We start from the raw sequence: 57671 nt of genomic DNA on the forward strand, positions 1-57671 counted from the left end.
CGCAAGGTCCGCATTCTGAAGCTGATTCTTCAGCCTATCGCAGAGAATGCGATCAAACATGGTATCAGCGAGAAACGTGGCATGGGCCGGATTTGGATTAAGGGTGAGTTGCTGGAGGATGAGATTCGTTTTACAGTGACGGATGATGGAGTCGGCTTTGCCAACGGCGCGACACTTAGCCAAGCCAAGGAAGATGTGCTGTTCCAGAGCGGATATGGCCTGCGAAATGTGGACGAACGGATTAAGCTGGAATACGGCCCTCAATATGGGCTAAGCATCTCCAGCACTCCGGGTCAAGGCACTACGGTTACGATTAGCTTGAAGAAGGAACTGCCCCATTAACTAAGATTGTTAGTGAATGCGGACATTACAAAGAAATCGTTCCTTTTTGAGAGGTAGGTGGTACTTCCACTTTTCTCACAAAGAACGATTTCTTTTTTTACTAATTCCTTGGATACGTTTATCAGTCTCATACAGTCGCCACAACTCACTAAAGATCATAGTGCTTTAAAAGTAATTGGGGATATCAAGTGATATGGAGTCGAAATCATTTTCTTTTGAGTAATACATACAAACACTGTCTTTATATTTTTGACTATCATTAGGTAGTACAATAAAACCTAATCCTATGTAAAATTCTATCCCAATATCACTATAAAGGAAAAAATCGTTACATTTTTCTTCCTTTTCAAGTTTATTTATCGTTTCTTTGACCAATAAAGAAGCGTATCCTTTTTTTCTTAAATATAAAGGGGTAGCGATTGAACCAATCCCTTTTACAATTTGGCCTTCAGAAAGATTTAGATCATATACGATGAGGGAACTTAATAGTTGCTTTGTGTCTGTTGCTTCAAGAACATACCACGTACCCTTTTTATACTTCTTTGAAGCCTGGCACATCGTTATATATTCTTCATATGGCAGATTATCTCCCCAAACATCATAGCCCATCTTATAAATTTCTATCATTTCCTCTTTTGTTGCTACCCTAATTTTTTTCAAAGTACCTCTCCTTCATTTTACGCGGTTATATTCTTTTCGACATTAAGCCTATCAAGACCTTTATTCTCCTAAAGCTAAACTGCCCGTTAACTGAAACAAATAAAAACGGCAGCCGAAGCAACCGCTAAATTCACTTTAGTATCCCGTTATCTTAGTACTTCGCGGTACAATCCATAATGTGTTCACATCGTGTTGAATGAGTTATCTTATCTTATTTTATTTTTTTCGGGAACCCATATACAAAAAGTATCATACCGAGGAACGTAAGGATTGGCACAAAGATATTATCGAAGAAGCCTGTAATATGAGTTTCAGGTAAGGTCTCAAACATGTTTGCTTCGTATAACGCAACAGTTTCATGGCTGCGAGCTATCAAAGAGCCCACACGTTCAATAGCATAGATTACTCCAGCGGAAATTAGAAAGGATGCCCCTAGTTTTCTGTATAAGTCGTTTCCCATAAAATATTTATATCCTCCTCTATTTTCGTTAACTATCTCTCCCATTACTCCATTTTACCACATTATTCCAATTGATAAATATTAGAATCTCATTTATTTCCCATAGATTCTGTCTGCTATTCTGACTGCCAATCTTAGTCTTTCATCGTGGAGTTAATTTTCAAGTATAACTGTTTCAGCGGATTAACAATACTGCCGCTAAGCTTTGAGATCAGCAACCAGAAAACTATGAACACCATGATGTTTAATCCGATCATTAAATACTTAAACGTCCGCAGCTCTGCATTCATTCCGTCTGCAGAGATATAGGTGACAATCCGCTCGTCCGATTCGGGCAGCGGATAGAGTAAAATCAAGCCGTCGGCCGTTTCACGCTCAAGTAGATCTGCATCACTACTGGCGATACCTTCTTGACCTTCCGGCTTAGCCGGATGATTCATTTTCGGTGTGGCCAGCGCTGTTCTAACTTCTTGCAGTCGCTTCATGGGCACATCCGCCGCATTCAGTAGCTTTCCGTTACTTGTCAGCAGATAAACTTCATTCTCGCCGTAGATCGTATTCTTGCCTGACAGGTAGAAGCTGTACAGCTTGTCAATCTCAACTTCGAGCGAGAGCAGACCTAAAACTTGCCCCTCCGCATCCTGAATTTTCACTTCAAGTAGCAGGCGGTCGCGCAGATCAGAAGGCGCATTCATCAGATGTTCCCGGTTCAGCACCGTCCAGCGCAAAGCCTGTTCCCGATTATCCAGAAATTGTTCCATCACCGGAACTTTCTTGATCTCTGCAAAGGGGAGAAGCCCGGATACATTGCTCGAGGAGTACGTCCCCCCTGCTTCACCCCAAATATAAATACCGAGAATGTCACTGCTAGAGGAGCGAATGCCCTCAAGTATCGGAGAAATCGCTCCGTCGTACGCTGGTTTTTTCAACGCATTCTGTACCACCTGATTGTTGGAGATAAGCTTGGAGGTCTCCTCTAGCCAGTTCATGAACAAAAGAGTGTTCTTATGCTGCTGGCCAGTGTATTGAACGGACAACTGCCGCAACATATCCAAACTTCTATGCTCCATAGTACGGTACAAAATGAAACTCGAAGCGGCAATGTAAACGGTAATAAACAGCACCAGGACAAGGCGGATGTTGCGGCCGAATGATCTGAACATATAACTCCCCATCCCCCTCTGGTGTATGAATCAACGAAAACGAAGCTCAATTGAAATCAGACTATCAGCTAAAGTGACTAATGTCGATCGCCTTATAAAAAGAACCTGCATCTGTCAGCAGCACTTCATGATTAGGCAAGATAATTGTAATCGCCGAACCTGCTGGCCAGTTAGCTTCAAAATGGAAGCTTTTATGTCCCGCTTCTGAATGGATTTCCCATTTTACATGTATTGGACCCAGACTTGTGCTTACGATTCCACTGGCCTGTTGCAGATCGCCGCAATGTGGCTTTACGGTTATTCCCTCTATCCCTTGCCGGACACCCAATATCCCTCTTGTGAACTCAGTGATCGGGAGAGCGCTCCAGGCGTGACAGTCACTTCTGGTTCCAACAGAGTCCATTTCCGGGAGTGTAGTGAGGTTCAAATCCAGCTGTTTCATCCAACGAGCCCATAGTCCGAAGGAGCGGTCATACAATCCGCAATGTTCCAACGCGCGAAAAAGATAATAGCTCATCGGCAGCGAAAGTTTAGCCAGTGATGTGTCAGCCATTGTAATCTCTAGTAGTGCTGCACCCTCTACAGCGTCCACCGTGCCAGCTAAAATCGCCCAGACCTGCGTATGCTGGCTCAGCTGTGTTTCCGCTGTTGCCGCCGGGCTGTCGCGGAACATCAGGCTGTTCGTTTGGCGACAACAATCCAGCACTGCAGCGTTGACTGCGGCTTTTCGCTGACGTAGTTCACCAGCAATCTGTGTCCAACCGCTGGCTGCAAGCAATTCAGCCGCTTGCTCCAGCGCGGCCGCATACATCAAACTAAGCATGGTCGCAGGTGTATCATCCGTACAGTCTGGTGCACCAAGTGGCCATTCTTCTACCCAGTCAAAATAATTCCAATATTGGCGAGGCGTTCTGTCCACCAGACCTTGCGGTGTCAGTCGCTGATCGAACCAGTCCAATACGGATAACAGTGGCAGTCGGTACCGATTTACGATAGCCAGATCTCCAAAGGATCTGTAGTGGTCATGAATCATCCCGATCCAATATAAAGAGAAGGAGGGGATGACCTGTGGCAGCACGGAGGGGTAGCGGCTTTGCAACATGCCATTTGGCAGCTGCGAAGCCCTGTAATCTTCCATTGCCCTCCGTGCCAATCGGTCGTCTCCTGATAACAGGTACGTAAATTCCATCATCAGTTTGGTATCCATGGTATATTGCAACTGTTCATAATACGGCGTATCCTCGTAGGTCTCATGCATGCAGCGTTGAAGTGTTCGGACACTCAGCTCCCAGAGCTGGTTATATCGTTCATCGTTGCAATGAAAGCTTCCTTCCGGCAGCAAAGGATATCCGGTCTCCCGATAACTGAAGCCGGATATCGTCAAAGGTTCGGCTCCAGTATTCACCTCCAGCCGGATATACCGGAAGGTACGAAACCAGAATGGCTCATAGCTTTCCATCTGCACCGAGGTGCCATAACCGGCAGGATGATAGCAGTCATATCCTCCTCTTAACACATTCTCCTGCATATCATCACGGATGGATTTGCGGCGGATCTCGTCATCTCCAGTCTCTTCTTCGTAGCACTCGGCGTACAGCAGGGTGATTCGGCTACCTTTCCCCCCAAGAAGCTTAAGCTGCGGATAAGCTGTGATTAGCTCTCCTGCATCCAGCTCCAGCCAGAGTTGCTGCCACGCTTCCACGTGTATTCCTGCTAATGGCCGCGAAGCTCCACCAGCTTCATTCCGCAGCTCCAGACTATGCCCGTTTTCAAAAAGGGCTTCCCCTTCACCACTGCTGCTGCGCATCAGCTTCAGGAAGAGCTGATCGCGCTCATACAGCAGCGGAATCGGTCGCTCCGCCAATTGCCAGGGGGTTAATTGACCATAATCATCCCGCACCGGCTGTACAATCCCTGCGGCTAGCCAGGCGCTGTCGTCATATTCCGGCAGAATCCAATTCAGCAGCGACATGTCCCCCTCCACCTCTTCCAATCCGCCCATCCAGCGCATAATCGGAAACGGCTGAAGCCGGTAGCTGTGGTCCCTAATGCTTTTCCATGAGGTATCCGTATTAAGTTCCTGTACAATCTGCCCATTGTTCATAACATCCGCTTCTACAAGCAAGCCGCCTTTTTGCGAGCGCCAAATCGATAGAGGACCGTCTTCACCCAATTCAAATGGCGAAGTCCCAGCATAATGAACTACCATAACAGCAATCACATTTATACCTGGTTGCAAAACGTCATTCAAATGGAACTCCTCATAATAGTGTACATGACCATGACCCTTGCAAGGACCAGCCCATAAACGCTGCCCGTTAACAAAGAGTCTGTAGCGGCTGTCAGCTGTAATGGCCAAATTCAGACTGTAGGCCCTCCCCGCTCCAGCTGGCAGCTCAAACATTTTGCGAAAATACACCCGCTCGTGTTGCTGCTCCCAACTTTCAGTTCCTTCCTCGTCCAAAGGCCAGATCCATCGCGCGTTCCAGTCTCCCCATTCTTTTGCTGCCATATAATGCACCTCTCCTTTATCCCTTAGAGTAGATTTTGGCAATGTACGCAGAAACGGCATCGCCGTCCTTTAGAAGGACGACGCCGCCGTTTGACTGTGTTTATTTCACCTTGTCGAGATAATCACGTTGGAATTCTTCAGCAGCCTTAGTCAAAACCTCCAGTGGATCTGCGTTTTTGTCCGTTAGGACGGTTTGCAGTACAATATCCAACTTCTGGTACAATTCCTGAGCGTTGACCGGCTCTTCTGCCCGCATGCCTTTACTGCCGTTGTCCATATAATCACGGAACAAATCCAAGTTTACATTGTTGTATTTGTCGAGAATCTTCTGTTCTTCACCGATCCGCTTCTCATCTGTCCAAATCCGCAGTCCGTATGGGCCTACGATCAGCCCCTGATCACTCAGTGTCTTTTTCTCGATATCCCAACCAGTCAACGCCTCCTCTGAGGATTCCGGAGTGAATCCGTAGGTTTTTAGCCATTTGAATCCAGCATCAATCTGCTCAGGTGTTACATTAGGCGAAAACATATATAGACCACCTCCGAGCAGGGTTACAGGTTTTCCGATCGGCCCAACTGGAAGTGCGGACATTGCCACATTATCTTTAGACATTTTGGTCTGCTGCTGGATGACTGGAGACCAGTCATTCGTGCCGAAGCTCATTGCGACTTGATCGGTACCGAACAAGCGGAACATGTCATTTGTAACATCGACCAGATTATTATCTGGCAGAACATCATATTTCCATTTCAAGTCCTTCACATATTGCAGTGCTGCCGCTGCTTCTGGAGAATTGAACACCGCTTGCCATTTGCCATCTACCTGTTTTTCGAATTCCGCGCCGTATGCCCAGGCAATATTCATGAACATCCAACCGCCCTGGCCACTTTTTGTTGGCAGGAACATTCCCGCCTTACCAGTCTTTTGCTTGATGATCTGCGCGGTTTCTGCCAGCTCATCATATGTCTTAGGGAACTTTGGTATGCCTTTATCGTCCAACAGACCAGCTTCCTTAAAGAGATTCATATTGTAGAGCATGCCGATGACATATCCGTCCTTCGGAATCCCGTAATATTTCCCGTCTTTGGTAACCATCTTAAGCAGATCTGGATTGATCGCCTGATCATAACCATATTTTTTCATAGTATCCGTTATATCAGCTGCGTAATTTGCTTTGATAATTTTGCTTGTTTCTGTAAAAAAGGTTTCGTAAACCGTTGGAAGCTGACCACTGGCCGCTTTAGGCAGGAAAGAGCTGACGTCATACCCCCATTCATCCTTGTCCACAATGATATCCGGAAAATTAGCTTTCATCTTCGCCATAACCTGCTCATACTGGGCAATTTTGGCTTCCTCATTCGGCTTCGGCCAGTTACTGACCTTGATCGTCACTTGTTTGTTGCTCGCTTCTTCCGTATTCCCCCCGGCGTTCTCTTCTTTGGAACCTCCGCAGCCAGCCAGACCGGCCGTAAGAAGTAATGTTAGCGCCAGTGTAGCTGTAATTTTTTTGGTGTGTTCGATTCTCAATGTAATTCCCCCTAAGCTTATTGTTAAAGCATTCTTCACAACATGTAAAGCGCTTTCTTTTGAATCTGAAATCATCTTACCACGCACCTTCTGCAGCACCCTACGGGGCAAAACTGTGAAATGGTTTGTGATCGGGTGATGTTACCCTTTAATACTTCCACCAAAGGATTGCCCGTTCATAATGTACTTTTGGAAAAAAACAAACAGGATAATCGGCGGCAGGATCGCAAACGTCAGCGCAATAAACTGAATGTCCTGCGGCAAAGTCGCTTTCAGATTGTAAATGGCCACAATGACCGACCAGGTCGATTTATCCTTCAGCACCATAAAAGGCCAGAAGAAATCCTGCCAGACACTGTTCATCGTTAGTATCGTAATTGTTGCCATAACCGGTCCGCTGAGCGGAAGTATCACCCGGATAAAGATACCGATCGTGCTCGCTCCGTCAATTTTGGCCGCTTCCAGCAGCGCCAGAGGGATGGTATCAAAAAAATTCTTGAAGATCAGAATTACCACCGGATTCACAGCAGCCATAAACCACATCGGCCAGTAAGTATTGGTCAGGTTCAAGTGTAACAATGGAAAATCAATCAGGTTTTTGAACAGCGGCACCATCCCGACTGTATTCGGAACCATCATGGTCCACACGATCAGAGCAAACAGCAGTGCACTCCCTCGAGGCTTAAGCTTGGAAAAAAAATATCCTGCCAGCCCGTTAAACGTAAGGCAAAATAGTACAGAACCGACAGCTAAGTATGCCGTATTCAGATAATAACTGAGAAAGTTAAATTCCTGCCAGGTCTCCCATAGCTTGCCAACATTGAATGAGCGAGGAATCAGGGTGGGCGGGATCGCATAGAACTCTTTGATGTCTTTAAGACTCGAGACCATAATCCAGACCGGAGGCAGAATACAGACGGCGGCAAGCACAATCATCAGAATGAACATGCACCAATACAGCACGCGCACCCAAGGTGATCTATATTCTATATTGCCGATAATGCCAAATGCTTCTTTTGTTTTCATAGCTTCTACTCCCTGTTCAATTTCTTATCCAGCCGGAAATAAATAATAGTAAGCACCATCAGAACAAGAAAAGTAATAACCCCCAGCGCCATGGAATGCCCTGCTTCAAAACTCCGGAATGCATAATAATAGCTTTGCAGCATCAACGTCATTGAGGCATTATTCGGCCCCCCCTCGGTCATGACCAGAGGCTCGTTGAAGATCTGGAATACACCGCTAATCTGCAAAATCATCATCAATCCGATCATACTGGAGATTTGCGGAATGGTGATGCTTTTAAATCTTCGCCATACATTCGCACCGTCGATGGAAGCCGCTTCGTACAGATCATGATTAATGCTTTGCAGACTGGCTAGATAGAGCAGCACCGTTCCCCCAAAATTCCGCCAGGTAATCGTGAAAATAATCAGCATAATCGTCATGTCCGGGTCCTGAAGCCACTGCTGCACCGGGAATCCCAGAGCGCTCAGCATAATATTCAGCACGCCGCCCTTCCCAGGCTCAAACAGAAACATCCATAACATCGAGGCAGCAATGCCGGGAACCATGCTCGGAAAAAAGACTGAAAAGCGAAAAAACGATTTCCCATGCCTGAGCTCATTGATCACAACTGCGACAATAATGGGTACAGCAAATCCAATCAGCAGCGACCAAAACACATATACAAAAGAGTTGGTCAGTGTCTGCTGAAACGCTGAGTTCTGTATCACATCCTTGTAATTCTGCAGTCCGGCAAAGCTTACGGCATTATAACCCTCTGTATTGAAAAAAGAGAGCACAATGCCCTTGATCAGCGGCTGCCAGGAAAAAAAGAAAAAGGCAAAAAGCGTAGGGACAATTAATATCCAAGAGGACCAATCTCTAAATAGACGCCGCACAGGATAACTTTTCTTTTTCTTAGTCATTAAAGGATTTAGTTCAGTGGTTTTTCCAATCATGCTCCTGTCCTTCCTTCCTCCCGAAGCCAAGATTCACTCCGGTCAGGCGTTGTTAGTTGTTATATTTAAATGATAGCGCTTCCTTCGAATCCTCGAAATCCGGTAACCCTGCGAAAGCGTTTGTAAAGCTACTTATTTTGCTGGAGTGTTTATGCGAGAAATATAAGAGGTAGAGTATGGTATGAAACTTATACTTTCTTATATTTCAAAAAAAAAGCGATGTACGCACCGAAATGGCCGTACACCGCTTATGTTCATGTTATGACGTTTAGGTTAGGCCTCACTTAGCCCTGAGCTAATACATAGGACGGCCGCTTCCGCCCGGAACGCTTCGCTCGCCGGATTGGGCTGCTCCTCCAATATGCGGAGTATCGCCTGCGGCTCCACGCCGGGCTGTGGCACACGGGATGGAGATACTACGTTCCAGTCCTGTTCACCCTTGAGCCTATAAGACAACTCATATAGATAATAACCCTCATGCTGCCCGTCAGCGAGTTGGCTTGCCCCATCCTGCCACGAGCAGAGCTCAAGAGGATGCTGTTTATCTGGCAATTCACCGGACGCGAGTGTAATGCGCTCATTCCGGACTATTTGCTGCTTCTGTTCCCAAGCCTGCTGATCTAGGATTCCCAGCTCTAGGCGGTATTCCATTCCCGGCTCTCCATAAAGAGTCCAAGCCACTGGACTACCCACCGCAACGAACTTCGGTGCCTCCAGAAAAACTGGCTGATGAACCGGAACAAAACGTTCCGTCTGCTCCCACTCGCCCGCAGCTGGACTGCGTCTGCGATAATGCACCGTCCCCGTGAATTCAAGCTCCTGTTCCTGTAGTATAGCTTTTAGACACAGAGCAGCCTGCTCGTAAAGGTCCGTGCAGTTGTTATGCCCGAAGCGGTAGCCGATCTCATGGCGAAGTGGAATGCCACGACTCCGGACTAAGGCCGCGAAGGCAAAGCTGAATCGGCTGAGGGTAAAGGCATCATGCGTGCCGTGGTTGATCAGCAGCTTTGTGCCGCTCGCTTTAAGACCCTCCAGGAAGAAAGTGGATTCCAGTCCGGTCGTTTCTTGTAGCCTTGCGGAGTCAGTAGCTCCCGTCAGCGTCTGTAGCAGCGTCTCGATTCCCGTACTTCCGGTCTGCGGATGCCGCCAATTCTTCTTCCAGATTTCCCGGTAACCGGTGTCTACCTCCGCAACATGCCAAATCAATGGGCAAGCCCCTTCCGCAAACTCACGGGTAAGCCCGTTCAGAATTAGCGGAGGTGCATAACACAATGTATACCGTACCCGGTACGGCAGTCTCAGAGGATTGCCTCCCGCCAGCAACGCAGTCAGCCCACCGCGTGAGCCACCCACGGCCACAACCTGCTCCGCATCACCGCCATAGCTATCTTGGCCTCTGGCAATTGCAGCTGCGATGCCGGCGTAAATGGAGCCTTGCAGGGAGCGGCTGCCGATGTACCCCCCGCCGTTCCAGAGAACACCAACAACACCTTTGCCTGTGCTGGCCAGAGTCTTGCCGATGATTTCCAGAAATGAGGGACCTACAGTGCTGAAATTATTTTCATTAGCATCATAATAACCGTTGAATAACAGCGGATAGCCCTTAACACTTTTCCCACTCCAATTGGGCGGCAAAATATAGGACGCAAGGCTATGCTTACCGTTCTCCGTAACTAACAGACTGCCGCTGATGAGCTGAAACACAGGCACATTGCTTAAAAGATCCCCATCGTCAGTCGATTCATTACGGAAGACCACCGGATACCCAAAGGTCTTCAGGATACGGTTGCTCAAGGAGATGGCAACTAAATCATCTACTGCATAGAGACTGTAGCGGTCACCAATATAGTGTTCAAATTGCGGGGTTTTAAGTGCTTTATCCCCTTCGTTACTGCCGAACAGCTGATAATCTTCGGTATTGTACACATAAGGGCTATCTGAATCGTTATTATAGAGCCGTACATGCTCAGCTACAACCTTCTCTCCAGCTTCGTCCATCCGCAGGGTTCCGATGCCGTCGGTTCCACCATAACGGAAGCCGCCTTTTCCCTCAGCAGCACTGTTATCCCAGTGTGATACTACTGGAAGCGTATTAATCAGCAACGGGCTGACCAATACGAATACTCCTTCTTCTAAATTCTGGCTTCCTTCCGTTTTTACTACCTCCGCCTCAACTGTATCCTCCCGCAGGGTTGACCAAGCTGCATTTTGGTAAGTCACTTCACCGCTGCGTAAGCATGCCAGCCGCAGTTCTGCGTTGTGCAATTTTAAATAATCAGCCACAGCCCTGGTAACGGGTACAGCAATGGGTTCAGGTCCACCACTAAGAATAAAACGACTTAGCGGAGCGTATTTCCCCGGTACAAAACACAATGATTTACGCATGTATTCCCTCTCCTCCATCTGGTAACGTATCGCCCAGTGCTGTCAGAAACGAGCAAAATTTAATTTCTGGTAAGCCGTCGGTACTATTGTAATTCTCCCCAGCCAGAAATCCTCCCGACAGTTTCGGTGTGCAAGTAACCGTTACCGTCCTGTTTTCTCCCGGAAAAAGGGTGAGGAACTGTTCTTCTGCTTCCATCCAGTAGCGGTTCCCCTTCTCCTCAGCATGTACATGAAGCAGTACTTCACTACCAGTATTATGGAGGGTGAAGTGGGCTTGGTGACTTAACTCTCCTACACCAGTGGGTAGCCATAAGCTTTCCTGCCGCACGTGAAGGTTTCCACCTGTAAGCTCAAGTGCTGGGGCATAAAGATGTTTTTTGGCTGTGGAGAAGACATATAAATTTTGCTGCAGATCTTCTTCAACATTCCGGAATGACAATCTAACAAAATATAATTGATCCTCATCCTCAGACACGCTGAAATTAAGCTCGCCAGCACAGACAGCACGCTCTTTGTCTCCTTCTGCTTCAAAGAATTGCCGATGTAGGACCCGGCCCGCTGCATCGAGTACTTCCGCTTCTACATTAATCCTACCTCCATCCCCACCATGAACAAATACATTTCCCTGAAATCCGGTGCCAGGTATTAGCAGTAGACTGCGATAATCTAGCGATGCATGCAGCGGACGGAAGGCCTGTTTCACCCAATGGTAGGCCATCTTCGTTTCCACATAATAATCGACAAGATTGGTGCAAGACACATTCGGCCAAGGCTCGTTGAACTGCCACACAATGCTCCCGCTGTTTCTGAATTTTCGGCGACGGTTGGCCTCCAACACGAAGCGGATACCTTCTGCTTGCATCCATTGGCTGCAAATGGAGAACTGCTTCAAATTGCTCATGCTACCAAACATTTCTTCTTCACGGCTAAGCGTATCCCACCACTCCCCGTGATGTCTCCATACCGCATTGTTCTCCATCGAGACAGGCTGTTGGTTGGTTGCCTTCAGAAATTTCTCTAGGCTTTTAAGAGAACTAAGTCCATCCACTCCGAATTCGCTATGCAGCAGATTATCGTTACTGCCATATAATTCGTAGTGATAGGGGTTGCCCATATACTTCCAGTAGCCATGAACATCATGACCCTGTCCCCTGGCTTCCGTAATATATTCCACCGGACCAGATGCCGAGGTAGGCAGAAAGAGCCGCTGCGGATCATACTGCTCTACCAGCCCCTTTAGCATCGCCAGATTGGAATCGCTGAGGTCTGAAGGCTTGTTCGGTTCACTCATTAATTCATTTCCACCGCTCCATACCGTCAGCGATACATGATTGCGTTTGTCGCAGAGTGTGGTGCAAGCCGTCTTGCGCAGCAGTTCCAGGAACTCAGGCAGCTTGGATGGAATATTATCAATGCCTGAACTCGATTGGATGAACTCCTGCCAGACCATAATGCCGTTTACATCACATAAGTCGTAGAAGGCCTTCTTCTCAATGATTCCGCCGCCCCATACCCGAACGAGATTGATATGTGCCGCTTTCATCAGATGGATCATCTGCTGATACTGTTCGACTGTCACATTTCCGTATAGATGATCCAAGGGCGTCATATTTACCCCTTTTATATAAATCTTACGCCCGTTGATCACAACCGTATAAGGTAGCGCGTTGTCGGGGCTTCCTTCATTAAGGAGATAATTAAGTTTGCGGATGCCTGTCTGAAACCTTCGTGTATCGAGCTCCATATCGTATTCGTCCATTAGCTTCAACTCAAGGCTGTAGAGCGGTTGTTCTCCGTAGCCGTTTGGATACCATAGCTGAGGTTCAGGTATTTCGAGCTCCGCGTTTAGAACTTCTCCTGCAAGAAAGGAGTACGACTGAACCAGCAGCGGATTCCCCTTCGGATCAGAACAAGTGATGCTCGCTGTCACCCTCCCTGCATGTTCAGGATCAGCCATCTGTTTGATGCTTGCCTGAATAGAAATTCGACCTGACACCTGCCCGCCATTCTCACCAAGCTCCGCATCTGTAGTGATCGACACGTCTTGCCAAGAACAATCCCGGTGAACCCTCAGTACTACATCATCCCAGATTCCGACGTTGACTAACCTGGTGGAGAAATCCCATTTATAATTAAAACGGCTCTTCTGTGTGAAGGTGGCCGAGGTTTTGCCGATTTGCCCCATTTCATCCGGGGCTTGCTTCAGGAGCACTGAGATTTCCAGACTCTCCCGCTCCGAGAGTAGATCTGTAACATCAAATACAGCCGACTCGAACATTCCCTTATGCTCACCCAACAGGAAATTGTCGGCGTAAACAGCTGCTTCATAGTCTAGACCTTGAAAGACAAGCTCAACTCGCGTTGACTCTAGCTCTGGAGGTTTTAATGTCGTGCGGTAAACCCACCAACGGTTCTCCACCCATTCACAGCTTAAACTGTTCAACTCTTCATAAGGATTGCTAATCCAGGCCTGTCTGTATAGATCATAATGAACTCCACCCGGCACGGTGGCTGACATCCAGTCTGTAACTCCCATCAATTCCTGCCCCAGCTCCATGCTGGTGCCCTTTAACGGCACCCAAGGCCAGTACCCTTTGACTTCCCAATTTAGATCGTTCAATAAAATTTGTTTCATGTCTTCTCCCGTTCCCCCAAATCCTGCATAATTTGGCGCTGTTCATGATTAAGAACGGCTCTGGCGCCATCGGTTAATGCGCTTACAACTCTATTCATCCAGCTTCATTATCAATGATAGCATCGGGTTATCATTTTCGAAGGCCCCTAACCCTGTGAAATCGTTTGTTAATCTGCTCAGTTGCAGCTAAGTACAAACAACCATTCTAGATAAAAACTATTTGTAGAACGCGAAAAAGGCTGAATTTTGGAAATTAGCGTCTTCTGGGTCCGAAACTCTCCAAATCTTAGAAGATGATTATACTGTGAAGTTAAAGTCTGCCCCCTATCTAGCAAAAAGAGCAGCGATTCTCTTGTTACATAGAGAATCGCTGCTCTGCTGTTAAACAGCCCATCTTACTTACAGAAGCATAGTCCTTCTGTTATGTTCACCCATGTGAAATACAATGAGGAGCCCTTAGAAATCCCCTACTTGATCAACTCAAGAAGCTTATTCACAGTTGCTTTGTATTGTGGTTTGAACGCTGCGGATTTGATGTAACCCGCAAGACTTGATAAGAATTGTCTTCCTTCAGGCGAATCGCTTACCTTGTCTGCATCTAAAGCGCACACTAGTAAGTTGCCTGCTCCTACGCTGCATTCCACGAGGAAACTAAGCTTATGATTTCTTTCAAAATTGTCGATGGTCTGCACCACGGGATTCCAACTGCGATCAGCTTCATCCATGATAATGGATTTTGAGTGCTGAACGATATTCCACCATGGATATGTTGAATACTCCTCGCTAGGGAACTCGTGGAATACAGGATGGCTGTTATCAATTAAGAGCCCCATGGTACCCACAGGAACTGGCCGGTTCATGCTCTCTGAGATAGAGCGGAACATTGGGTAACACCTGAAATCTGTGCAGTAATAACCCTCGACAGCATTTTGGAGAGTTTCCGGTTTCGGCATCAGCAGCACGCTCTCACCTTGCTCCAGCAGTGCAAGCGCATCACTAGACAGCTTGTCGAATACATGGATGCCTTCCAGCATATTGCCGCTCTTTTCTGGGTAGATCCATAGCTCATAGCTCTTACGAATATCTGTCCCCTGTATCGAGAGAGACAATACGATTATACTCATCCGGTCAACTACAGGCAGCGTTATCTCCAAATCACAGATATCGATGTAATTCGTTCCTGCAGGAACGTTCACCTCGGTTGTCCCTTCTGCCAAAATACCGTTATCCACAGTCAGTTCCCAACGTAATTCAAGTGTATCTGGCAAACCGCTGCGGAAGCAGCTTAGCTCTATATGAGCATCGAACGGTTCACCGGAGACATAGTTATACTTAGGAAATCTCGCCAGCAGAACGGCATCATTACAGAAGGTCCGCCATTCCTCAGGGCTAATCATTCCTTTGGAATCCATAAAGGCGTCGAGGACACCTACTAATGCTGTTCCCTGACCGCTGAAATCCTGGAGATCTAGGAGCTGGAAGCCGGCAAGCCGCCGGGAGCGGAATGCCGCCTCGAGTTCCTCTTTGTAACAAGCTACGGCCAGCTGCCCTGAGCATTCGAAGTATTTAGCGGCTAAATGACCCAGTCCCTTACTTTCTAAGCGTTCACGGAAAATTTTGAAATTCTCGGCCTTGAGTGGTCCATTATATTTTTCGATCTCTTCAAAATTTGGATAGGTTGCGTATTGTCCAATCTCATGCGAGACAACAGGAATGTGCGGTATCCATTCTCCGGAAGCCTCATCTGCCTTCACGGTCTTGGCTTCGGTACCATACTGAATCTGGATCTCACCGCCAGCTGTATCTTCCATCTTCTCTCCATTCAAGAGATCCAAGGGTACAATTTGATCATCATAATCCTTCATTGTACTCGGCAACGCAGTCTGTACATGTCCTAGTGGTGCATCACACATTGCATAAGAACCTCTGAAGAGTCGTTCTCTGGAGAAGCGCACACCGCTGAAGAAATCGTCATGTTCCAGAATTTCCGGTACCCATTGGTGGTTATTGGAGCCCTGTGTATAGAGAATCCGATTATCGAACGCTTTATATGCCTTCAGGAAAGAATCAATTTTAGCTTTACTGCCCCATAGCTCATTACCAAGGGACATCATCACAAAGGAAGGATGGTTGCCGAAAGCCTGGAGAATGGCATAACCCTCGTTGATCAGATAATCCTGTTCGGCCTGATTATGGCCCTCATCCGTTTCTTCCGTGATTGTACCCCAGAATGGAAGTTCTGGTTGCATATAGATCCCAAGCATATCTGCAGCGGTAAATGCAGCCTCCGGTGGACAGCAGGTGTGGAAGCGATAATGATTGATACCGTAGGACTTGGAAATGCCAAGGATTCTTACCCATTCCTCGACATCAGTTGGGGCATAGCCGGTGAGCGGGAAGATCAGGCCGTCATGTTTGCCGCGGAGAAAGGTTTTCTCTCCGTTGATTGTAAACTTGTCACCCTCCGCTCGAAATTCCTTCAAACCAAAGCTGAGCTCCTGTTGGTCAGTGATATGTCCATCCCTGTCTTTCAAAACAAGGGTTATATTATAAAGATTGGGAGCGCCTTCACTCCAGAGCAACGCGTTTTGGCCTAGCACATAATCGACGGAAAAAAGCCCCGGTGAAACAGGAAACTCACGCTCGTCCACCGCGTGTGTCTCTTCACTGTTGAAGCTTTGGGCAGACACCGCAAGCGTAGTTTCACTGTTGCTGTCCAAGGTTGCTGTAATACGAACCGTACGTGCAGCCAGATTCGACTCCAGTCGGATATTAGTAAGCTGCGATTCCCCATAGAACTGAAGCTCCATACGACCGGTAATCCCATTCCAGTTGGTCTGGGTATCCTGTGAAGTCAAATGTCCGCCCTTGGTTGGGTAATCGGTATTGTCCACACGGACGGTGATTGTATGAATTCCAGCTTGTAGCTTCGGCAATTCATATATATGCGGGGTGTTCAGACTGTTACGGCTACCGATCTCCGTATTGTCGAGCCAAAGCGTCGTAAGTCTCGTCCGTTCCAAAAATAGATAGCAGGCCTTACCGGCCAGCTCATCCGGAATGAATACTTCTCTTGCGAACCAGACTTGCCCTTCAAACAGATATTCATCCGTTAGAGCGCTTACTAAAACTTCCTCGTTCTTTGGTCCTTTACGTGCGTATGAAGTTGTTCCCGGCAGTGTGATAACATCTGTAAAAGGCAAGGTTAGTCCCTGTTTAGTCTTGTCCAATTGCAACTTCCATTCGCCTTCAAGGTTGATCTTTGTCTGCAAAATATCACTCCTATTATGGTAATCACTGAACTCTAGCAGTATAATGCTCTACTATATAAAGATTAGCATATTAAACCAGATAATTCAGTAGAGGGGTTATTTACACATTCTCCAACACAAGCTTGCACATGTCCTCTACTACCTCGGAGGCTCCTGCTACGAAACCGCCTCCAACATCTTGCGCATTTGAGCTGCACTTTTTTGGATATTTTTCACGCCAGGCTTATCGGTTTCAGGAATAGGTTTAATCAGGATATCCAGTCCTTCTTTTATCATTATTAGCGAAAGCGATTTCAAATCTGATATCGAGAGAAAAATTACAATACAAACAAGGACGACACTAATGTCATCCTTGTTATATTATTTTTATTTAACGAGTTAATCTAATCACCTGTACCTCGTGTGGTTGTACAACAGCATTTACTACAAAATTTGCTGTCACTTGCAGCGAACGCATTTGAAATAACGGCATGGACCGACCTTCAAGATAAGACCATTCTTCTGGACACATGTCCTTAGGTGCCCCCATATTCAACCATTCATCAAAGGCGCTTCCCCCAGCCGGACCTACCGAATACCTTCGCTCTGTATAAACACCCGACGTTAAGCCGTCTAAACGAATGTGATACTGACGGGTATTACGTATATTGAACACATTGTAACGTTCGGATTGAGTCAAGTGAGTAGTATGACGGTAGCGATATAGAGTATCATAATGACAATAATTATATAGAAATATCTGTATTTCACCTTTTGAGGAAGTTATAAAATACCCGTCACCTTCAGCTATCAGACCGCTTCCTGCATAACGTAACAATTGCAGTGCCCGATAACAGCTTTTGGGCAAACCTCCGCGAGTGAATAAACCAAACCCGCCATGAAAAAGATCCGACGAAGGAATAATCTCCTCCATATGGTCACTGAGCGACCAGTATCCCATAGCCTCAAAGTGGTCGTAATTCTCCAGGATATTTTTGAAAAGAAAAGCAGATTTATAGGAAGTATCATTACACAAATCACGCTGCCATATGTTATTACTCCACTCATCAAGAATCACGGGCAGACAAGCGAAACCACGTTGACGCAACAGTTTTTTGACCTTATGTAAGGAGTGTTTCAAAAACTGTTCATCACCACTTACCGCAAGTGGAAAAGCTTCATCCTCTGCCATGAGCTGAAGACCAGTATCTTCCTGACCCGGTAATATGCTGTGATAAGCACGTAGAGCCAGAGAGTCGGGCATACAATTCCCCTTACTGCAAGACACTAGAAATTCACTGATAAAATCAGTTGCATCAATATTGCTTCCTGGACCAACAATATGTAGTTGCGGATCGATTGCGCGGATGGCGAGGCTGGTTTCTCGGTAAAGCACCCAGTATTCTTCCATGGTAAACACACCATATCCAGAAAACTCTGGACTCACGAAGGGAGCAAGCCTCCATTCCCGCACGGACTCAATTCCATACCGATCAATGAAATGCCTAACAAGGGAAGTCACAAGGGCGAGCCATTCGTCTAGATGCTCAGGCATAGATAGGATACTTGGTCTCTTAAATGGAAACACGGCTTCCCTCGCTAATGCAGAGGGCATATAACTAAATTCCACATAAGGCTTTAACTCCACTGAAAGCATGAAGTCCAGTACTTCATCTACATAAACAAAGTTATAATCTGCGCTACCAGACATTTTCCTGACAAACAGCATCATGTCATCGTCTAACAGACCTTTGCAACGCATATAGCGAAAGCCAATCTCATTTTGCAGCTTTCGTATTTGTGCCTGTACCGCGCCATTCAACAGATCCTTGGCGTATCCTGCATTAATCAACGTCCGCCAGTTATGACTCAGTGTCCGAATCTTACGGTTAGTGTCCACATGAAGATCATATCCCTCGTTGACCTGGGGTTGGACAATGGAGTGGTCGTTGTGATGCAAATGCTGCATTAGTGAAGTGAAATCAGTCGAAAATTCCGCTGAAATCATATCGTTATCCTTTGGATCTGTCGCATCATGTTCATTTACTATACGGTATTGCCCTGGTGTAACACCAAAGCGCCGTTTGAAGGCGTCGATCAAAGCGTTGGTACTTGGAAACCCAACTTCTGAGGCGATGTCCGTGATCGTTCTTTCACTAGGAAGAAGTGCCACCGCCTGACTCAATCTGACATTCGTAAGGTAGGCAGTAAAGGTAAGGCCAAGTTGTTTCTGAAATAAATGAGACAGGTAGGAGCTACTTAAATAGATAGTAGAAGCCAGACCACTCAGAGTGATATTTTCTCGATAATGCCGGTGGAGAAAGTCGGTTGCTTTGCGCAATCTTTCCTTACTTGAGGATTTGGCGGGATCCTTTTGCTTGCTCTGCTCAAGAAAAGTATGTACTAGACTGTTTAGCAATACACCTACACGACTACGCATTAGTATAGGTAAACGAGATTCGTTTTTGTAATAGGCCTGGAATACACTGGCGAACTCACTTCGGACTACATTAAAGCGATCTTGTTCGTCCTTAGAGTATAGAAAAGACTTACACTCTATAAATATACTTTCAATCTCAGGACAAAAAGCTGCCAAAAATGCGGGCGAGATAAACAGCGACAGCGCCTTGCCCGAACCTAGCATATTTAAAGCGTGCAGTTGGTAGCTATTCAACACAATAATGTCATCCTGCCGAACTTCATAGGTAAACTGATTGTCATCCAGCTGTAGGACCCCAGTTCCCTGCAATATATACATTACCTCAAGTTCTTGATGCCAGGAAGCGATAGCGTCTTCAGGGAGGTTAATTGAAAACCTAAAATCCGAGGCTATCAATGTATTTTCTTGCATACCTAACCTCCTATTCATAAATCTTAGTAGAGCCCTTGCCTCCTCCAAAATCCTATCATATAAACCCATGAAATCAAGTTTACTGTTAATAATGACTTTTTGCGTCAGTACTCGAACGTTGTATTGTTCCACCCGTTACTGATTACCAAAAAGGTAGAAGACTTATAGATCTGTCTTCTACCCTTTTTGAAAGCTGATTATCTGCAGCGTACACTTAGCATTTGCTCTGGGAATTTACTAATCTAAATACCCTTTGACTAAGCCCAGCGGCAATGGCTTGGGCTGCTCGCAGCTGGTTACCAGCTGAGCATATTGCTTAGAGTCAGAACTTGTATGGAATGCATGCATGATCTCAAGTACGTGATTCGCGAGTTCTCCGTTTGCACGAGGATTTTCCCCCGTGTCTATGCAGTGTGCCATATCTGCTACTCCTATGCCTCTACTATTATCTGTATAATTGTAGATAAGTGGGATCTCTTGGAATTCCGAGCTGTGTGCCGGGCGTAAAAGGATTGGCCCTCCAAAGTTGTTAGGGTCCGGTACGATCAAGGTTCCTTGCGATCCGTAGATTTCGATCCTCGGCAAAGTACTGTGCCAAACATCAAAGCTGGTAATCATGGTTGCCACAGCACCACTCTCAAACTGAATCGTTCCAGCAACATGTGTGGGCACCTCTACATCAATGACTTTGCCAAACTTTTTGTCGCTCGTGATCGTTCTATGAGCAAACGAGGTTTTAGTGATGCCGCAAACTGTTTTAGCTGGGCCTAGCAAAGATACTAACGCGGTTAGATAGTAGGGTCCCATGTCAAACATGGGTCCTCCACCGGATTTATAATAAAATTCCGGATCAGGATGCCAGCTTTCATGTCCGTGACAAAGCATAAAGGCAGTTGCTGCCACCGGCTCCCCGATATAACCATCCGCTATCAGCTTACTGCAGGTTTGCAGACCACCTCCAAGGAAAGTATCTGGTGCGCAGCCAAGGAACAGGTTCTTTTCCTTCGCCAGACGAACTAGCTCGGTACCATTTTCCAGGGAAAGGGATAAGGGCTTCTCCACATACACATGCTTACCAGCTAGCAAGGCTTGCTTGCATACGTCAAAATGAAAATTAGGCGTTGTTAGATTAACGACGATTTCAATATCTTCCGAATTAAGTAATTGTTCTGTCGTCCATACATGTGGAACGCCATATTTCTCCGCCGCTTGCTCTGCACGACCTTTATCCAGGTCGGAACAAGCATAAACCTCAGTATTAACGAAAGTCCCGTTCAAATTCTCAAAATAAATGCTGCTGATGTTGCCACAGCCGACTATACCTACCTTCACTTTGCGCAAGATCGTTCCCACCTTATCTCACTTTTAGTTAGCCGCCCACAAAAAGCCTTTTCGCATCAGTTCCTTGGCTTCCGGAATATCGAAAACATCTGCATGATGTCCAAGTGAATTATAGAAAACCTTCCCTTTTCCCCATTTCTTCGTATATACAACGGGCATCGTGATGACACCATTTGCTGAATGTTCGCCCTCAGTCATTACGAAGGTAGTCGTTGCCAAGACATCCACTGCAGGATCTACATGTAAATAATATTGTTCCGATTTTACCTTGAAGTCTTGGATGCCCTCCACAATGGGACTGGAGCCAGAATGTACGATATTAACTTCGTACTCTACCCCGTCGTTAAATGGATGTGCTACCCATTGTGACCCGGTCAAAAATTGCCACTCTGTATTGTTACGGAAAGAGTCGCACATTCCTCCATGACAACCGGCAATTCCTACTCCAGAAGCTACTGCCTTCAGAACCGAGGATACCTGATCATTACTGATTTCTCCCATGGTCCATACCGGTACAATAAGACTTAAATCCGCAAGCTTTTCTGCACTGTTGAAGCTCTCCAACGTGTCAGACACTTCAACTTCAAAGCCCTCAGCCTCTAGAATACCAGCAAAAATTGCAGCTACTTCATTTGGTTCATGCCCATCCCATCCACCTTTTACAATCAATGCTTTCTTCGTCATCCTGCAATCTCCTTTTCCTTTATATATGTAATCAACCTTTTGTCCATCTGATGAAATTGTAATCCAGATCAGAGAGGTGTGCTCGCCATTTCACTTGTAGGAATGGTCATTTTTTGCTAAGTTTTACTGGTGAACCTAAAATTTAAACCGCATGAACAGGAGATCTCATGAAAGCCTTTCACGAAAATAGAACTTACCATTCCACTTTCCCCTTCACTGTAATAATGTCTAATGATATTGATTTTCTAGCCCACTGGCATAACGATCTTGAGATAGTTTATGTATTTGAAGGTTCAATTCGGATGGGAATTAACTCCGAAACGAGGATCTTGAAAGCGGGAGATATGGCTATATGCAGCAGCGGAGACATCCACTACTATGACAGTAAAGACAGCAGCTCCAAGATAATGATGGTGATATTCAATCCTTCGTTAATCGGTTTTCCTGGAGGATGGCCTTTGAATGTGAGACTGACTTCACCATTTATAGAGAAAAGAATTGCTACACGAGAAGAAGAAGTGTGTATCAACAACCGTCTTTCTCTGATCCTGCAAGAACTTATGAATGAATATAATCAGAAGCTGGAATATCATGAACAGGTAATCATTGGCCTTTTGCACGAGTGGAGCGGACTCATTTTACGGCATGTTCCTTCGGATAAGATTAATCCACAGAAAGATAAAAGGCGCATCACTAACATGAAGATTATGCAAGGTGTTCTTGAATACCTCGACGTCAACTACATGCATCCCATCACACTTGCTGACGCTGCACGGCAAGCCAATATGAGCCTCTTTTATTTCTCCCGCTTCTTCAAGAGTCTTTCCGGTATGAGCTATATTGCGTACCTTAGCAACATCCGAGTCAACCAGGCAGAACAGCTGCTGCTGACCACAGACAAAACCATTTTGGATATCGCGCTGGAATGCGGTTTCACTAATATCCGCACCTTTAACAGAGTATTTAAACAGATTAAACAACGGACTCCAAGTGAATTACGTTAAATGATACATCGTCCGTTAGCTTACTTATGCAAACAAAAAACCGATGATCTTTTGGTTTAGATCATCGGCTTTATTTTAATCTTCCTTAGAAACCATATTTAGCTTCTTCAGCCTCTCGAATTTTGGCATAAGTCTCAGAGAGCACATAGGTATCTTCCACTAAGCGGTCTATACGGAATAGCACATCATCATTTACTATTTCTTTTCGATAAAAATCCTTCTCTTCTATAAATACATACGTTTGAACAATTTGCGCTTTCATATAGGCCAATATCGGTTTCAATTGCTGCTCAGCTACCAGATAGTGTCGTGCAGATCCTGCCGTGACGAGCATACTTACAACCTTGTGCTGAAATGCTTTTTCAGGCGCTAAATCGAATATATTCTTTAGTGTTGCTGGGATGGAGGCTTGAAATATAGGTGTTCCGATTACAATTACATCTGCATCCATGATCGTTTGAATGACGTACTTGGTATCCCCTTCGTATTCCAGAAAATTGCGACCATCACTGAACTGAACATCATACTCCGCCAGATCTAGAAGTGTAACTTCTGCATCTTGGTATTTTTTATAGAACGAATTTACTGTGTAATTCATGGCGATTCTGGTTTTTGAGCCTATCTTTGACCCCGATAACGCTACGATTTTCATATTTCTGACCTCCTAGAGTTTATTTTTTTGCCGTATATTTTTTAATAGCCGGTAGAATCTCAGAACCAATTAAATCTATGTTTTTCATTAAACTTTCAAAAGGTACGCCACCAAAATCCATTTGTGCGATATATCGTTGATGGCCGAAGAGTTCATGTTGATATAGAATTTTTTCAATGATTTCCTGTGGGCTGCCAATATTCATAACATCGCGCGGATCGGCTCCTTGAGCAAACGCCTGTTTAGGAAAACCACGTCCATTTGTTAATTTCATTCCTTCATTTATATATGGATAATAGGCTCTTTGGGCCTTCTGTGTCGTTTCATCCGCGTAAAAGAATCCAGCAGTCGCTACAGGCAGCTTCGACGAATCGAATCCGTTCTGGCTTGCAGCTTCACGATAAGCATCAATGGATCTTTTAAACAAGACTGCGGGACCCCCTAAATGGGCCAAAAACATAGGAACACCTGCAATACCTGCTTTGATCGCACTGGCAGAAGTTCCCCCTACGGCTCTCCATATCGGTAAGTTTCCCTCAGGACGGGGGAGGATTCTTGCATTTTTGAGAGGTTTACGAAATTCTCCCTTCCAATTCATAACTTCGTTTTCATTTATCTTTAATAACAAGTCGAATTTTTCTTCAAATAATTCCTCATAATCATTAAGATCATAGCCCAATAATTCATATAGCCCTACTCTAGAGGCACGGCCAGCTATAATTTCAGCTCGACCATTTGAGATCAAATCAATTGTAGCGAAATCTTCGTACACTCTAACCGGATCAGAGGTGCTTATAATCGTAGATGAGCTACCTATTTTCATTTTCTTAGTAGCCTGTGCAATAGCTGACAGCACAACGGTATGGGCCTGAGTAGCAAAATACTCTTGATGACTCTCTCCTACACTAAAAAAATCAATTCCTGCTTGCTCCGCTAATTGAGCCAAGTCAATAATTTCACGTATGCGTTGTTTGGCAGATATTCTGCTCCCAGTTTCAGGGTTCGCTAGATGATCACCTAATGTATAAAGTCCAAACTCTAAGCCGTTGTCTGCATTGATCCGATATTGTTCCATAATTATCCTCTTTTCTTTAAGAAGTTAGAATTCATTTATGATTTGCCTATTAAATATATTTAAGTTAGTCACTATAATAATTATAGTTAAGTGCTCTCATAATGTCAAACTAATGATCCTGTTAAGAAAAAAAACTACTCGAATCAAGCCTTTCTGCTAAGAATCCCTTATAATAATCTCCACATGGTATATTTAGGATATTGATTTGATTATTAAAGTGATAAACAAAAAAAGGAGACTTGTAGTCATGCACAGCCGCCGCTTCATGAACGTATTACTTATTCTTTTCTTATTGGCTTCCAATTCGACTCCGATCTTCGCATCGGCATCTGTTGTACCGAAGTTATCCGATGCTGTGCAACGATCTGCTATCCAAACCTCTGTCACAATTAATGGCATAAACTTTTTCTTTCAAGATGAGTTGCCTACGCTAAAAGAGGGAACAACGTTCGTTCCAACCCAACTTTTTGAGCATCCTGACATACAAGCCGATATTTCGAAGTTTATAGATAACCCTTATCCGCATGTTTTTATTTCTCATTTTAACGGAGCACTTTCTATTTATCCGGATAAAAGTGATTATATGTTTAGCGATTACAACGAAGATATAGTGGATTCTGACGTCTGGATCGATTGGAAGAGTCCTACACCTTATCTCTCCGGCAGTGATATTATGGTCCCATTGCGCGCCATTGCCGAACGAATCGGGATCTCCGTTGATTGGGATGTAGCAACTAGAACAGCGAACATTACCACGGATGATGACTTTCGTGCTGAACTCGAATCTCCTGAGGCGTGGCAAGATTGGCTAGGCATGAAACCTATAGAGATGGATGACCCCTCAGGAGAGGCAATAACAGAGCAGGAGTTAACTCAATTTGCTATTTTGAGCGGACTTCCAGTTCTGGACTCTCGGATTATTGATAAATATACGGCTGTACTCTTACATATCGAAGAGGAAGATGGCGTAGAATCGCTTACGTTGAAATACGTCGATCGTTTAAAAAACGGGAGTTTGGACTGGAGTATGGATTTAGGCATGGGGGATGATGGAGACGACGTCCAAGTGAAGCGGAGCGGACAGCTCGTTAGTGTCGGTATGTTCGATCAAGGTCTTAAGAAGCAATTCAGTCATTTTGAGGTAAGTTATAAAGTTCATGATAAGAGAGTAACTCACACCTATGATATCGCAGGGAAACAAGGCATGTTTTTTGATATTCCTGAGGAAGTGACAAGCGGAGAGATAACATTCTTTGGGAAAAACGGTTACACATTCGAAACGTATTTCTGGTGAGCTGACAAGCTTAAGCAAAAGTAAAAGGTACCCAAATTGGGTACCTTTTACTTTTGCTTAACGCTGGACGAGCTATTATGCTGTATAGCGAGTCTAACCAGTATACTCGCACCAGGAACTAGCATCGCTTCATCGATATTAAACTGTGGCTGATGGATAGCATGGTAAATCCCCTTCTCCTTATTGCCGCAACCGATAAAGGCGAAGGCACCAGGGACTTTTTCAAGATACCAACCAAAATCCTCACCAGCCAGACTTGGCTGCTCCAGAAGTATTACCTGATCCTCTCCTAGAACTACACGGGCTGCATGAAGCACCTGCTGCACCGCTTCCGCATTGTTCACTACTGCAATTCCTTCACGCAGCTCCAGCTTGTATTTCCCTCCGTAAGACTCAGCTATAGCTGAAGCATGGCGCTGTAAACCATTTGTAATTTCAGCTACCGTCGTCTTGGTAAATGCTCTGAACGTTCCTGTCAGTTCACTGTGTTCAGCGATCACATTAACAGCAGTACCAGCCTGCAACGTTCCGAAGGCCAACACCGCCGCCTCCTGCGGATCGATTCGATTAGCCATTAAACCGTTAATTTCTCCTATAAATTGTGCCGCCATCTGGATCGCATCTACAGCTCTGTGCGGAGCACTATGATGACCGGATGTCCCCTGAAATTCCACCTTAAAATGGCTGGACGCTGCCATGGCATCATGAGGGTGAATACCAAGCGTTCCGACTGGAAGCTCTGGCATGACATGCAGCGCGTAGGCATAATCGACACCTTCCAGCACGTTATCCTCAATGAGATCGCGGCCGCCCGAGAGTAATCTTCCATCAAGCGGACTCTTGACCGCGCCTTCCTCAGCTGGTTGAAAGACGAAAATAATGGTGCCAATCAATCGTTCCCGGAAGGCTGCCAAGGTTCGGGCAGCCCCCAACAGCATAGCGGTATGGGCATCATGGCCACAGGCGTGCATGATGCCGTCATTGACTGACTTGTAAGGCAACTCATTGCACTCTTGTATCGGCAGAGCATCCATATCTGCCCTTAGAAGAAGCGTGGGGCCACTATTTCCATTGCCTGCTAGGCCTTGCAGGAGGCCGACCACCCCCATTCCGAAATGTTTGCCGACATTTCTCCGTACTGTGATCCCCCACTCCTCCAACAATTCTGCTACTTTATTAGAAGTGCGGACGACATCATACAGTAGCTCCGGATGGGCATGCAAATCACGACGGTATTCAATCATTTCAGCCTGCAGCTGACCGGCGTAATGCATCATCTCCGTAATATTTAAGTTTTGGTGGATTACGAATAATGGATCCACCGTCAAATTTGCCCTGCTGGCTGAGAAGTTTTGGAATAGCGGTTCTCCGGCAAAGGTATGCCGAGGTTTCCACGCAGCGTGCCACTTTCGTATTCAGTGCGGAACAAACCCCGCTCCTGCAGAATCGGTACTACCCGATTGATGAATTCCTCCAGTCCATTAGGGACGGCAGCCGCGATCATAAATCCATCTGCCCCACCACTCTCAAACCAAGTTTGAATCTGATCAGCTACTTGTTCCGGTGTTCCAATGAAGCTGCTGCGTGGAGTAGCTGATTGCAAGGCGACCTGCCGAAGTGTCAAGCCTCTCTCCTTCGCATCCTTTTTGATTTTATCCGTTCCGCTCTGAAAGCTATTGCGTCCGAGCTCGCCAAGCTCAGGAAAGGGCTCATCCAGCGGATATTGCGAGAAATCATGATGCTCGAAGAATCTGCCTAAGTAGTTCAGTGCATTCTCAATCGTTACAAGGCCAGCAATCTCCTGGTATTTGCGCTCTGCCTCCTCCGGTGTGTCACCGATGATTGGAGCGATTCCAGGGAAAATCAGCACCTCCTCCGGATTCCGGTCAAACGAAGCTACCCGTGTCTTAACATCGTTGTAGAATGCTTGGGCATCTTCTAGCGTTTCGTGTCCAGTGAAGATAGCATCTGCTTCCTTGGAGGCGTAATTTTTACCGACTTCCGAGGATCCTGCCTGAAATACGACTGGCTGCCCCTGTTTCGAACGAGCAATATTCAGCGGTCCCTTCACAGAGAAGAACTCTCCTTGATGGTCCAGGGTATGCATTTTTTGCGGATCAAAGAATACACCTGACTCCTTGTTGCGTACAAACGCATCATCCTCCCAAGAATCCCATAATCCGCGCGCCACCTGCAAATATTCGGTAGCAATGCGGTAGCGCTTGCCATGGTCAGGATGTTCTTTTTTGCTGTAATTTGACGCAGATCCTTCCAGAGGTGAAGTCACCACATTCCAGCCGGCCCGGCCGCCGCTGATTACATCCAGTGAGCCGAATTGACGCGCTACGGTAAATGGTTCACTGTACGAAGTAGACAGGGTACCAACTAAACCGATGTTAGTGCTGACGGCTGCGAGTGCGCTAAGAATGGTCAGCGGCTCAAACCGGTTAAGGAAATGAGGAATGGACTTTTCATTAATGTACAGACCGTCTGCGATGAAGATCAGATCCAACTTGCCTTCTTCTGCCTTCTGTACCCACTCTTTGTATAATTCAAAGTTTACACTGGCATCTGGTTTGGCATCTGGATGGCGCCACATCGACGTGCTGCCTCCTACCCCATGCAGCAGTGCACCCAGCTTCAGTTGTCTTGGTTTGGTCATGTTCATTCCTCCTAAAAGTTTTGTGAGCATACGCTTCTTAGATTTCAATTCATGAAAAACTGACTTCGGAAGCAATCATTGCACAAACGATGCATTAGCTGCGCCCTGTTTGATTCGTTCGATCTGGCCAAGATGTCTCTCCACATGTGCAGTGAAGCCGCGCACGATATCGGAAATTTTCACAGTCTCCCCCTTGAAATTAATTCCGCTTTTCTCCCAATCTTCTTCGCTAAGCCGTTCAAACAAAAGGCTGTTATAGTAAAGCAGGCTGCGGAACAGCTCCAAATTGTCGGAAGCATTGCCGCTGTTGGCGTACTGACCGCTGACCCAAGCATCCTGATTGAAGACCGGAAGCTGTGCAGTCGTAGCCGCTAAAATATCACGAATGCGGAACGAAACTACGATGCTGTGGTCAGCCAGATGAGTCAATACCTCAGTCACACTCCAACTGGCGGGTTCTGCCTTCCATTTCAGCTGTTCCTCTGTTAACCCTGCGGTCGACTTTACCAATTGATGATACGTCTTTAGATAATCACTGATTTGAACTCTGCTCATTAAATCCCCTCCAATATAAGACTTGTTCGCGAATGATCCGGTGGTGCGAAACGAGATAACGAAAAAGGCAGGATGTTATGCGTTGTAGCTCCGCCGATCGCTAAGTCAGCCAGTATTTCACCCACAACACTAGAAAACTTAAAACCATGCCCCGAAAACCCTCCAGCTATCAGCACATTGGAATGAAGCGGATGGCAGTCTATAATGAAATCTTCATCAGGCGTATGCTCATATTTACATGCAGAACCTTTTAGCAATCGACCAGCTGCACCGGGCATGTAAGACTCCAGTACCTTGCGGAGGTCACCCTCATCGCTGGCTTCACTGCCGAACGGGGCAAGCGGTGAACCCGGCTTCCATTCCAGCCCTGTATCGTGGCGGCCTATCTTTAGCCCAGCTCCATCAATGCTGGGAAATCCGTAATAGCCACCCTCCTCTGCTCCTAACGTAAAGCCAGGGAAATTACCAGCAGTAAAAGCAGGGGAGCTCTCAAACCAGCCCACAACTTTGCGGATTGCTTTAATCGGCAAATGTACAAAAGGTGCAAATTTGCCAAACCAAGCTCCTGCACTAAGAATAGCTGCCGCTCCGTGATAATCGCCATTTGTCGTATGAACCGAAACGCTGCCTTCGCGAGCGGTGACATTCACTACTGGAGAGTTCGTCAACAGTTCCGCACCATGTCCAAGGGCAAGCTGACGGTAGGCGGAAATACAGCGTTCGCTGTACAAATACCCGGCATCTGGTTCATACATTGCCGCGAATGATTCCGGTATGTTCAGTGCTGGCCAGCGCCGCCGGATCTCTTCGGCATCCAAATGCTGTACGTGCACCTTCCGTTTCTTCGCTTCTTCGAGACGACCGTTGAAGGAATACACTGTGCTATCTACGAGATTCAACACGCCTGAGCGGACAAGCAGTTCTGTTCCGCTCAACTGTTCCGCTTCTTTCCATAGTGTATCTGCCCGCAAAGCTAAATCAATGTAGGCGGGATCACCACTGTAGGCATGCCGGATCAGCCGGGATTCCCCGTGATGGCTGCCCTGTGTATGTGGAGGATCGAAGGCATCAACTAGCAGCGTCTTCACTCCACGCCTCGCAAGATTGTAACCAGCACTCAGGCCCATCGAGCCTGCGCCTACGATAATTACATCGTAACTTTTATGTTCAGCTATAATTCTGCACCTCCACCGGAATTGTAGTACTCAAGGGAACGTACAGCTGCATCCGCAAGGAAATGTGCTGCCACAGGAAGTGCCTGTTCATCCAGATTGAAGGCTGGATGATGCCATTCTTGGCTTCCTTCAGTACCTATAAAGACGAACAATCCCGGTACAACGCGCTGATAGAAGGCAAAATCCTCTCCGGCCAATGAAAGCTCTGGTTTGACCGTCCGGTAGCCAAGAGCTTCAGCCGACTCTATTCCTAACGCTGCTAAGGCGGCGTCGTTGATAACCGGAGGCGGCCCTTCGATCCAGCGGACAGTGGCTTTTGCTCCAAGAGCAGCTGCCACACCAGTCGCCACTTCCCGAAAGCGGTCAAGTACTTTGCTGCGCACCGTTTCATCAAAGGTACGGATTGTACCCTCAAGCACGGCTTTTTCGGGGATGATATTCCATGAATTTCCGCTGTGAATCTGCGTCACACTGACCACCGCACTTTGTAGGGGACTGACATTACGACTAACAATGGATTGAAATGCGGTCACGATATGCGAAGCAGCTACAATCGGGTCTATCCCCGCTTCTGGAACGGCAGCATGAGAACTGCCACCCTGCACTTCAATCACAAACCCGTCAGCCGCTGCCATTAGAGGGCCCGCCGTAATACCGATCGTTCCGACTGGCAGTTCCGGTTTGTTATGCAGCCCGATTACTGCCCGGACTTCTTCTAGCGCCCCGCTAGCAATGAGCCGCTGTGCCCCTTGCGCCTTCTCTTCGGCCGGTTGAAACAACAGGCGTACCGTTCCTGGTAACTGATCCTCGCAATGCTTCAATTGATAGGCGGCACCGATCAAGGCAGCTGTATGAAAATCATGTCCGCAGGCATGCATTTTGCCGGGATACAACGAAGCATAAGCTGCTCCGGTTTCCTCCTGGATTGGCAAGGCATCGATATCTGCGCGCAGCGCGATGACCGGACCGGGCTGCTTGCCCCCAATTTCTGCGATCACTCCGGTAGACAGACCGTAATCTATGATCCTGACTCCTGTCCGCTCCAGCAGGGAAATAATATATTTTGTTGTCTCATATTCTTCGTTGGACAGTTCCGGGTGCCGGTGCAGATGACGGCGTATCCCGATTAATCCTTCTCCAAGCGCTTCCGCACTCCGCTCTTTAGCTTTGCTAGTCATATACAGTCACCCTCCATTAAACGATTTCCTGTGTGATCCTGATCCGCCGGCTCATGCCTCTGCCGGCACTTCAGCGATTGCTTCGCTCAGTAGCTCAAAGGAGCGATACCTTTTGTCAAAAGGCTGCACATTCGTAGTTATGATGAACTCCTCAATACCGGATGCCTCTGAAAGTGCCAACAGCTGTTCACGTACAGAGTTCTTTGTTCCTTTGGTAATCTCTGGTTCCAGCTCTTCAATCGTGTAGGCTTCATTGCTCTGGCGGGCAAACTCCTCCGCCTGTTCCCGGGTTCCAACGGTTAGCTTCTTCCCGCTTGCCAGCTGAATCCGAATCAACTTATGTGCGCCCGCCAGTTCTTTCGCTTCCTCTTCGGTCTCAGCCACCACTAGTGCTAAAGCGATAATTGCTTGCGGTTGTCTGCCCTGTGAAGAAACAAAACCGCTGCGGTAAGCACGAATAGCATCTAGCGCTACTGTCTTATCGCTATTAATAAATAGGGAGAACACATAAGGTAATCCAAGTTCAGCAGCAATCTCTGCACTGCCTACACTCGCGCCAAGCACATACAGCTCAGGCGGAATACCAGGAAGGGGACCTGCCTTCAACCCAGCCAGCGGGTGGTTTTCTTCGAGCCGGTTATGCACATATTTCTCCAGCTCGATGATTTTGTCCGTTAGGCTAGGGGATTCGGTTCTTTCCTGCTGAAGCGCTTGTGTGCTGCGCGGGAGACCGCCGGGAGCGCGTCCCACTCCGAGATCCACTCGGCCAGGAGCAAGTGTAGCCAACACATTAAAGTTCTCCGCCACCTTGTACGGGCTGTAATGCTGGAGCATGATGCCACCGGAGCCAATGTGGATGCGCTCTGTTTTGGCCAACAGATGTGCGATGAGTACTTCTGGAGAAGAACCGGCCACCTGCTCGGAGTCATGATGCTCCGAAACCCAGAATCGACGGAATCCAAGCGCCTCGGACAGTTGAGCCAGCTTGATCGTATGCTGGAATGCTTCCTCTGGCGTTTCTCCCGGATAGATCGGACTTTGATCGAGTACGCTGATTGTAATAGCCATTGTTTTTCCTCCTATATGGAATAGTTAAATTCAGGTGTGATTCGCTTCAGGAACTGCTTCGTTCTTTCTTCGCGCGGATGATTAAACAGCTCTGTCGGCGTTCCTTCTTCAACAATGACGCCTCCGTCCATAAAAACTACATGATTCGCCACATCACGAGCAAACCCCATTTCATGGGTGACTACAATCATCGTGATGCCTTCCTTGGCAATTTTCCGGATAACAGCCAGCACCTCACCCACTAGCTCAGGGTCCAGCGCTGATGTGGGTTCGTCGAACAAGATAACCTCTGGCTCAAGCGCCAAGGCTCGGGCAATCCCTACACGCTGCTGCTGACCCCCGGACAGCTGACTCGGGTAAGCGTCCAGCTTGCTGGCAAGACCTACCTTTTCAAGCAGTGCTATACTCCGCTTTCTCGCTTCGTCCTTCGGAAGCTTTTTGACAATTAACAGCCCTTCCATCACGTTCTCCAGCGCAGTTTTATGACGGAACAAATTGTACTGCTGAAATACCATTGCCGTTTTTTGCCTAAGCTGATGAATCTCCTTTTTTCGGGCGTGTTTGCAGTTCACTTTGAAATCGCCAATGGCGATCTCTCCGCTGCTTGGTCTCTCCAGATAATTCACGCAGCGTAAGAGAGTCGTTTTGCCTGAGCCACTGGGACCGAGAATGACGACAACCTCCCCCTTCGTCACTGTTAAATCTATATTGTTTAACACCTGATTCCGACCGAACGACTTCGAAATTTGCGCAAGTTTAATCATGCTACTCCACCTCGATTGTAAAGATTAATCCTTTTCTCAATGACCGACGTCACGCGTTCGATCAGAAACGTTAGTGCCCAGAAGATCAGCGCTGCCGCCAGATATGCCTCAAAAAACTTCCAGTTCGTTGAAGCCACTATCTGTGCCTTAGCATTGATATCCACCACCGAAACCGTAAAAGCAAGGGTAGATCCGTGCAGCATACCGATAACTGAATTCGAAAGATTAGGCAGACTTGCCGCCAGCGCTTGAGGAAAAACAATCCGCTTTAGTGCTTGGGGCGTTGTCATACCGATAGAGTGGGCCGCTTCTAGCTGACCACGATCCACAGCGAGCAGACCGGAACGGACGACCTCGGACATATAAGCTCCAGCAGTAATCGAGAACGAAATATAAGCAAAACCGATCATCGGAATCGAAACCGACCTAAAGCTCCAGCCGAAATGAGCCGCCAGACCATCAATCAGCACAGGAAGCCCAAAATATATAAGCAGCAGATGCGTCAGCATCGGTGTCCCGCGGATGAATGTAACATAACCGACGGCCAGCGGATGCAGCAGTGGAACTCTGTAAAGCCGGATCAAGGCTACAGCCACTCCAATCACAAAACCAATCCATACAGAGACAACCGTAATATATAAGGTCGTAGGAATTGCACTCAGAATTTGTACCAGCGCAGTCCATATAAACGATGGGTCCAATTTCATAATCCGGTGCCTCCTTTGCCCGGTCCCAATTCTGCAATAATGCGTCGGTAGGACCAGCTTTTGTTAATTTTAAACAATTTTTTGTCAGGCGTATTTCGCTTTTCATGCCGTAGCAGATGGTGTTCTGCTACAAGCAGCAGCTTCTCAATCGTAAAGCTGATGACCAGATAGATAAGCGCAAGCGCGATATAGGTTTCAATAAAATGCTGTGTTAAGCTGCCAAGCGTCTGAGCTTTACCTGTCATTTCCATCACGCCGAGAGTAAAAGCTAATGACGTATCTTTCAGTAGTGCAATTACTAGATTGGAGAATACAGGAACTGCTATACCTAGCGCTTGGGGCAGCACGATTCGTGTAAAAGCTTGAAATCCCGTCATCCCCGCAGCATATGCAGCCTCCACTTGCCCCTTATCCACCGCCATCACAGAAGCCCTAATCATTTCGGACATGTAGGCTCCCGTATGCAGACCGTAGGTTAGAATCACAAAGACAAGTACTGGAGTTCGGGTCATATCCACATGGACCAGCTTCATGATTTCAGGCAGACCATAATAAAACAAGAAGAGCTGGATAAGAATCGGAGTTCCCCGAAAAAAAGAAATATAGATTTCGGAGAGGGTCTTTAACACAGGCACTTTATAAAGTCTTGGCAGAGCTACGAGAAAGCCGACAATAATTCCTGTCAGTAGAGAACAGGCGACAATCTGAAGCGTGGTGCTTAAAGTCCCTAGCAGCTTAGGCAAAAACGAAAATACAAAACTGATATCAAACTGTGCGCCCATATATTCCCTCCCTTCCCGTGCTCACCGGCTTAATCATTTAACCGAATCCGCTGTAACATCCGCACCCAGCCATTCCGTGCTCAGCTTACCCAGTGTTCCATCCGTCTTCAGCTCTTTAATCGCACTGTCAATCGCATCTGACAGCTTTTGTGAATCGGCATCATCCTTACGGAAAACATAGAGAATGTCCGCAGAGGACAGCTCGTCGCCCGTTGCTTTTAGCTGACTCTGCGGATCAATGATCGGGAGTACAAAATCTGCAGCCAGCGTAGCGTCCACACGCCCAGTACTAATCTGTGCGACGGTATCATTCGCTGCACCGTTCTGATACACGATATTAATCGCATTGTCATGCTCTTTATTGTAGTTCTCCAGAATTTGCGCTTGTGCGCTTGTCGCACCGACTAACACCTTTTTTCCTTTGAGATCATCCAGTGATTGGATTGAATCATTATCCTTCGCCACTACGATGCGGTTTCTCCAGTGGGCATAGGCTTCTTTGTTAAAAGAATATTTCAACTCCCGCTCCGGATTTTTCTCCATGACATGGGCAACCAGGTCGATTTTTTTAGTTTCCAGACTCAGCAGTAAATTGCTGAAATCCATGGTTTGAAACTCAAATTCATATTCAGGCAGCTGCTTATCGATTTCTTTGAGCAGTTCCACATCAAAGCCGGTAAGCTTGCCGTTCTCATCTATGAAGCAGACCTTCGGAAAAGCAGTACCCGTGCCTACGATGATCTTAGTTACCTTTGTCGAACCATTTGCCGTTGCCGAAGCTTCGGCTGCATTTCCATTCTGGCTGCTGTTCGTGCTGTTATTTCCGCAACCTGCTATCGCCAGTGTCAATAACGATGCAATTACTAATGAAATGGACTTTTTCATTGTTCTATCCCCTTTGAATGAATTGTGGTTTATTTATGAGTGTTTTTTTCATCAGATACATAATGCCGTCACCATTCTGCTGATCCAGTTCCAGAAACCGTTCATACCCCCGGCGTTCATACATTTGAACTAACCATGGGTGCTTCTTAGCCGTTGCCAGCGTGACCGCAGCCGAACCCAATTGTCCAGCAATAATGTGCTCTTCCACCCAATTCATAAGCTTTCCACCATAACCTCTGTTACTGTAATCCGGATGAGCAGCAAACCATTTAATAAAAGGCAGTGGGCTAATCTTCTTCATCTCTTCTTCTTTTGAAAGTGTTATCGTCGCAACTATCGTTCCATCAACTTCCAGCACATAACACTCATTCGTAGCAATATTGTCTTCAATAAGTGCCAAGTCAGCTGTAGCCGCCGGCCAATGCAGCCCGAGCTCGCGAATCAGCTCATACGCACGATATGTAACCTCTAGTAAATTCTCCGCATCTTTCAGTTCTGCCAATCTGTATGTCTCACTCATCGCAAGCCCTCCATCCTTCCAAAATTAAATTTATAATTCCTATAGAAATAGTCAACATTATATGCAATTAACTTTATCACTGCATGTGACCATGCGCTAATAGAGTTTTTTAATACATCTATACAATTAGTCGATCTCCTGTTTTACCAATACCGAGTTCAAGAAGAGTTTCTATGAATTCAGCGTTCTCCCCATTTAATGAAATCAGGCTGGTTCGTAAGGAGATGCCTTCCGTCTCCGCAATATCCACCCGTACTAACGTCCCTGCCGCTACTTCCTCTTGCACACTAAGTGCCGGAAGGAAACAGATGCCTGCTTTTTTCAACACCAGCTTCTTGGCTGTCTCCAGGTTATCCACCTGATATTCAATCTTCGGCGGCTGTTCCATGCTCTCAAATACACGATGCAGCCGCATCCAATCCAAAGACCCGCATTCAAAAAAGACCAACGTCTCCTGACGGATATCCTCCAGCGAAGCGCGTTGTACCTTAGCTAAGCGATGTCCCTCCTGTACATACAGAGAGATGGGATTTTCGCAGAAAGGAAAAGCTTGAATAGCCGGATTTACGACCTTACGGATAAAAGCCAGATCTAGCTCTTTCGATTTCAGCTTATCAATCAATACTTCTGTAGAAGCTGTCGTCAGCTTAATTGTGATATGCGGATACCTGCGCTTCAAATGAAGCATCAGATGCGGCATTAAATAATTGGAAACCGAAACAGTACTGCCGATCCTCAGTTCATTTGGAATATGCCCCTTGGCCTGCACCTGATATTTACCGTTCTGATAGATCTGAAGAATCTGCTGGGCATAGGGAAGAAATTGCTTTCCTTTATCCGTTAGGCTAATCTGCTTACCTAACCGATCAAACACTCTGCAATCCAATTCCCTTTCGAGCGATTGAATCCGTGCCGTAACTGTCGGCTGAGAGATATATAGGACTTCGGCCGCTTTATTGAAGCTTCCATAATGGTTGATGTAGACAAAAGCCTCAATATTTTCAATGTTCATCCCTAATCCCCCTAAACAAATATTAACTTTACTATTCCGATGTAAAAACAATGAAATATGACGATGCTTTCCTATAGATTTTGTTTATATCTTATTCACGTCCCCATTTTTTGTCAACTTAAATTCCGTGTAAATCAATCGGATTTCGAATCAAACGTTATGTTTATTTCATATAGAGCTTTTCTATTCATATATCAAAATTATAAAATACCCCTTATATAACTCGGAATTATCGTTTATAATGACTTCATTCTTATGAACTAATACATTGGACTGAAAGGGGATCCCGAGAATATGTCACAAAAGATTATTATCCGTGAAGCTGAGAATAAGGACCGCGATGCCATCGCTGAAGTGATACTGGACGCTTACCACCAATATTCCGAGATCATGCCCGAGCCGTTGTGGCTAGCTTACCAGAAATCACTTCTTGAATCTGTCCATGGCGATGCCCCGATCGTGCGGATCATCGCTGAAATCGACAAGAAAATCATTGGTAGCGCACTCTTGTTCAGCTCCTCGGAAACGGCATACGGTAAACCTGAGCTAGGCATTCACTCCCCTATCCTGCGCTTACTTGCCGTATCCCCATCCGTTCGCGGTCTCGGTGTTGCAACCCATCTAATTGATGAAGCTGCAAGGAGATCTCGCGAGTTGGGTGCCACCACTTTGAATCTGCATACCTCAGAAATGATGGCTTCAGCAATTAAGCTCTACTATCGCTTAGGCTTCAAACGGGCGTATGAGACCGATCTTATGAACGGCGAAACCCTGGTACAGGGTTTCCGGCTAGACCTACTGACTTCCGCCCGAACTACAGCAGGCTAATTATAAAATTCGGGTACAGATTAACCCGATGAATATAACGTATTCTTAAGCATTGTCTTGAAATTATAAAAAAGAAGCCTCGGGAAGCTTCCCAATGATCTTATGTGATCATTGCAGCGAGCTTCCGAGGCTCATTTAATTTCCTTTTTTATAGGTAATTTCTTTAAAACTCACAGTGATATTCCCTTCATTATCGGCATCGCCCATTTGATGATCTGGCGTAACGGTTGCGCTGGAGGGGATGGACGAAATACTGGCCCCCCTCTGCTTCTTTTTTACATCATAGAGATAATAAGAAACATTCTTAACCTTCAGCCCTATAGTATCCTTGTACAAAAGTTCTACAGAATAGGACTTCATCACGGCTATATTAGCATCCATCCATCCTACAACTTCAACCGCTGCATCTTCATGGTCGCTTTCAGTCTTAATAGAGCAGATGGGAAGCCCATCCTGATTATAAAAATTAATTATTTGTGGAGCGATTTTCAAATAATCGATATCGATGTCATGGATTCGGTTTTGGTTGACCTCTGCTGTATCCATCCAAGCAATCGTGCCCGCCGGGTTCCACTTTATTTTCTCAGAAGGTACATATCGCTCTTGTGGTAACGGTACAGTATGTAGCGAAGCTCCTTTATTATCGTAAAAGGTTAATTGCCCGCTCTCATCATCATGTACAAATCTCTTAAAGGTTGGTGAAAGAAATAGGGATGGCGCCCCAGTCGTCGAATGAGGGATTACGCGATATTTCAGAAGATGGACATCGTCCTGTCCTTTCTTCAGATCAAAGATCCATACATTACCGAGGTAACTCTGCATAAACAATTTTTGCTCATCAGCTTTCCATTGAAATTTATAAATGTAATCATAATCATCAGAAAGCGGCCAAAAGTCTTCCCGAAGACGTTCGATTTTTCCTGTAACAACATTGTATGAGGACAAATGATATTCCCCAGCTTCTTTCGTCAGATCCGATTCCAGAAATAATAGATGATCCCCGTCCAACGGGATTAGCATATTATAGTTGTTCATAAAGGCATTGTTCCAACGATTATTGGAATCGTTCAGCTCATCGCTCCATTTCACCTTAACCTCATCCGTAGCAGGATCATGGGCTAGCAAAGCATTGATTGCATTGTGATCTCCATAGAAAAAATGAATGGTGTGGTATGTGATTCCCTGCAGCTCAACTACTGCTCCACCGTTTAATATATAGTTATTTTCGGATATGCCCATTGGTTTAGCCACCAGATCTCCATTTGAGCTCCGTACTGCATTAAACTCCAGCCCCTTAAATGTTGAATCCATAAACGTAATTTTTTTTAACTCGGCAGTTGATTCCTTAGTAAGCGTGTAGCCTGTGCTCGTCTCATTCACATTCATTAACATGCCTTGCTCGCTTGATTCGTTAATCCATAAATGAAAGGCATATTTATTATTATCTGAAATTAGAACAATATCGTAGTTAGGCGTTGCGGTATTTAAATTCCCTGGTATTTGTACAGCGTTACGGATGGCTCGGACGAAAATTTCTATGGTTTCATGATCTATGTATTCTTCCTTTATGTTAGCATTCACAGAACCATGTGCTAGAGAGTCCGCTATTGTAATTCGCTTAATGTCCTCATCGATCTTTAGATTATCGGTTTCTGCTTGTTGATCATTTGATTGAAATAAGTGAAGCAATACTGCTTTTTCTGTTTCCGGCAACTTGTAATGCCCATTTTGTCCAGATTTGGTGATAAGACCATTATTCTCGCCAGAGATCCAGAATGAGAATTTTGCGTTTTCTTTATTCTTCAATTCAACAATGGCTTCATAATCAGGTGTAGCAATATCAAGCTTAGCGCTGTCATACTCAGCAGTATGTATAGCTTCATTGAATTGTTCTATTAAATTATTGTCCGTTATGGTCATCGATTCACCGCTGTCGTTCTGAATTGTTATGGAATGAACAGCGCTTAGATCGATCATTGTTTGATTCGCTTTATCCTTATTCCCTGTATTGATACATCCAACAATGATTACTGAAATGACTGCTAAAAGGGCTAGTAGATTTATCCTTTTCATATAGGCTCCCCCTTCGTATTCTCTCTTCTTTAACGTCAAATAGAGGATAAAGTTGCAAAAAGCCACCGTACAGGCCTGTTTTCCTGTAAGGCAGCTTCTCTTTTATCCCAAAGGCTGGATGAACTATTTAATCTTTATCACTACGTGTTCAGACCCGAAAGCCCTTTAAAAAATTCACAGCCTGACGGATATCTTCCTCTGGATTAGTGCCAACTTCCCGTTCTATGGTCAGGAATCCTGTATAACCGATGTCGTTCAGCGCTTGCAGATAGTTGTTCCAGTCAACAGAGCCCGCTCCGAGCGGAACTTCACGAAAAGCTGTGCCGGTGTCGGCCATTTCAGCTATCTTCTCATGGTCTAATGCTGGTGCTTCATAACCATATTGACCGTAAACATCGCGCGGATCGATATCGGCAAGTTTGAGACCATCTTTAGCATGGGTGTGTACAATGTAGTCTTTTAGTGTATGAACACCTTGCACGGGATCATCACCAGTCACCATCACCATGTTGGCCGGATCAAAATTAACAGAAACCCCTTTGGAACCCAAACCGTCGAGGAACGTCTTCAGACGCGCAGCGGGTTCTGGCCCAGTCTCAATCGCAAAGTAAGAATTCATCTCATGCGCGTATCTGCTTAGTTCCTCACAGGCGATGTGCATGGTTTCATAAATTTTACTGTTTTTGTCAGAGGGAACAATACCGATGTGTGTAGTGACTATATCTGTACCTAGCTCCTTGGCCAGCTCCATAATGCGTTTGGACTTTTCGATTTTGGCATGGTTCTGTGCAGGGTCCTGAAAGCCATGTCCGCCTAAATCTCCAACGAGGGCAGAGATTTCGAGACCCAGTGAAGCGATGTATTCCTTCCATTCACGGCGTGCTGACGGAGATAGGTTAGCGGGATCAAATTCACCTTGCACCGCGTAAATCTGAACGCCATCAGCCCCTGCTTCTTTTGCCTTGCGCAAACCCTCTTTTACTCCGACCTGAAAACTGTCTACGATAACGCCGATTTTGTTAGTGATAATTGGTTTAACCATTGTAATAATCCTCCTTTAAAATGAATTAGATTTGGTTCCAAACACGCTTAATGTATTCCAACCCAAGTCTCGTCCCCTTACGGCACTCTTCCATTCCCTCAAATTCTACAGAGATATATCCGTCGTAACCGCTTTCCTTAACGGTTCGAATGACTCTCGGCATATCAATGTCTCCTTGACCAACGATGGCCCCCCTCAACCAGTTCCCACCAGTAGACTGGAACCAGCCTTCGCCAGGCTGGCGATCCTGCGGACGAATATAGAAATCTTTGAAATGTACCATCGAAGCAAGCTTAATATTGTTAGTCACAGCAATAAGCGGATTCTCATCGGCGCACAGGAAGTTACCAATGTCGAGTGTTGTACGGAAGTTATCTCTTCCTACTGCGTGAACCAACGCCTGTACACGATCGCTGTGCTGAATAAAGTAGCCATGATTCTCCACACTGGTCGTGATGCCCAAACCTGCGGCATAATCAGCAATTTCTCGACAGGCTTCAGCCAAATCTGGAAGCTCTTCCAAAAAGTGCGTAATTGATAGATCATTTGACGAGGCTACATCATGCCGCATCCGCTGAATGCCTAATGCCGCACAGACGTCTACTTCCCGCTTTACCCGCTCGACTTCCCGCTTTCTTTCCACTGCCTCCAGCCCGGAAAAATTCGCCCCGATAGCATAATTAGACAACTCTAGTCCACGACCTGCTGCCGTTCGTACAATCTGATCAATTAGCTCAGGATTCTCAACCAAATTGATGCCCAAGGGTACAATCTCCGCATGCTCCGCACCCAGATCGGCGATCGTCTCAATGACTCCTTCAAGCGTAAGCTCACCCGTTGAAAAAGCTGAATGCAAACTGTAGGTACTGATTCCTAGCTTCATAGTTTCACCTCTTCGCCTTTGGCAGCGGATTCATAGATCGCGCCGAGAATCTTCATGATTGTAACGCCGTCCTGCACAGGACTAATCGGTGTAGAGCCGTTGCTGATGTTGTTCGCAAAATGATTAATCTCATTCTGGAATGCACTGTTGAACTCAAACCCCTTATGATCGGTCTGCGGGTAGGTATTGACGATCGTATCCGACTGTTCTTTGACGATGACTATCTCAGGATCAATTTCAAACCCGCCCTTGTCACCGTACAGGCGCACCGAGCGCTCGTCTTCTTTGGCATGCAGTGTAAAGCTAACATCAACCATCAGCGAAGCTCCATTCTCAAAGCGAATTAGTGCATTTGCTAAATCTTCTACCGTATTGTTCGCTGCGTCGTAATCAGCGGCTTTATAGAAAGAAAGATTCTTGATATTAGAACGATTGCCGAGCTTACGGTAGGTATTGGCACTGACTGATACTGGATTCGGACGGCCCATCAAATACCAGCATAGATCGATCACATGGACGCCGATATCAATCAATGGACCGCCGCCGGAGCGTTCAATATCACTGAACCAGCCTCCGGGATTACCAAGTCTCCGGAACGTTGTTGCCTTCGCATAGTAGATTTCGCCGAATTCTCCTTGCTCCACCAATGTCTGAAGTAGCTGGGCATTAGAGTCATAACGCCGTACAAAGCCTACTTGCAAAATTTTGCCGCTCTTTTCCACTGCCTGCTGAACCAGAAGCGCTTCTTCTACCGTGCGGCAAAGCGGCTTTTCCACAAGTACATGCTTGCCTGCCTCAAGTGCCGCGATGCTGATCTCAGCATGAGAGTTGTTCCATGTGCAGATGCTGACGGCATCTATTTCGGAGTTAGCCAGCAATTCACGATAATCCGTGTATACGTTTTCCACGTTATACTCAGTAGCAACAGCTCGTGCACGCTCTTCATTCAGGTCACAAACCGCATATATGGTTGTCTGCGGATTATTCCGATAAGAACTTAAGTGCATGCCGGAGATAGAGCCGGTTCCTATTACGCCAATTTTGATCATATCCATTAATACTCTCTCCTTTATTTTGCATAGGTTATGATTCGTATTATAATGATTTCAACCCTAAACACCATGCAGAGCCTTGCGGTTTCATTTGTACAATTGTGCTATAGGAGGTGCATTCAATAAATGTTGGACTATGATAAACATCTACAGGAACCCATGGACATGCCAGATCCCGAGTTTCCGATTAAAGTACATACCCAGCGCTTCAACCAAGAGGGAGTTTTGTTGTTCCCGCATCATTGGCATGAGCATCTTGAGTTTCTATTTATTGAAAGCGGTGAGGCTGTTTTTGAATGCGGACGAACACCGATCAACGTACGGGCTGGTGATTTAGTTGCTGTGAACAGCAACGAGCTGCATTATGGGGTCAGTGCATCTTCTGATTTATTGTATTATGCGATTATTGCAGATACTTCTTTGCTGCATAGTGCGGTTAGCGACGCTGCCGAAACCAAGTTCATCGCCCCGATTCAGCAGAACCAGCTGCTGTTACGTAATCATATCCGTGGGGATCAGCACATTACTGACTGTGCGCTGACGATTATTCGGGAGCTAGAACTTCGCGAATTTGGATATGAGCTGGCCGTCAAGTCCGAGCTATACCGCCTGCTAACGCTGTTATTGCGCAGACATATCGTCACCGTGCTCTCACAGGCTGAGCAAGAAAGACGTATTCAAACCGTTGAACGCTTCGCACCTGTTTTACGTTATATCGATACCCATTACCAGGAACCCATTCAAGTTGACGAACTTGCGGCACTAACAGGGCTAAGCCGGTTCCATTTCAGCCGTCTCTTCAAGGAATTAACTGGTCATACGATATCGGAATATATAAATGCTGTCCGTTTAGACCGTGCAGATTATTTATTAAGGCATAGCCAGTTGACGATTTCTGAAATCGCTACCACTACTGGCTTCAGTGATATCTACTATTTCAGCCGGACTTTCAAAAAACATAGAAAAGTACCCCCAAGCAGTGTGAGAGGGTTCTAGTTAGGGTGAACAAATAGGGTGAACAAAGGAAGCAGTCTTCTACTTGCTATCGCTCCTTAATTTTAACATCAAAAAGGTCAGGAGAGGGTAATCCCCTCGTCTGACCTTCTCTTTTATTTTATTAATTGCATAAAAGAAACTATCTTCCATCTTATGGGTATAATTAACATAATGAAAATATAGGAGGAGATTTCATTGAGAAAAATAATTAAACTGACTATATTAGCACTTGGCATAATGATTCTACCGGGAACAATGATTTATGCCGCATCGAACCCATCTGAAGTTTCATTATATTTCAATAATGTGGTACAAAAACAGGCAGCAGTAATATCCGAGGGAGACATTCTCTTACCTGTTGAACAGCTCTCTAAAAATTTGTTTGCTTTAATCACTTTAGATGAAACAAGTAAATCGGTTCGAATCTACAAGCCAAATGTGAACATGGTATTGCTTGATAACAATGGAGAGATTTTCGGTAAGGTAAAAAGCCCTGCACGGTTTGCCTTTTCAACCTTATTACAAGTGGATCATTTAAAAACAGAAATTTCAGATATAAAACTTACGATCACTGATCCCGCTGACAAAACAGAAACTATCGATAATCAACAAATTAAGAAGAGTGAAGAAAACTTTTGGTTCAAAACTAACGAATTTACTTATTCGTTTAATACAAAAGGTACCTATACAATTCAAGTGTTTTTTAAAGACGTAAATTCAAAAACATGGTATCCTGTCTCTGAAATCGATGTATTCGGCATATGAATTTCCGATAGTTGAAATCTCGTTTTTTAACTCCTCATTTCTTATTATTCTTAATCACTTCATTAAAACGGTCAGGAAAGTTAGTATGTACCCCGTCTACACCCCAAACCACGGCTTTGTCCATATTCACTTGATAATTCACTGTGTACGGAAACACCTTTAGACCAGCATTTTTCACCTGTGCGACATAGGATGAATTTATTCTTTGAAAGTTAGGGCTAATACCAACCGCATAAGTTTTCACCCGATTGATGAAAGATTCTGGTACTTTATAAACCGGAATATTATACCAGACAATTTGATAAAGCGGAATCTCCGGGTTAATCGAATGAAGCCTACGTAAACTTGCCTCACTAAATGAATGTACGGAAACATGATCAGACAGATTATATTTTTCAATTTGTTCGTTTAACATAGTTTCAATATTCGGATTCGAAGCGGGATCTTTAATCTCAATCATATAGTCCACTTCTTTTCCAAACCTTTCAAATACCTCTTCTAAAGTCGGAATACGTATTCCAGCATATTGATCCCTGGCAAACATGGGATACTGTTTGTTAAACCAAGAGCCAGCGTCTAATTTCGAAAGCTGCTCTAAGGTATAATTCTTAACATAACCCGTTCCATTTGTCGTGCGATTAATAGTTTCATCGTGAATAACAACAGGAACACGATCCTTAGTTAACTGAATATCTAACTCAATATAATCGGTCTCCATATCAATAGCTAGTTCGAATGCAGGTAAAGTATTCTCAGGAGCATATCCCGAAGCGCCACGGTGAGCAATGGTATAGACTTTGTCCGCAGGCTCGAGAATTTCCTTCACTTTAGTACGAATCCATGGAGAATAGGCATACATCGAGGTACACAATAAGATCAACAAAAATATGTGAATAAATATAAAATACATCTTAGAATTTTGAATCCTTTGCATAAAGCTTCCCTCTTCTTTTCAATAATTTATTGTTGTTTACTTGGTGCTATTTTTCATAATCAATTCCATGATAGGCGCACCAATCAGATTAATCAACAATACACCAAAAATCAAATTTACGACAATCAGCATCCAAGTTCTGACTTCCAGCGAATCGTACAGCTTATAAAAACTTTTTGATTTTCATGAAAAAACCTTCATATTTCAGTCATTCTCAAACTAAAAAACACTGATCCAGTTTAGAATCAGTGTCTTGAAGCGACTCATTTTTTTATAGAATTGCTTTACTTGTTGATATGTTCCTTGATTTGCTCAGCGATTTGTTCCAGCAATGCCTCTTTCCCTAATGCAAAGAAAGCTTCATTGTAGTTTTGTCTGCTAGTCATGCGATAGATATTATTCGATTTCACAGCTTTTAGGCTGCTCCAGACCTTACTTTGATCAAGAACATTCTGGTCATTATCAGATAATAAAATGATATGGTCTGGATTAAAGGTAGATAGTGCTTCTAGACTTGTTACTTTTCCTCCCCATGGGTCTGGTTCCGGTGTACCTGGCGCGATGATTAATCCAAGATCATTAAAAATCATATCCGCAATACCTGTGCGGGAATAGATCCGGATTTCTTTCTCTGTAGCTTCGATTACTGCAAACGTCTCTTCTTTGGTAATCTCTGTGATTTGATCATGCAGCTGTTGAGCGCGTTGGTCATAGGCTTTCAGCCACTCATCCATTTCTATTTTCTTATCAAGTACCTCGGCAACAAAAGCAAAGCGCTCTCTAAAAGCATTAAAGCCATAAGGTACCCTTACTGTTGGAGCAATCATATTTAGTTGATCATAGATTTTCTCTTGCGTAGGCCCTGCCAATATCAAATCTGGATTTGCTGCAATGATCGCTTCCAAGTTCACTTCCGTTTGAAACCATCCAGCGGGAGTTACATCCGGCAGTTCTTTTTTTAGAATAGGTGTGATTTCCAGTGAATTAGCCATATCTGTATTCCCAGTAATCACAGGTCTATATCCAAGCACCAAAAGTTCTTCGGTTGAGCCAGATACATCGGCAATTCTAACCGGGTTTACCGGTATTTCAACATCTCCCTTGGCGTCCTTAATGGTACGTGTTCCGGAAGAATTCGTAGCGACGGGTTCAGATTTCACCGCAGGTGGAGCGTTTTCTCCTTGAGTCTCCTGCCCTGAATTCCCACATCCGTACAACATCACCATCATGAATAAGGCAATTACGACAAAAGAGATACGTTTTAAACTGAACATTTTTCCAACCCTCTCCAATCTATTGATAATCATTCTCACTATTAGCAAGTCCGATCATACACTCTGCTGATAGGCTGTACTACCGGCAGAGGGATTGAATAACGGTTTGGCGGATATTTATTGGTTTTCTAACGTTTTTTTATGATTTCAGAAGGATTTATTCCATACTGCTTCCGAAAGGCCTCCGCAAAATGGCTAAAGTTGTTGTAACCTACCATCGTCGCTGTTTGACTAACACTACTGTCCCCAGAACGCATGATTTCCCATGCTTTTTCTAAACGCTTGTTCCGTAAATAGGCAAATACAGTCGTACCGTACTCTTCCTTAAAACCAACTTTTAATTTGTATTCGTTAATCCCCGCCAGCTTGGACAGTTCAATGAGCGATGGAGGGTATGCCATTTGCTCAAGGATGATTTCCCTGGCTCTCCGAATGCTTTCTCGGTCACTGCGAGATAAATGCAAGCTACGTTTGGAACGATTCTGTTCAAAAAGAAAAGCGCCAAAATAGGCGGAAAGGAGTTCTAATGCCTTACCTTCTACGTACAACCGACGCATCGAGATATGATAGGGGCAATCCCTCAATTGAACCAATAACCGGGAGGTCTCTGGAAGAATCGGCATACGGAACATCCGAAAAGATTGTGTATTTAACAGCCCGGATAAACTGCAAGAATGTGTAGATTCTTGCTCCAGCATCCACGAATCGAACAGTGCTACCGGCACACCAATGGACAGTAAACGGATGGGCTCTGCACTGCGATAGTGGAATTCGGCGTGGAAATCTCGCATGAGCTGCAATGAACAACTGTCGGGCACCAACTCGTGACTGTTGCCTGTTACATGAACTTCTCCACTGCCCTGTAGACAAAAGCTTAGCTCAATCATAGCTGCTTCGGATTGAACACGGACTAAACGATCCTCAGTGAAACGGTAATTACTATCAACAATTTCAATCCCGGAAGGTGTGATAACCCTATCGACGTATCCATGGTCACTAGGTTGTGAGAAATGCATTCGCTCTGTGGTGTCCCTTATAGCCGGAGTCTCAAACAAATCATTGAAGTACCCGTTATAGATATTATGGATTGATTTTCTTGACATTAAGTTATACCCACAGCAGATCCGCGGTACACTGAAACCCCAGTACAGTGTTTTATCATGAGAAGATCACCTTTATTCATTTATTAAATGATAACGATTATCATTTAGATCATTATATTCGAGACATTAGCTAAACTGCAACGGACAATACAAACACCCCCTCATCCTAAAGGATAAGGGGGGTATCCATTTCTATTCCATCGGCTTTTAACTTTCGTTGCATCATCCAGCTTCGGATTCAGCTTCTTTCATCTCTTATTTCATCGCTTTAGCTAGCTCTGTGAAAATAACTCCAAGCGCGTAAGCTCCCGCATCCGGATAACCAATGCTGCGTTCGCCTACTGTACCTGCTCTTCCCATACGGGCGACGATATCGGAAGTCTTCCGGGCACCGAGCACCGCCGCTTCTGCTGCTTTGATTGCTGCCACCTTGATATCTTCACCTTGCTCTGCACTCTGGGTCCAAGCATCCGCGAACGGAACGAGCGCATCAATCAAGGTCTTGTCACCAACGACAGCACCCCTACCGAAAGATCTTTCACCCGTATCCTGAATCCCTTTAACAACAGCCTGCATCATATCCGCAAACTCCTGAATAGACAATTCCCGCTTTTGCTGCGCGGACTTACTTGCTGCACGGAAGCCCGATCCCCAGATTGGTCCAGAGGCTCCACCACAATGCTCCATGATGATCAATGAACACGCATCAAGGAAGTCACCGATATTGTTAAGATGATGAGCTAGAATGTCTTCCCATTCTACTTTTAACTGCTTGAAACCTTTGGCTACGCTCATCCCGAAATCACCATCACCGGCGTGGGCGTCTAGCTCACAGAAAGGCACCTCATTCTCGATAATGAGCTCACTCATTTGATCGATCAAATAGACGATATTTTGCAAGGAGAACTGGTTGTTCTTAATCACCGCTGCATCAGCATCCGTATTATTCTTAAAGGATACTGTGCTGTCTGCTTTCTCTTCCTTGATGATCTCTGTATAGTTCACAGGCTCAAATGGACCTTTAACCGACAATGCCGGTGTATCGCACGGAGCAGACAACCATTTCTTCAACGTCTCATCCAGCTTCATAATCGACACTGATGCGCCAGCCATATCGATGCTGGTCATATAGTTGCCGACAAATACTTTAAACACTTGCTTATTCTTCGCCGTCAATTCACGGATCACAGAATTATTCAACAAATAAAGCTCTTGCAGTGGTGTTCCACCAAATCCATTGATCAGAACCGCAACTTCTTGCTGCGACTCATCGTTCATTTGCAAGTTGCTTAGCAAGGACGTAACCATTCGCTGCGCCAGTTCATCCGCTGATACGGCTTTTTCCCTGCGTATTCCAGGTTCACCGTGAATTCCGACACCGTATTCCATCTCATCCTCTTCGATATGAAACGTCGGGGTTCCTTTGGCAGGAACGGTGCAAGAAGTGAAGGCGAAGCCGATAGTCCGAACATGATCAATCGCATGCTGAGCTGCTTCTTTCACTTCCGCCAGAGACAATCCAGCTTCTGCGGCAGCCCCAGCTATTTTATGAACAAGAACGGTTCCAGCTACCCCTCTTTTCCCTACCGTATAAAGACTGTCCTCGACGGCAATGTCATCGTCCACCTTTACATATTCCACTTGGATACCGTCTTCGCTTGCGAGATGGGCTGCATTTTTAAAGTTCATGATATCGCCGCTGTAGTTCTTAATAATAAGCAGCGTTCCCTTATTGCTCGCAGAACGGCGGATCGCTTGATAGACTTGAATCTGAGATGGAGATGCAAACACATCGCCACACACGGCTGCATCCAGCATACCGCTGCCTACGAACCCGGCATGGGCCGGTTCATGTCCACTTCCGCCACCGCTAATTAAAGTAACTTTATTGTTGTTGATTTCTTTTTTAGAAATCACTTTGAATTTATCGTTGAAATCCAGCTCAGGATGCACCAAGACAAGTCCATTGCACATTTCCCGGACTAACGTTTCCGGTTTGTTCATAATTTTCTTCATCTTAAAGCTCCTTACTTAATTTATATTGACGGCCTAATTGGTCGGCAGCCATAATGGCTGATGCAACCGCCTCCTCTGAAATTGGGAACGGCATGGAATGAATGGATTCCTCAGCAATACAAGCTTTTTTAGCCACCTCAAGAAGTTCTTCGTAAGTGACTTGCTCCACTCCAATATCCGCTAGGCACACGGGAAGACCAATCGACAGACAGAAGTCCAATACTTCTCTTAATTCAGTACGATCCGCATTCTCAAGCACTAACTGAGCAATTGTACTGAAGGCTACCTTCTCACCATGATAATAATGATGTGTTCCTTCTAAAGCTGTTAAACCATTATGAATCGCATGAATCGCAGCCAGACCTCCGCTTTCAAAGCCTAATCCAGATAACAAAATATTGGTTTCAATGATATTCTCCAAAGCTGGTGTTACGATATTCAGATCGCAGGCTTGTTTCGCCTTGAAGCCATTTTCAAGTAAAGTGTCATAGCATAGTCTGGCAAGACCTAGCGCGGTAATTGTCCCCTTAGCTTCCCCACATACTCCTTCACGAACTCCGCAAGGTAAGCCGGCATTTACGTTAGAATAAGAATTTGCTGTAGCTCTTGCTTCAAAATAAGTGGAGAGTGCATCTCCCATCCCTGCAACAAGAAATCTTGTCGGTGCTTTGGCGATCACTGTGGTGTCGATCAATACTACACTCGGACTTTGCTTGAAGTAAGCATAATCATCAAATTCCCCTTCAGGAGTATAGAGGACGGCGGAATGACTGGTTGGTGCATCCGTAGCTGCTATCGTCGGAACGATGATCAATGCTTCTCCTTCTGCTACGCATTTTGCCGTATCAATTGCCTTACCTCCACCCAAACCAATCGTACATGCACATTGATGTTCCTTGGCTAGAGCTTGTAATCTTGCGACTTCTTGTCTTGAGCATTCCCCTTGGAAGCCACTTTCAACAAGCGTTATATTAAATTTCTGTTTAGTTGACTCCAATTTATCTTTCACACGTGTAACATCATCTGGATGGGCAATGAGTAGTGCAGAATCCCCGAATGTTTTTACAAAATAACCTAAATTCAAAAGTTCATTCTCACCTTGTACATATTTCGTCGGACTGATAAACGCTCTTCTCATTTTCATTCCTCCTAGGTTGTATATAGTTATTATTATAGATTGCTCTATTTCGGTATGCATGAAACAATAAGATCAGATTAAAGCGTTTTCTTATCGAGTTTTTTTGTCTTCTCATTAATAAATTGTATTATCTTGTCCTTTTGCACAAAAATTCGCTATAATGTTCATTATGTTTCTATAACTTTCCTAGGAGATTATCGTGATGTCCAAATCTCGATTTAATTTAGAAGAAATAATTGATTTGAAGAAATGGGAGAAACTACAGGACTCTCTGTCGCTCGTGACTAAAATGGCGATTCTTACCGTAGATTATAAAGGGGTTCCCGTGACTAAGCACAGCTTCTGTCAGCCTTTCTGCCAAGGCGTGCGCCAAGATTCTACTCTCTCTCCCTACTGTCAAAAATGTGATGCTCGTGCCGGCATTGAAGCTGTTCGCCAGAACAAGCCTTATATTTATTTATGCCATTTCAATATTATTGATATTGCCATACCCATTATTATTGACGATCAATATCTGGGAGCAATTATGGCCGGACAGCTCAAGCTTCGTGAACCTGACGTGTCACATCTGGAGCAGATTGTATCTAGACCCCCTAATGTTGAGTCGAACCTGAAGTTTCAAGCACTCAAAGAGGATTACGAGGCACTTCCTGTCTTATCCTACGATGAAGTAACGAAGTGCGTGGACCTACTACTTCAGTTAAGTACCTACATCGTGGAAGAAGCGATCCAGAAGCGTACTACCGTCGATTTGTACAAAAGAGTGCTGACCACAGATATGGATACCTCTACTTCCGCAGAAACTGTTGAAGAGACAGACCTGGCCTATCGCAAAATCCAGTCTCTTCAGCAAGAGTTGTCAGGGGCGCTCATTGAGACCAAATTGAAAAATGGAGCTCAAAGGCTCGTCGCTTCAAATACTGTACTTCAGCCTGCGTTTGATTACATCTATGCGCACAAGAATGAAAATTTCAATCTAAAAGAGATGGCCAAGCTTTGTCATATCAGCCCCAGTTATTTCAGCCGCATATTCACCAAAGAAACAGGTGAGAATTTCTCCCTCTTCGTTGCCAGACTCAAGATTGAATGGGCTAAACAGTTGCTGGAGTCCACCGAAGCCCCCATTCATCAAGTGAGCGATGATTTAGGATTCTGTGATACGGGCTATTTTATTAAAATATTCAAAAGGTTCGAGAACCTCACCCCGGCGGTATATCGGAATATGTATAAGGGATAGGCTACAAAATAAACCCTCCGTTAAATAAATTAACGAAGGGTTATTTCTTATTCCCACCAGTGTTTCATTTCACTAAAACCAACATCCCATAACTTCACATTCCCTTTCAGGATAATGGTTAATTCGTTTACGGTAATTAACGAAGTATTTATAAGCTCAATATCCGGACTATATTGTTCAGCCGTTTGAAAGATTACGTTATCATCAGCTACAATAATTAGTTCACTGCTAGAATCATCTTTGACAGGGAAAGCAAAGTTAAGATACAACAATATCTCTTTTTTATCCCCCAAAATGTATTTGTATTGATGAGTTTCCTCACCTTCACTGCTATACAAGTTCATTTTCGGGTTTATGGTCTTACCTGTGATTGTTAAACTGGGAAGATCTTGCGTGATAGGCATATTTCCAGTAAGTTCTTTCACCTCCTGAAGTCCATGGATAACGCCTTCCTTTTTCTCCAAAGTAAAATCAATGATCTCAGAGATCCCCATGATTGCTATCAATAGAACAACAACAGTTAACGCCGATTTAACTAGTGATCTCCAAGTGATTGTTGTAATAAATCCTATCCTATAGGCACAATATCCGATGGTAGCTCCTAAAGTATTGGATATGATATCACTTACATCAAATGTACCTAGAAAAGTTAAAGATTGAAGAGTTTCCAGTACGAAAATACTAAGGATAAACATGAGGATAAACTTTTTAAAAGATGTAGAATACAATAATGGGATTAGTATCCCAAATGGGATAAATGCAACGACATTCCCCAAATTATAAATCCAAGAAAAGGAGAGGTCAGAAAGGTTTGGAAAAAGCAGCGGGACACCTTCCGGAATCCACATAAACGTATACCCATACTCACTGTATTGATGCGCTACTCTGTTGAAAGCAAAAAACAAAAAATATAAAATTAAAAGCGTGTAAAGAATAGTTCCTATACTAAGGATTTTTCGTAATTTCACTCCCATAATGTCTTCACAATTCCCTCCATTTTGTCAATGGATTTAGTATATCTCTCCAAAGTGACTCTTCAGTGACACTATAAGTGACGATATAGTCACTCAAGACTTTTCATTGCTGCATAAAAAAATGCACCCCTAGAATTTCATCGGAATTACCCTGAGGTTGATCCAATGTCTATTCTAAGCGGTGCACTTCTTTAGTTATTTTGTTCAAGATATTGATAAACGGCCATCATTTCTTGTTTATTCAACTCACGAATACGATTGAAGATTGGAATATCTGCTACGGCCGCAATATTTGAGCTTTCTGTCACGACATCACTTACCGTACCTGTTAGCCAGGTCTGCACATCAATGCCTTCAACCGTTTCCTTCCGGCCTTCATCATTAATGCCACTGGCATAACAACGAACACATGGAATGGTTAACTTATAAACGCCATCATGCAGTCCATCTTCTGATATGACTTTCTTTCCTTTGCAAAATGGACAGGGTTGACTGGCCTTTATCTTATTAATCAAAGTGACCAGTTTTTTGTACCCAAACGCTTCATAGACATAGGTCAGTTTCTTGTATTTTCCATTCGTGAAATACTTATCGATGATGTTTTCTCTAGTTTCGTTGATATTGTCAAAATCACAAATTGTAATCCGATTATTAACGCTGATGGATTCAATACTGCCGCTAATATTGCCCCAGAATGGCAAAGCATTTTGTAACACCATTTCATAGTGCGCAAAGCTTGCCAGCTCTAGTTCAAGCATTTTTAGAGCGACTTGTGTTTCTCTTGGCAATAGAGAGACATCCTCTGTCAGAACCATATCACCGCCGACAATGGCTTTCATTTTTTCAAGCACCTGTAATTCGCCAACGGTTCCAATCACTTGATCCAGAGGCATCCCGATAATCTCACGGATATCCGTGTCGCCAAACTTGAGCTTTTTATGATGATTCAGTACGGTTCCTTTACAGATTGGACAGGTAATCATTATTTTCGACTGCTTAATATGCTCTTTAATGATCGCCTTCGAGATCACCATGTAGTTCCCAATGATGTAATTAAAACCTTCCCAAGTTCTTGTTGCCTTGCTGGCTTTATCATAAAATGACTTTTCCCAATACCCATACCAAAACGTATGCTTCTCTGCATCCGTCATCTCATTATAGCTCTTGCTGAGATCTTGTCCGAGTTCATTCTTAATCTCTTCAAAGATGAATTTGATTTTGGGAAATTGATAGAATTTTAGAATATCCATTGCATCTGGATGTAATAAGCCCTCCCAGAATGGTACATTTTTGTCTTGAAGCACCACATCAAAATCAAATTTTTCAATGACTCGTCGTCCCTTACAGCACGGACAATGATTATCTTGATAGTAGAAATCGAAGCTGCTCGTATCTTTATTGGTTGGATGCGCCGTAACAATATGGTTGATCAAACCACCAATTTCATATAGAAAAGTATATTGACTATATAAATGTCTTTCCAGATCAATGGCAATGACCGGTGCAATCGTATCTGATTCATATTCACCATATATCAAACGTGCCATGGAGGATAAGCTTTTTAGGATACCACCTTTATAGATGTTTTCTGCATTTTTGAAATAGGCAATCTGATCTTCTTTTAAATAGTTGACGCCATTTTGTTGCCGCAGTGTGGAAGGAATTTGTAATGGAGCGACATGATCTTCACGGTTAAGTTGACGATAATACGCTTCATGGCTGACAACATCGAGATGCTCCACCGGTTCGAGCTGTCTTTTGCCAAAATCAACGATAAAGTCAGAGTTTTCTAACATATATGAGTTATGTTCAATCATCATAATAGAGACGGATTCATCCTGAAGAATAACCCTGATGCTGTCAATGAACTGATTTAGAATATTTTGTGATAACCCTTTGGAAGGCTCGTCAAAAATAAAAAGCGTATTCGGGTTTCTAGAACCCGCAAATAGCTCGGAAACTAAATGGACACATTGAAATTCACCGGTTGATAATGACTGTGTTTTTCTCTCCAGCGTTAAATAACCAAGTCCAAGCTTGATCAATAAGCTTAAGCGTCTATGTGCAATATCTTCATTTGGGAGTTCATCAATAATATCTTCTATGGAGCGCTGGAAAAGTTCATCAATCTCTTCACTATATTTGGTGAGCTTTCTTTTAATATCTAGAAACGTCGCAACCGTCGACCGACTGGTTATCGATTGGTTCCGATCTTGCCCTACAATCACCAGTTTATCTTTGGGATAACGCTTCTGGAAATCTTTGGACATACATTCATTAACGAGTGTGGATTTACCGCAACCAGATTCACCTGTGAAAGTTACAACTCTATTGCGGGGGATCTGAATTTCGGCCATTTGAATATTACGGCAATAAAGATCATGAAAATGATAGTATTCTGTTGGTGCAACCTGATTAATGTCTCCATTGATCGGGCTTGGACGTGGCGATTCTTCAACAATTTTCCCACCGTACTTACCACTACCTGGTCCAAAGAACAATTGCTCGTCCGTAATATCTAATACCGTGTCAGAATGATCAATGAGCCAAATTTGATTTTTAAATCCTAGCTGTTTAATCTGTTCTAATATTTTCAAAAGGGTTTGATGATCCAGACCCACAGAGATTTCATCAATAATAATTACTGTATTTTCACTGGTTGCCATGAATTCTGCCAAGTAAAGTCGTGTTAACTCTCCTCCTGACAATGTGCCCATAATGCGATTTAAGGTTAAATAACCAATATTCATATGGATTATGTTCTTTAGAATGTTTTGTTTACCTTCACTAATATTCAGCACTTCTGCCAAAGAAAAAATAGTTTCAATACTCAAGTCATTGATATCGGAAATACTCATGTCTTGATTCAATACCTTTATTTTATATTGTTCAGTTTCGTGATTATAGCGGTTACCCTTACACTTTTTACATTCGATATTTTTAGTGGTGCCGCGACCTTTACAATCCGGACACCAACCTAATTCATTATTAAATGAAAATACCTCAGGAGATAGGTTGAATTGTTCAGCAAGCGTAACGCGAATCTCTGTAAACACACCCGTATGTGTGCCTATGGTTGATCGAGGATTGGAAGAAATCGATGATCTCCCTAGAAAAAGTACAAGTGGCATTTCTTCCATCTGGATCGCACTAAAGTTAGTTTCCATAATGTTAGGGAATAAATACTGATATTCTGCCTTTGGCAATAAAGAAACGAGACGCTTCTTGGATTCTTCGCCGATGGTTTGACAAAAGGTTGTTTTACCAGAACCAGACAAACCTGCAATCCCTAGGGATTGCTCTACTGGTAGTACTGCATCTAATTTATTAATATTGTTTGCAATTAATCGGTTTATTCTCATAGTGATTTCATCTCATCTCCATTCTCTTCAAATAGTATTGCCATGATTTATTCCATTAAAAAGGGCACTTTCCGTATTTCAGAAAAGCGCCCTATTCTTGAACCAAGCCAATGATTTTGAATCATTGGCGATTTATTTTACAATTCTGCTAATACCTTTTCAAGCTGGCTGCCCATATTCGTCCAGGCATATTTAGCCCCTTCGATCGCACCTTGACGTGCTTTGGTTTCTTCACTAAATCCAGATTGACCAAGATGAAGATGAACCTTACCGTCAGACTCTTTGCTCAAAGTCCAAGTAACCGTAGTGCCTTCTCCGGCACTATGCCAAGTATAAGATAATGTATGTGGCTCTTCTACTACGAGAACCTCGCAATTTACAATGCCATCCCACCATTCATTAGGCTCTGCACGAAATTGGAATTTATGTCCTACGACTGGTTTAAAGTCATTGCTCCAAATCCATTTCGCAAGTGTATCTGAATCCGTTAAAGCGTTCCATACCTTCTCGATTGAACTTGTAAATTGAAAATCTAAGGATACATCTGGTTTCATAGTTCTTCCTCCAATAAAAGTTTTAGTTTATCAATTCTTTCTTTCCAGAAACCTTCATAAAAAGATACCCAATCTCGAATTTCTTTCAATGGATTGGCATTCAACCTATATCTCGTTTCTCTACCAACCTTTCGAGCAATTACAAGATCAGCATCTTTAAGAATAGACAAGTGCTTAGAAACTGCAGTACGACCCATTTCAAAATGAACCGTAATTTCATGTAGGGGTAATTCATCAACATCAGCCAATATTTGAAGTAGTTTTCGCCTAGTTGGATCTGCAACAGCGTCATAAACATCCCTCACTTGACTATTATCGTTCAAAACCACCC

The 57671-nt window shown here is 44.7% G+C and carries 46 protein-coding genes (1 of these 46 only partly in view); 7 read left to right on the forward strand and 39 right to left on the reverse strand.

Annotated features, from left to right (window positions below; all coding sequences use genetic code 11):
* On the forward strand, positions 1 to 342 hold the final stretch of the coding sequence (locus CA600_RS03860) for a sensor histidine kinase (protein WP_094869007.1). It extends 1437 nt beyond the left edge of the window; 342 of the gene's 1779 nt are visible here — the last part of the coding sequence; the start codon falls outside the window, past its left edge; its stop codon occupies positions 340 to 342.
* 165 nt (positions 343 to 507) lie between these two features.
* Here CA600_RS03860 and CA600_RS03865 read toward each other — a convergent pair whose 3' ends face one another.
* From CA600_RS03865 to CA600_RS03925, 12 genes are all read right to left on the reverse strand, one after another.
* Positions 508 to 1002 (reverse strand): GNAT family N-acetyltransferase, encoded by a 495-nt coding sequence (locus tag CA600_RS03865; RefSeq protein WP_094869008.1) that lies wholly within the window; start codon positions 1000 to 1002, stop codon positions 508 to 510.
* 594 nt (positions 1003 to 1596) lie between these two features.
* Positions 1597 to 2625, reverse strand: coding sequence for a cache domain-containing protein (locus CA600_RS03875; RefSeq protein ID WP_094869010.1), 1029 nt, complete (start codon positions 2623 to 2625; stop codon positions 1597 to 1599).
* Positions 2626 to 2689: 64 nt separating this feature from the next.
* Complete coding sequence (locus CA600_RS03880) at positions 2690 to 5137, reverse strand: alpha-L-rhamnosidase-related protein (RefSeq protein ID WP_179281520.1); 2448 nt, start codon at positions 5135 to 5137, stop codon at positions 2690 to 2692.
* Positions 5138 to 5237: 100 nt separating this feature from the next.
* Positions 5238 to 6665: an ABC transporter substrate-binding protein gene (locus CA600_RS03885; RefSeq protein ID WP_143812094.1), complete on the reverse strand. Its 1428-nt coding sequence runs from the start codon at positions 6663 to 6665 to the stop codon at positions 5238 to 5240.
* A 141-nt stretch (positions 6666 to 6806) separates the two neighbouring features.
* Positions 6807 to 7691 (reverse strand): carbohydrate ABC transporter permease, encoded by an 885-nt coding sequence (locus tag CA600_RS03890; protein ID WP_094869013.1) that lies wholly within the window; start codon positions 7689 to 7691, stop codon positions 6807 to 6809.
* A 5-nt stretch (positions 7692 to 7696) separates the two neighbouring features.
* Positions 7697 to 8629, reverse strand: coding sequence for a carbohydrate ABC transporter permease (locus CA600_RS03895; RefSeq protein ID WP_218832755.1), 933 nt, complete (start codon positions 8627 to 8629; stop codon positions 7697 to 7699).
* A 273-nt stretch (positions 8630 to 8902) separates the two neighbouring features.
* The gene (locus tag CA600_RS03900) at positions 8903 to 11014 is read right to left on the reverse strand and encodes a hypothetical protein (RefSeq protein ID WP_094869014.1); all 2112 of its coding nucleotides are present in this window, start codon (positions 11012 to 11014) and stop codon (positions 8903 to 8905) included.
* Positions 11007 to 13649 (reverse strand): glycoside hydrolase family 2 protein, encoded by a 2643-nt coding sequence (locus CA600_RS03905; RefSeq protein WP_094869015.1) that lies wholly within the window; start codon positions 13647 to 13649, stop codon positions 11007 to 11009. The genes CA600_RS03900 and CA600_RS03905 overlap by 8 nt, the downstream gene beginning before the upstream one ends.
* Before the next feature lie 467 nt (positions 13650 to 14116).
* Positions 14117 to 16921 carry a glycoside hydrolase family 2 TIM barrel-domain containing protein gene (locus CA600_RS03910; protein ID WP_094869016.1) on the reverse strand — a complete coding sequence of 935 codons (2805 nt, stop codon included), beginning with the start codon at positions 16919 to 16921 and terminating at the stop codon, positions 14117 to 14119.
* 370 nt (positions 16922 to 17291) lie between these two features.
* Positions 17292 to 19751 carry a GH39 family glycosyl hydrolase gene (locus tag CA600_RS03915; protein ID WP_179281521.1) on the reverse strand — a complete coding sequence of 820 codons (2460 nt, stop codon included), beginning with the start codon at positions 19749 to 19751 and terminating at the stop codon, positions 17292 to 17294.
* Between the two features lie 237 nt (positions 19752 to 19988).
* Complete coding sequence (locus CA600_RS03920) at positions 19989 to 21092, reverse strand: Gfo/Idh/MocA family protein (protein ID WP_179281522.1); 1104 nt, start codon at positions 21090 to 21092, stop codon at positions 19989 to 19991.
* Positions 21093 to 21116: 24 nt separating this feature from the next.
* Entirely contained in the window at positions 21117 to 21776 is a 660-nt protein-coding gene (locus CA600_RS03925; protein WP_094869018.1) for a ThuA domain-containing protein, read from the reverse strand.
* Positions 21777 to 21943: 167 nt separating this feature from the next.
* On the opposite strand from CA600_RS03925, the gene CA600_RS03930 reads away from it, so the two are divergent.
* Positions 21944 to 22780, forward strand: a complete 837-nt coding sequence (locus CA600_RS03930) for an AraC family transcriptional regulator (RefSeq protein WP_094869019.1) — start codon at positions 21944 to 21946, stop codon at positions 22778 to 22780.
* 85 nt (positions 22781 to 22865) lie between these two features.
* Here the strand turns inward: CA600_RS03930 and CA600_RS03935 are convergent, their stop codons facing one another.
* Together CA600_RS03935 and CA600_RS03940 are read right to left on the reverse strand one after the other, a co-directional pair.
* The gene (locus tag CA600_RS03935) at positions 22866 to 23432 is read right to left on the reverse strand and encodes an NADPH-dependent FMN reductase (RefSeq protein ID WP_094869020.1); all 567 of its coding nucleotides are present in this window, start codon (positions 23430 to 23432) and stop codon (positions 22866 to 22868) included.
* A 19-nt stretch (positions 23433 to 23451) separates the two neighbouring features.
* Positions 23452 to 24507, reverse strand: coding sequence for an LLM class flavin-dependent oxidoreductase (locus CA600_RS03940; RefSeq protein ID WP_094869021.1), 1056 nt, complete (start codon positions 24505 to 24507; stop codon positions 23452 to 23454).
* A gap of 247 nt (positions 24508 to 24754) precedes the next feature.
* Here CA600_RS03940 and CA600_RS03945 point away from each other — a divergent pair, with 247 nt between their 5' ends.
* Positions 24755 to 25801 carry a stalk domain-containing protein gene (locus CA600_RS03945; RefSeq protein WP_094869022.1) on the forward strand — a complete coding sequence of 349 codons (1047 nt, stop codon included), beginning with the start codon at positions 24755 to 24757 and terminating at the stop codon, positions 25799 to 25801.
* Between the two features lie 47 nt (positions 25802 to 25848).
* On the opposite strand, the gene CA600_RS03950 is transcribed toward CA600_RS03945, so the two are convergent.
* From CA600_RS03950 to CA600_RS04005, 12 genes are all read right to left on the reverse strand, one after another.
* Positions 25849 to 27123: a M20 metallopeptidase family protein gene (locus tag CA600_RS03950; RefSeq protein WP_256989719.1), complete on the reverse strand. Its 1275-nt coding sequence runs from the start codon at positions 27121 to 27123 to the stop codon at positions 25849 to 25851.
* 2 nt (positions 27124 to 27125) lie between these two features.
* Positions 27126 to 28463, reverse strand: coding sequence for an LLM class flavin-dependent oxidoreductase (locus tag CA600_RS03955; RefSeq protein ID WP_094869023.1), 1338 nt, complete (start codon positions 28461 to 28463; stop codon positions 27126 to 27128).
* Between the two features lie 75 nt (positions 28464 to 28538).
* A complete protein-coding gene (locus tag CA600_RS03960) occupies positions 28539 to 29018 on the reverse strand; it encodes a DinB family protein (protein WP_094869024.1) in 480 nt (159 codons plus the stop codon).
* Positions 29018 to 30193 carry an N-methyl-L-tryptophan oxidase gene (solA, locus tag CA600_RS03965; RefSeq protein ID WP_094869025.1) on the reverse strand — a complete coding sequence of 392 codons (1176 nt, stop codon included), beginning with the start codon at positions 30191 to 30193 and terminating at the stop codon, positions 29018 to 29020. The genes CA600_RS03960 and solA overlap by 1 nt, the downstream gene beginning before the upstream one ends.
* Positions 30190 to 31371 carry an amidohydrolase gene (locus CA600_RS03970; protein ID WP_094869026.1) on the reverse strand — a complete coding sequence of 394 codons (1182 nt, stop codon included), beginning with the start codon at positions 31369 to 31371 and terminating at the stop codon, positions 30190 to 30192. The genes solA and CA600_RS03970 overlap by 4 nt, the downstream gene beginning before the upstream one ends.
* 51 nt (positions 31372 to 31422) lie before the next feature.
* Positions 31423 to 32439: an LLM class flavin-dependent oxidoreductase gene (locus CA600_RS03975; protein ID WP_094869027.1), complete on the reverse strand. Its 1017-nt coding sequence runs from the start codon at positions 32437 to 32439 to the stop codon at positions 31423 to 31425.
* 11 nt (positions 32440 to 32450) lie between these two features.
* Positions 32451 to 33203, reverse strand: coding sequence for an amino acid ABC transporter ATP-binding protein (locus CA600_RS03980; RefSeq protein WP_076286779.1), 753 nt, complete (start codon positions 33201 to 33203; stop codon positions 32451 to 32453).
* On the reverse strand, positions 33200 to 33910 hold the full coding sequence (locus CA600_RS03985; RefSeq protein ID WP_094869028.1) for an amino acid ABC transporter permease: 711 nt from the start codon (positions 33908 to 33910) through the stop codon (positions 33200 to 33202). Before CA600_RS03985 ends, CA600_RS03980 begins: the two co-directional genes overlap by 4 nt.
* Positions 33907 to 34692: an amino acid ABC transporter permease gene (locus tag CA600_RS03990; RefSeq protein ID WP_094869029.1), complete on the reverse strand. Its 786-nt coding sequence runs from the start codon at positions 34690 to 34692 to the stop codon at positions 33907 to 33909. The genes CA600_RS03985 and CA600_RS03990 overlap by 4 nt, the downstream gene beginning before the upstream one ends.
* Positions 34693 to 34725: 33 nt before the next feature.
* Positions 34726 to 35577, reverse strand: coding sequence for a transporter substrate-binding domain-containing protein (locus CA600_RS03995; RefSeq protein ID WP_094869030.1), 852 nt, complete (start codon positions 35575 to 35577; stop codon positions 34726 to 34728).
* Positions 35578 to 35581: 4 nt separating this feature from the next.
* Entirely contained in the window at positions 35582 to 36097 is a 516-nt protein-coding gene (locus tag CA600_RS04000) for a GNAT family N-acetyltransferase (RefSeq protein WP_094869031.1), read from the reverse strand.
* A gap of 118 nt (positions 36098 to 36215) precedes the next feature.
* Entirely contained in the window at positions 36216 to 37109 is an 894-nt protein-coding gene (locus CA600_RS04005; protein WP_094869032.1) for a LysR family transcriptional regulator, read from the reverse strand.
* Positions 37110 to 37403: 294 nt separating this feature from the next.
* On the opposite strand from CA600_RS04005, the gene CA600_RS04010 reads away from it, so the two are divergent.
* Complete coding sequence (locus CA600_RS04010) at positions 37404 to 37937, forward strand: GNAT family N-acetyltransferase (RefSeq protein WP_094869033.1); 534 nt, start codon at positions 37404 to 37406, stop codon at positions 37935 to 37937.
* A 135-nt stretch (positions 37938 to 38072) separates the two neighbouring features.
* Here the strand turns inward: CA600_RS04010 and CA600_RS04015 are convergent, their stop codons facing one another.
* From CA600_RS04015 to CA600_RS04030, 4 genes are all read right to left on the reverse strand, one after another.
* Positions 38073 to 40010 (reverse strand): hypothetical protein, encoded by a 1938-nt coding sequence (locus CA600_RS04015; RefSeq protein ID WP_094869034.1) that lies wholly within the window; start codon positions 40008 to 40010, stop codon positions 38073 to 38075.
* A 148-nt stretch (positions 40011 to 40158) separates the two neighbouring features.
* On the reverse strand, positions 40159 to 41052 hold the full coding sequence (locus CA600_RS04020) for a sugar phosphate isomerase/epimerase family protein (RefSeq protein WP_094869035.1): 894 nt from the start codon (positions 41050 to 41052) through the stop codon (positions 40159 to 40161).
* 25 nt (positions 41053 to 41077) lie between these two features.
* Positions 41078 to 41935 carry a sugar phosphate isomerase/epimerase family protein gene (locus tag CA600_RS04025; protein WP_094869036.1) on the reverse strand — a complete coding sequence of 286 codons (858 nt, stop codon included), beginning with the start codon at positions 41933 to 41935 and terminating at the stop codon, positions 41078 to 41080.
* A complete protein-coding gene (locus CA600_RS04030; RefSeq protein ID WP_094869037.1) occupies positions 41932 to 42990 on the reverse strand; it encodes a Gfo/Idh/MocA family protein in 1059 nt (352 codons plus the stop codon). The genes CA600_RS04025 and CA600_RS04030 overlap by 4 nt, the downstream gene beginning before the upstream one ends.
* A 123-nt stretch (positions 42991 to 43113) precedes the next feature.
* On the opposite strand from CA600_RS04030, the gene CA600_RS04035 reads away from it, so the two are divergent.
* The gene (locus tag CA600_RS04035) at positions 43114 to 43983 is read left to right on the forward strand and encodes an AraC family transcriptional regulator (protein WP_094869038.1); all 870 of its coding nucleotides are present in this window, start codon (positions 43114 to 43116) and stop codon (positions 43981 to 43983) included.
* 195 nt (positions 43984 to 44178) lie between these two features.
* Entirely contained in the window at positions 44179 to 44748 is a 570-nt protein-coding gene (locus CA600_RS04040) for a hypothetical protein (RefSeq protein WP_094869039.1), read from the forward strand.
* Positions 44749 to 44782: 34 nt separating this feature from the next.
* Here the strand turns inward: CA600_RS04040 and CA600_RS04045 are convergent, their stop codons facing one another.
* From CA600_RS04045 to CA600_RS04065, 5 genes are all read right to left on the reverse strand, one after another.
* Positions 44783 to 45682 (reverse strand): glycerophosphodiester phosphodiesterase, encoded by a 900-nt coding sequence (locus CA600_RS04045; RefSeq protein WP_094869040.1) that lies wholly within the window; start codon positions 45680 to 45682, stop codon positions 44783 to 44785.
* A gap of 284 nt (positions 45683 to 45966) precedes the next feature.
* Positions 45967 to 46956, reverse strand: a complete 990-nt coding sequence (locus CA600_RS04050; protein WP_094869041.1) for an ABC transporter substrate-binding protein — start codon at positions 46954 to 46956, stop codon at positions 45967 to 45969.
* 128 nt (positions 46957 to 47084) lie between these two features.
* On the reverse strand, positions 47085 to 48059 hold the full coding sequence (locus CA600_RS04055; protein ID WP_094869042.1) for a helix-turn-helix domain-containing protein: 975 nt from the start codon (positions 48057 to 48059) through the stop codon (positions 47085 to 47087).
* 255 nt (positions 48060 to 48314) lie between these two features.
* Complete coding sequence (gene dhaK / locus CA600_RS04060; protein ID WP_094869043.1) at positions 48315 to 50075, reverse strand: dihydroxyacetone kinase subunit DhaK; 1761 nt, start codon at positions 50073 to 50075, stop codon at positions 48315 to 48317.
* A gap of 1 nt (position 50076) precedes the next feature.
* Positions 50077 to 51213, reverse strand: a complete 1137-nt coding sequence (locus tag CA600_RS04065; RefSeq protein ID WP_094869044.1) for a glycerol dehydrogenase — start codon at positions 51211 to 51213, stop codon at positions 50077 to 50079.
* A gap of 202 nt (positions 51214 to 51415) precedes the next feature.
* Between CA600_RS04065 and CA600_RS04070 the strand changes: the two genes are divergently transcribed.
* Positions 51416 to 52450 (forward strand): PocR ligand-binding domain-containing protein, encoded by a 1035-nt coding sequence (locus CA600_RS04070; RefSeq protein WP_094869045.1) that lies wholly within the window; start codon positions 51416 to 51418, stop codon positions 52448 to 52450.
* A gap of 47 nt (positions 52451 to 52497) precedes the next feature.
* Here the strand turns inward: CA600_RS04070 and CA600_RS04075 are convergent, their stop codons facing one another.
* The 4 genes from CA600_RS04075 to CA600_RS04090 all read right to left on the reverse strand — a co-directional run bounded on the left by CA600_RS04075 (position 52498) and on the right by CA600_RS04090 (position 57669).
* A complete protein-coding gene (locus CA600_RS04075; RefSeq protein ID WP_094869046.1) occupies positions 52498 to 53424 on the reverse strand; it encodes a VanZ family protein in 927 nt (308 codons plus the stop codon).
* 191 nt (positions 53425 to 53615) lie between these two features.
* Positions 53616 to 56786: an ATP-binding cassette domain-containing protein gene (locus CA600_RS04080; RefSeq protein ID WP_094869047.1), complete on the reverse strand. Its 3171-nt coding sequence runs from the start codon at positions 56784 to 56786 to the stop codon at positions 53616 to 53618.
* Positions 56787 to 56923: 137 nt separating this feature from the next.
* Entirely contained in the window at positions 56924 to 57340 is a 417-nt protein-coding gene (locus CA600_RS04085) for an SRPBCC family protein (RefSeq protein WP_094869048.1), read from the reverse strand.
* Positions 57337 to 57669, reverse strand: a complete 333-nt coding sequence (locus tag CA600_RS04090) for an ArsR/SmtB family transcription factor (protein ID WP_373455873.1) — start codon at positions 57667 to 57669, stop codon at positions 57337 to 57339. The genes CA600_RS04085 and CA600_RS04090 overlap by 4 nt, the downstream gene beginning before the upstream one ends.
* Positions 57670 to 57671: the final 2 nt, after the last annotated feature.

It is taken from the genome of Paenibacillus sp. VTT E-133280 (assembly GCF_002264385.1).
GTDB lineage: Bacteria > Bacillota > Bacilli > Paenibacillales > Paenibacillaceae > Paenibacillus_AQ > Paenibacillus_AQ nitricinens.

Coding starts and splice junctions, on each gene's coding strand:
- CA600_RS03875 (WP_094869010.1), bottom strand. CDS start 2,625: ATGTTCAGATCATTCGGCCGCAACATCCGCCTTGTCCTGGTGCTGTTT.
- CA600_RS03880 (WP_179281520.1), bottom strand. CDS start 5,137: ATGGCAGCAAAAGAATGGGGAGACTGGAACGCGCGATGGATCTGGCCT.
- CA600_RS03890 (WP_094869013.1), bottom strand. CDS start 7,691: ATGAAAACAAAAGAAGCATTTGGCATTATCGGCAATATAGAATATAGA.
- CA600_RS03895 (WP_218832755.1), bottom strand. CDS start 8,629: ATGATTGGAAAAACCACTGAACTAAATCCTTTAATGACTAAGAAAAAG.
- CA600_RS03900 (WP_094869014.1), bottom strand. CDS start 11,014: ATGCGTAAATCATTGTGTTTTGTACCGGGGAAATACGCTCCGCTAAGT.
- CA600_RS03905 (WP_094869015.1), bottom strand. CDS start 13,649: ATGAAACAAATTTTATTGAACGATCTAAATTGGGAAGTCAAAGGGTAC.
- CA600_RS03915 (WP_179281521.1), bottom strand. CDS start 19,751: ATGCAAGAAAATACATTGATAGCCTCGGATTTTAGGTTTTCAATTAAC.
- CA600_RS03925 (WP_094869018.1), bottom strand. CDS start 21,776: ATGACGAAGAAAGCATTGATTGTAAAAGGTGGATGGGATGGGCATGAA.
- CA600_RS03930 (WP_094869019.1), top strand. CDS start 21,944: ATGAAAGCCTTTCACGAAAATAGAACTTACCATTCCACTTTCCCCTTC.
- CA600_RS03935 (WP_094869020.1), bottom strand. CDS start 23,432: ATGAAAATCGTAGCGTTATCGGGGTCAAAGATAGGCTCAAAAACCAGA.
- CA600_RS03940 (WP_094869021.1), bottom strand. CDS start 24,507: ATGGAACAATATCGGATCAATGCAGACAACGGCTTAGAGTTTGGACTT.
- CA600_RS03945 (WP_094869022.1), top strand. CDS start 24,755: ATGCACAGCCGCCGCTTCATGAACGTATTACTTATTCTTTTCTTATTG.
- CA600_RS03955 (WP_094869023.1), bottom strand. CDS start 28,463: ATGACCAAACCAAGACAACTGAAGCTGGGTGCACTGCTGCATGGGGTA.
- CA600_RS03960 (WP_094869024.1), bottom strand. CDS start 29,018: ATGAGCAGAGTTCAAATCAGTGATTATCTAAAGACGTATCATCAATTG.
- CA600_RS03970 (WP_094869026.1), bottom strand. CDS start 31,371: ATGACTAGCAAAGCTAAAGAGCGGAGTGCGGAAGCGCTTGGAGAAGGA.
- CA600_RS03975 (WP_094869027.1), bottom strand. CDS start 32,439: ATGGCTATTACAATCAGCGTACTCGATCAAAGTCCGATCTATCCGGGA.
- CA600_RS03980 (WP_076286779.1), bottom strand. CDS start 33,203: ATGATTAAACTTGCGCAAATTTCGAAGTCGTTCGGTCGGAATCAGGTG.
- CA600_RS03985 (WP_094869028.1), bottom strand. CDS start 33,910: ATGAAATTGGACCCATCGTTTATATGGACTGCGCTGGTACAAATTCTG.
- CA600_RS03990 (WP_094869029.1), bottom strand. CDS start 34,692: ATGGGCGCACAGTTTGATATCAGTTTTGTATTTTCGTTTTTGCCTAAG.
- CA600_RS03995 (WP_094869030.1), bottom strand. CDS start 35,577: ATGAAAAAGTCCATTTCATTAGTAATTGCATCGTTATTGACACTGGCG.
- CA600_RS04000 (WP_094869031.1), bottom strand. CDS start 36,097: ATGAGTGAGACATACAGATTGGCAGAACTGAAAGATGCGGAGAATTTA.
- CA600_RS04005 (WP_094869032.1), bottom strand. CDS start 37,109: ATGAACATTGAAAATATTGAGGCTTTTGTCTACATCAACCATTATGGA.
- CA600_RS04010 (WP_094869033.1), top strand. CDS start 37,404: ATGTCACAAAAGATTATTATCCGTGAAGCTGAGAATAAGGACCGCGAT.
- CA600_RS04015 (WP_094869034.1), bottom strand. CDS start 40,010: ATGAAAAGGATAAATCTACTAGCCCTTTTAGCAGTCATTTCAGTAATC.
- CA600_RS04020 (WP_094869035.1), bottom strand. CDS start 41,052: ATGGTTAAACCAATTATCACTAACAAAATCGGCGTTATCGTAGACAGT.
- CA600_RS04025 (WP_094869036.1), bottom strand. CDS start 41,935: ATGAAGCTAGGAATCAGTACCTACAGTTTGCATTCAGCTTTTTCAACG.
- CA600_RS04030 (WP_094869037.1), bottom strand. CDS start 42,990: ATGGATATGATCAAAATTGGCGTAATAGGAACCGGCTCTATCTCCGGC.
- CA600_RS04035 (WP_094869038.1), top strand. CDS start 43,114: ATGTTGGACTATGATAAACATCTACAGGAACCCATGGACATGCCAGAT.
- CA600_RS04045 (WP_094869040.1), bottom strand. CDS start 45,682: ATGCAAAGGATTCAAAATTCTAAGATGTATTTTATATTTATTCACATA.
- CA600_RS04050 (WP_094869041.1), bottom strand. CDS start 46,956: ATGTTCAGTTTAAAACGTATCTCTTTTGTCGTAATTGCCTTATTCATG.
- CA600_RS04055 (WP_094869042.1), bottom strand. CDS start 48,059: ATGTCAAGAAAATCAATCCATAATATCTATAACGGGTACTTCAATGAT.
- dhaK (WP_094869043.1), bottom strand. CDS start 50,075: ATGAAGAAAATTATGAACAAACCGGAAACGTTAGTCCGGGAAATGTGC.
- CA600_RS04065 (WP_094869044.1), bottom strand. CDS start 51,213: ATGAGAAGAGCGTTTATCAGTCCGACGAAATATGTACAAGGTGAGAAT.
- CA600_RS04070 (WP_094869045.1), top strand. CDS start 51,416: ATGTCCAAATCTCGATTTAATTTAGAAGAAATAATTGATTTGAAGAAA.
- CA600_RS04075 (WP_094869046.1), bottom strand. CDS start 53,424: ATGGGAGTGAAATTACGAAAAATCCTTAGTATAGGAACTATTCTTTAC.
- CA600_RS04080 (WP_094869047.1), bottom strand. CDS start 56,786: ATGAGAATAAACCGATTAATTGCAAACAATATTAATAAATTAGATGCA.
- CA600_RS04085 (WP_094869048.1), bottom strand. CDS start 57,340: ATGAAACCAGATGTATCCTTAGATTTTCAATTTACAAGTTCAATCGAG.